Consider the following 57,671-nt stretch of genomic DNA (forward strand, 5'->3'; position numbering starts at 1 on the left):
CGGTTCGTCTGGTCTGCGCCGATCCACTCGGAGAACAACATGTAGAGGTTGCCGTCGTGCTCCAGGTAGGAGCTGTCGATGTTCCATCGCTCCGGCATCGGCGTGCCCATGAACTCGTACGGCCCCATCGGCGTGTCACCGGTGGAGCGCAGCACGCGGATCTTCTGCCCGTCGAAATTGGTCTGCGAGTTGCCCGAGGTGTAGGTCAGGTACCAGGTGCCGTCGATCCGGTGGAACTCGGGCGCCCAGTGGCTGCAGCAGCGGTCGGCGGTGCCGGCGTCGTCCCACACCACCTGGTCCTGCGCGGTGGTCAGGCCGGCGAGGGTCGGGGACCGGCGCATGATCACCGTGGAGTCCCACGTGGTGGTGGACATGTAGTAGTAGCCGTCCCAGTACTGGATCCAGGGGTCGGCGCCGTTGCTGCGGAGCGGGTTGCTCAGCGCGCCGACGGGGACGAGGTGCCACCGCTGCGCGTCGAGGCCGTTGTCGTCGTACTGCGAGATGCGGGCGCCGCGGTCGGTCGACCACTCCCAGAGGTCGAGCGCCTTGCCGGAGAACCGGTTGAGGAACGTGACGGTCCCGTCGGAGTTCTCGCGGACCTGCCACTGCTGGTTGGTGCCGTCGAGGTCGTCCCACTGGATGATGTCGGCGCCGTTGTCGGGGTCCCGGCCGGAGACGTCGAGCACCATGGAGGAGTGCCGCGCCTGGATCCGGTAGTAGCCGTTGCCCGAGTCCAGGAACCGGAACTGCTGGTTCGCGCCGTCGAGCCGGTCCCACTGCTGGAACCCGGCGCCGGCTTCCTCGGAGATGTCGGTGATGTCGAGCACCATGCCCGAGACGGGTGACTGGATGATGTACCACTGTCCGGTGTCGACGGCGGCGCGTGCCGGCGTCCTGGGTACCACCACGAGGGCGGCTGCGACCATCGCGATGATCGCGAGCAGCGCCGCGAGCGAGAGTCCCGCCCGCGTCGGGCGCCACATGTGTCGCACGTTTGTCGTCATGTTCCATCCTTCACATCGTTGTAAGGGACTGTCGTGATTCACCCGGCCGCCGAGAACGCCATCTGGGCTGGTGTGAGCGTTAACACCACTCAGGATGACGTTCTCGGCGTGCCCGCGGACCGAGGGGGGCGGCCCGCGGGGCCGGGGTGCCGGCCACCGCCAGGGGCGAGGCGGTGGCCGGCGGTCTGGGGGGCTAGGTCTTGCGGAGGGTAAGTGCCCGCTGCAGGACCACGAAGATCAGCAGCAGGGCGCCGATCACGATCTTGGTCCACCAGGAACTGAGGTTGCCCTCGAACTGGATGACCGTCTGGATCGTGCCGAGGGTGAGCACGCCGAGCAGGGAGCCCACGACGAACCCGGTGCCGCCGGTCAGCAGCGTTCCGCCGATCACGACGGCGGCGATGGCGTCCAGCTCCATCGCCACGCCGTTCAGGGCGTAGCCGGACCGGTTGCCCATCGCGAAGAGCATGCCGCCCAGCGCGGCGCAGGTCCCGCTCACCACGTACGCCAGCACCTTGGTCCGCGCCACGGCGAGGCCCATGAGCATCGCCGACTGCTCACCGCCGCCGACCGCGTAGACCGTGCGGCCGAAGCGCGTGTAGTGCAGCACGACGAACCCGATCACCACCAGGGCGAGGGCGATCACCACGGCTGACGTGGTCCGGAAGTGACCCATCCACGAGTCCCAGCCGGCCAGCGCCGTGAACGCCGGGGCGTCGATCGGGATGGACTCGGGCGCAATGACGAAGCACAGCCCTCGCGCGAAGAACATCCCGGCGAGGGTCGCCACGAACGGTTGGACCCCGAACACCTGGATCATCACCCCGTGCGCCAGGCCGATCAGCGAACCGGCGAGCACGGCGACCGGGAGCACGACGGCGACCGGCCAACCAGCCTGCAGCAACGACGCGATGATCACCGTCGACAGTGCCAGCACCGACCCGACCGACAGATCGATCCCGCCGGTGAGGATGACGAACGTCATGCCCACGGCCAGCGCGATGAGGTGCGCGTTGTTGATGAACAGGTTCGAGTAGACGATCGGCGTGAGGAAGTTGTCGTACCGGGTGCCGCCGATCACCAGCATCAGCGCGAGGACGGCCAGCGTGCCCAGCACGGGCAGGTACCGGCGGTCGATCCGGAGGGCCGCCGGAACCCAGCCGAAGGCTACCTTCTCGGGCGTCGTGATGGTCATCGGGTGACCTCCTTCTCGTCGGTCGGCGCCGAGAGCTTCGCGCCCTCGTCCGCGTTCGGCCCCGCGACGGCGTCGGGCACCGTTTCCGTCCCGGCACCGGCACCGGCACCGTCGTCGTCGGACTCCGGCTCAACCGCTCCGCTACCGCCGGCCTGCGCCGGACCACCCGGCCCGGCCGCGGGACGACGGCGGAGTGCCGCCACCGCGAACCGCTCGCGCACGCGCGGCGACTGCAGCAGGGTGACCGTCACGACGACGAGCGCCATGAACAGCGGGGTGACGTGCGGCGAGATGCCGAGCACCGTGACCGTGCGCTCCAGCGTCGCGATGACGAGGACGCCGGCGAACGTGCCGGACAAGTTGAACTTGCCACCGCTCAGCGCGGTTCCACCGATCACGACCGCGAGGATCGCGTCGAGCTCGATGAAGATTCCGGCGTTGTTCGCGTCGGCGGCCATGGTGTCGGCGCTGATGAGAATCCCCGCCAGGCCGGCGAACAGGCCGGCCGCGGCGTAGACCGTCCAGGTCAGGGTCCGGGAGCGGACGCCGGCCAGGCGGCTCGCCGCCGGGTTGATGCCCGTGGCCTCCAGCAGCATGCCGAGCGCCGTACGCCGCACCATGACGGCCACGACCACGAACAGGCCGACGGCGATCCAGATCGCGGCGGGCAACCCGAGGAAGAACCCGGAGTTGAGCCCCTTGTACGGCTCGCTGTTGACCGTGGTGATGAAGCCGCCGGTGATGAGCATCGCGACACCGCGGCCGGCGGTCATGAGAATCAGCGTCGCGATGATCGGCTGGATGCCGAGCACCGTGACCAGGAATCCGTTCCACAACCCGAGCACGAGGGACAGGCCCAGCGCGATGCCTACCGCGACGAGGACCGTCAGCGGGCTCTCGGGGTTGGGGCTCGCACTGATGTACTCCAGGGCGACCGCGCCGGAGACCGCCACGACCGCGCCGACCGACAGGTCGATGCCGCGTGTGGCGATGACCAGGGTCATCCCGAGCGCGATGAGCAGCAGCGGTGCCGCCGCGCGCAGGATGTCGACGGGGGCGCCGAACAGGTGTCCGTCCGTGACGGTCACGGAGAGGAAGGACGGCTTGGCGATCGTGTTCGCCACGACGAGCACGACGAGTGCCGCCACCGGCCAGAAAAGATGGTGTCTCAGGGCCTGCCTCATGCCACGCTCCCTCTGGCGATCAGTTCGACGACCTGGTCCGTCGTCGTTCCCTCGGAGTCGATGGTCGCGACGACCTTCCGGTCGCGGAGCACCGCGATGCGATGGCTGAGGCGCAGGACCTCCTCCAGCTCGGCCGAGATGAAGACGACGGACATGCCCTCGCCCGCGAGTTCCGCGACGAGTTTCTGGATCTCGGCCTTGGCCCCGACGTCGATGCCGCGGGTGGGCTCGTCCAGGACGAGCAGCTTGGGGGCCGTCGCGAGCCAGCGGGCCAGGAGCACCTTCTGCTGGTTCCCGCCCGACAGGTTGCGCAGGAGCGCCTCCGGGTCGGCCGGGCGGATGCCGAGTTGCTCGATGTACTTCGCGACGATCTCGTCGACCTGGCGGCGGGGCAGCGGGCGTACCCAGCCGCGCTCCGCCTGCATGGCCAGGACGATGTTCTCGCGCACGGTCAGGCCGTCGACGATGCCCTCGCCCTTGCGGTCCTCGGACGTGTAGGCGATGCCGCGAGCCATCGCGGCGCGCGGTGTGTGCAGCTTGCGGAGCGCGCCCTCGACCCTGGTGGTGCCGGAGTCCGGGCGGTCCGCGCCGGTCAGGAGGCGGGCCAGCTCGGTACGGCCCGAGCCCAGCAGGCCGGCGAGGCCGACCACCTCGCCCGGGTACACGTCGAGGTCGTAGGGCTGGATGGAGCCCTTCCGGCCCAGGCCGATCGCCTGGAGCCGGGGCTCGGTCCCCTCGGAGGGGGCGACGGCCCCGCGCTCACGCTCGACGGACTCCAGCACCTGCGCGGAGCGGCCGATCATGTGCTTCACCAGCTCGCCCGCGGGCAGGTCGGCCGTGGCCCACTCGCCCACCAGGCCGCCGTTGCGCAGCACGGTCATCCGGTCGGAGACCGCATAGATCTGGTCCAGGAAGTGCGAGACGAACAGGATGGCGACGCCGTCGTCCCGGAGCCGTCGCATCACGGTGAAGAGGCTCTCGACCTCGTCCGCGTCGAGGCTGGAGGTCGGCTCGTCGAGGATCAGCACCTTGCAGTCCCCGGCGGTGGCGCGGCAGATCGCGACGAGCTGCTGCACGGCGAGCGAGTGCGAGTCGAGACTGGAGCCGGGATCGATGTCCAGGCCCATCCGCTCCAGGTGCCGCGCGGCCTGCCTGCGCATCGAACGCCAGTGCAGACCGCCGAGCAGGCGGGGCTCCGCGGCCCCGAGCATGATGTTCTCCGCGACCGTAAGGTTCCCGCAGAGGTTGACCTCCTGGAACACGGTGCTGATGCCGTGCGTGCGGGCGTCGCCCGGACCGGCGAAGCTGTGCTCCGCGCCGTTCACGGCGATCGTCCCGGCGGAGGTCTGATAGACGCCTGTGAGCGCCTTGATGAGCGTGGACTTGCCCGCTCCGTTCTCGCCCATGAGGGCATGGATCTCGCCGGGATACAGGCGGAAGTCCACCCCGGCGAGTGCCGTGACCGGCGGGAACTCGACCGTGATCCCGGTCAGTTCCACGACTGGTTGCGTCGTCACGTTGAAGCCTTTCTCGCGCGCCGTCCGGATCCCGCCGGGGCGCTGCCTGTGGTCGGTCCGATGGTCGGGTGGTCGGTCGCTCGGGCGACCGACCACCCGACCATCGGCCGACCGCTCGACATCCGGTCGATCAGCGGGACCGGCCCGGCGCCCCGGCCGCGCCGGGGCAGCAGCCTCCGTGGCGGAGGTGCTGCCCCGGCGTTCCGTCCTCACCACGGCGCGTCCCGGAGGGACGGCCGTCCCGGTGAGGGGTGACAGCCGGCTGGATGTGCCGGATCAGTACTGGCGGTCCGCCAGGACCTCCTTCGCGCCCTCCGGGTCGAAGGCCTCGTCGTGCGTGACGATGCGCTCCTCGACGTCCTCGCCGGCCACGGTCTTCTGGATGACCTCGGCCAGGTCCGGGCCGAGCAGCGGGTTGCACTCGACGATGTAGTTGATCTCACCCGCGGCGAGGGCGGTCATGCCGTCCTTGACGCCGTCGATGGTGATGATCTTGATGTCCTCGCCCGGCGTCTTGCCCGCGGCCTCGATGGCCTCGATGGCGCCCAGGCCCATGTCGTCGTTGTGTGCGAACACCAGGTCGATGTCGTCATGGGCGGTGAGGAAGCCCTCCATGACCTTCTTGCCCCCGTCACGGGTGAAGTCGCCCGTCTGGGAGTCGATGACCTCCAGGTCGCTGCCCGCGATCGCGTCCGCGAAGCCCTCCTGGCGGTCGATCGCCGGCGCCGAACCCGTGGTGCCCTGCAGCTCGACGACCTTGTAGCCCTCGCCGTCGAACTCCTCGACCGCCCACTCGCCGGAGCGCACGCCCTCCTCGACGAAGTCCGAGCCGATGAAGGACACGTACGCGTCCTCGACGGTGGTCTCCACCGCACGGTCGGTCAGGACCACGGGGATGCCCGCGCTCTTGGCCTCTTCCAGGACCGGGTCCCAGCCCGTCTCGACGACCGGGGAGAACGCGATGACGTCCACGCCCTGCGCGATGTAGTTGCGGATCGCGGAGATCTGGTTCTCCTGCTTCTGCTGGGCGTCCGAGAAGCTGAGCTCGAAGCCGTTCTCCTCGGTCAGCGCGTCCTTGATGGACATCGTGTTCGCGCTGCGCCAGCCGGACTCGGCGCCGACCTGCGAGAACCCGACGCTGATCAGCTCGTCGCCGCCGTCGCCACTCCCGGCGTCACCGTCCGAGCTCGGCGGTTCCGAGCTGCACGCGCCGAGCGCGAACAGCGTCGCCGCGGACAGCGCGGCCAGGGTGGTGCGGGCGAAGGTGTGTCGTGCCATTTCTCCTCCTCGAGATCCCGGTCGGCTTCGACCGGGGGTAGTGCACTCGCGGGCATTGCGCCCGCACTGCGCCAATGTTAACGCTCACATGGTCCGTGATGGAAGAAGAATCCGTCACGTTCCAGTAACGACGGGATCCGTCACAGCCCTCGGGCGAGCCGGTAGTACGCCTGGTTGAATCGCACCTGGTCAGCGAAGCCGCGACGGGTCGTCGACTCGTCGATCACGAGCAGTTCGGTGTCCGTGATCGAGGCGAACACCTCGAACGCCTCGATCCCGGCCGCCGTGGACATCACGGTGTGGTGCGCCCCGCCGGCGGTCAGCCACGCCTCGGCCGACACGTCGAACGACGGCCGCGGCTGCCACACCGCTCGCGCCACGGGCAGGTGCGGCAGGTCGGCCGGCGGCACCACGGTGTCCACCACGTTGGCCGTGAGCCGGAACCGGTCCCGCATGTCCGCGAGGGAGACGACGACGGCCCCGTCCACGGCGTCGGCGTTGAACACCATCCGCACCGGGTCCTCCTTGCCGCCGATCCCCAGCGGGTGGATCTCCACGCGCGGCGTCGCCGTCGTCAGCGACGGGCAGATCTCCAGCATGTGCGCGCCGAGGATCAGCTCCGACCCCGGAGTGAGGTCGTAGGTGTAGTCCTCCATGAGTGAGGCGCCGCCGGGCAGCCCTTCGCCCATCACCTTCGCGGCGCGCACCAGGACGGCCGTCTTCCAGTCGCCCTCGGCGCCGAAGCCGATGCCGTCGCCCATGAGCCGCTGCACGGCCAGGCCGGGAAGCTGCCGCAGCGCGCCCAGGTCCTCGAAGTTCGTGGTGAACGCCTTCGCACCGACCTCGTCCAGGAAGGTGCGCAGCGCGATCTCCTGCCGGGCCGCGTAGCGGAGCGACTCGTGGCGCGCGCCGTCGGTGCGCAGCTCCGCCACGACGTCGTACAGCTCCTCGTACTCCTTCACCAGCGCGTCCACGGCGTCGTCGGCCACAGCCTCGACGGCCTCGACCAGGTCGTTCACGGCCCACGTGTTCACCGACACGCCGAACCGCAGCTCCGCCTCGGTCTTGTCACCCTCGGTGACCGCCACGTTGCGCATGTTGTCGCCGAACCGCGCCAGCTTCAGCTCGCGCACGGCCGCGGCGCCGGCGGCACCGCGCACCCAGGTGCCCACGCGCGCCGTCACCCGCGGGTTCGAGACGTGCCCCACCACGGTGGTGCGCGGGGCACCGATCCGCGTGGCCAGGTACGCGTACTCGCGGTCGCCGTGCGCGGCCTGGTTGAGGTTCATGAAGTCGAAGTCGATGGTGTCCCACGGCAGCTCGACGTTCGCCTGCGTGTGCAGGTGCAGCAGCGGCTTGGTCAGCGCGGACAGCCCGCGGATCCACATCTTCGCCGGGCTGAACGTGTGCATCCAGGTCACCACGCCGAGCACCCGGTCGTCGGAGTTCGCCTCCAGCATGGCGCGGCGGATCGCGTCCGAGTCCTTGAGTACCGGCTTCCAGACGATGCGCGCGGGCACGTCGTCGGACGCGTCGAGCGCGCGGGCGACCTCCTGCGACTGCTCGGCGACCTGACGCAGGGTGTCCTCGCCATAGAGGTCCTGGCTGCCGGTGAAGAACCAGACCTCACGGTCGGCGTAGGGCTTGGTCATTCTCGTGGTTCCTTTCGTAGTCCGGGGCGGCGGCCGAGTGGTCGGTCACTCCGTGAGTGGTCGGCAGTTCGAACTGCCGATCACTCGCGGAACTACCGACCGCACAGATGGCCGGTCGTTCCGTGACCGACCGCGCTCGGCCCCGAGCGGTCACTTCTGGCCGTAGACGTTCTGATAGCGGTCGTAGAGCGAGTCGACGTGCTTCTGCTCGATCGGGAGCGGATCGCCGAGCTGGCGGGAAACGTGCACCGCACGGGCGACCTCCTCGCACATCACGGCTGCCTTCACCGCCGCGCGGGCGTCCTTGCCGATGGTGAAGGGGCCGTGGTTCGCCATGAGCACGGCCGGGCTGCGGGAGTCCCGCAGGGTCTCGACGATGCCGCGGCCGATCGAGTCGTCGCCGATGATCGCGAACGGCCCGACGGGGATGGGCCCGCCGAACTCGTCGGCCATCATCGTCAGCACGCACGGCACCGCCTCGCCCCGCGCCGCCCAGGCGGTCGCGTAGGTCGAGTGCGTGTGCACGACGCCGCCGACGTGCTGCAGGTGCTTGTACGTGTAGGCGTGGGCGGCGGTGTCCGACGACGGCTTGTGGGGCGCGTCGTGCACCATCTTTCCCTCGAGGTCGCAGACCACCATCAGTTCCGGGGCCAGCTCGTCGTAGGAGACGCCGGACGGCTTGATGACCAGGAGGTCCGCGCTGCCGTCCGCGGCGCCGCCGAGCTCCGCCGGGATGCGCACCCGCTGGGAGACGTTGCCCGCCGTCCAGACGACGAGGCCGTTGCGGGGCAGCTCGGCGTGCAGGTCCGAGACGACCCGGCGGGTGCGGGCGATCTCCTCGCGCACCTCGGGCGGGTAGTTGCTGAACTCTTCGGCGGTGCTCATCCGGCGTTCTCCTGGGTGGTGCTGAGGGGCTTGAGGGCGTCGACGGCGGCGCGCTCGGCGGCGAGCCCGGCCGTGTAGCGCTCGAGGTAGGCGGCGAACCCGGTGGCGTCGTCGGCGTCGGGCGCCACGACATCGACCGCGGCGTCGGCGAACACGTCCGCGGCGAGGTAGTCGCCGAGGCTCCGGCCCGCGCCGGAGCGCAGGTACGCGCCCAGCAAAGCCATGCCCCAGGCGCCGCCCTCACCGGCGGCCTGTCCGACGCCGACCGGGGCGCCGATCGCGGCCGCCAGCATCCGCTGGGCGACGCCGGCGGTCCGGAAGACGCCGCCGTGGCCGAACATCGTGTCGATCGCGACGTCCTCCTCCGCGAGGACCTGCATGCCGAGGCTCAGCGTGGCGAACACGCCGTAGATCTGGGCGCGCATGAGGTTCGCTAGGGTCAGCCGGCTGTCCGGGGTGCGGACGATCATCGGCCGGCCCTCGGGCAGACCGGCGACGGGCTCGCCCGACAGGTGGTTGTACGCGAGCAGTCCGCCGCCGTCGGGCTCGCCGTCCAGGGCGGCGCGGAACAGGGCCTCGAACACCGTGTCGGCGTCGGACGGGCCGCCGACGGCGGCCGAGAGCTCGCGGAACACCTCGGCCCACGCGCCGAGCTCGCTCGCGCCGTTGTTGCAGTGCACCATCGCGACGAGGTCACCGGCGGGGGTGGTGACGAGGTCGAGCTCGGGGTGGTGCCGCCGCAGCGCGCCCTCCAGGACCACCATCGCGAAGATGCTGGTGCCCGCGCTGATGTTGCCCGTGCGCGGCTTGACGGCGTTGGTCGCGACCATGCCGGTGCCGGCGTCGCCCTCGGGCGGGCACAGCGGGACGCCGGGCTGCAGGGTTCCGCTCGGGTCGAGGAGCGCGGCACCCTCCGGCGTGAGGGTGCCGGCGTCCGCCCCGGCGGGCAGGATCTCGGGGAGCAGGTCGGCCAGGCGCGCGCCCGGCGTTGCCGGCGTCCGCGCGGCGACGAGCTCGTCGAGCATCGCCAGCATCCCGGCGTCGTACTGCCCGGTCCCGGGGTCGACGGGGAACATTCCGGAGGCGTCGCCCACGCCGAGCACCCGGCGGCCGGTCAGGCGCCAGTGCACGTAGCCGGCGAGGGTGGTGAGGTAGGTGGTGCGGGGCACGTGCGGCTCGTCGTCGAGCATCGCCTGGTAGTGGTGGGCGACCGACCAGCGCAGCGGGATGTTGTATCCGAACAGGTCCGTGAGTTCGGTGGCGGCGGCCTCCGTCGTGGTGTCGCGCCACGTGCGGAACGGGACGAGCAGCTCGTCGCCGTCGAAGGCGAGGTAGCCGTGCATCATCGCCGAGACGCCGATCGCGCCGAAGGTGTCCGGCCGCACGCCGTACCGCTGCTCGACGTCGGCCGCGAGGGCCGCGAAGCAGTCCTGCAGCCCCGCCCACACCGCGTCCAGCGAGTAGGTCCAGTGCCCGTCGACCAGCTGGTTCTCCCAGTCATGGCCGCCACTCGCGATCGGGGCATGATCCGGCCCCACGAGTACTGCCTTGATCCGGGTCGAGCCCAGCTCGATCCCGAGGCTGGTCCGGCCTTGTTCGATCGCGTCCCGGACCGCGTCCGGGCGCCCTGTCACCACATCGTGCTCCTGCGCCATGGGTAGATGTTAACGCTCACACGGCCCGACGGCGAAACTCTGGTCGGCCACCGGGGGCCGAACCGCAGTCCGAAGCCGCCCGCAGCTGCCGAACCGCATGGTGAATCGTGCCAACGGGCGGTTCGAACGATTCACCATGCGGCTCGGCACCGCCTACCGGGACGAACATGCGGCTCGGCGCCGCCCACCAGGACCTACCTGCGGCTCGCCGCCGACCACCAGGACGAATGTGCGGCTCGGCGCCAACCACCAGGACCTACCTGCGGCTCGGCACCGACCACCAGGACGAGCGTGCAGTTCGGCGGAGCGATCGGAGGGCGACCGACGGGTCACCGCCTCGGCGGGGCGGTCGACGCACGGACGACGAGCTCCGGGGCGATCAGGGCGCCCGACGGCGACTTGCCCGCCACCGCGTCGAAGAGCAGTTCCACGCTGCGCCGGCCCAGCTCGGCGAACGGCTGGCGCACCGTGGTCAGCGGCGGGATGAACTGGTCGGCACCCTGGACGTCGTCGAACCCGACGAGCGAGACGTCTTCCGGCACGCGCAGCCCGGCCTCCCAGAACGCGCGTGCCAGCCCGAGGGCGAGCTGGTCGTTGGCGGCGAAGACCGCCGTCGGACCGTCTCCGGCCGCGATGCGCTCGGCCAGCCCGCGGCCGACGTCGTACCCGCGGCCGGCGGACCAGTCGGCCACGACCAGCTCCGGGACGGGGGCCCCGCGATCCGTGAGGGCAGCGTGCCAGCCCGCGACGCGCTGCCGCGCGTCGAACCAGTCCTGCGGACCGGCCACGTGCAGCACCGACTCGTGCCCCAGGTCCAGCAGGTGCCCGACGGCGAGCCCGGCGCCCACCCCCTGATCGACGGCCAGCGGGATCGTGCGCTCCACCGCGGACTCCCGTGCCGCGATGAGGACCACCGGGATGGGCGCGTCGAAGGCGTCGACGGCACGGCCGACGTCGTCCTGCGGCGCGATGACCACGACCCCCTCGACGGCCTGGCTCATGAAGTGCTCCAGGACGTGGTCCACGGATTCGGCGTCGTACGAGCCGATGGTGGCCACCGACGTGAACCAGCCCTGCTCCCGCGCGGCCTCCTCGACGGCGATCAGCGTGCTGGTCGGTCCGTAGAGCACCGAGGAGGTGGTGATCACCCCGAGCGTCGCCGAGCGCGCGGTCACCAGGGCCCGTGCCGCGACGTTGCGCCGGTACCCGAGCTCCCGGATCGCCTGCACCACGCGTTCGCGGGTCTCGGGCGCCACACGTGGGCTGCCGTTCAGCACGCGGGACACGGTCTGGTGGGAGACGCCGGCGCGGGCGGCGACGTCGGCCATGGCGGGCCGGCGCGTGGATCGACCGGATGCGGATCCGGTCGCGGACGGTGCAGTAGCGCGGGCGTCCGATGCGGATGGTTGGACTGTCACGCACCCGATCATGACCGATCTCCGGAGCAATGCGCGCATCGAGTCCGGTTTGCGTCATTATGTAGCCCCATGAGGATCCTACTGACCGCCGGAAGGCTGATCGGCGCCCACTGGCCCGCGTTGCTCGCCCTCGGGTTCGCCGGTGTCGCGCTCCGAGGCGCGGCGTTCTGGGGAGCCCTCGAGGTCAGCAAGTGGAACGCCCTTGTGGCGCAGGTCGTGCTGCTGGCGCTGCCGCTCGGACTTCTCCTGCCGGTCATCGCGATGCTCCGGGTCTGTTACCCCTCGCTGGGGAACCTGACGCGGCCACGGCAGGCCGAGGCGCCACCCGCGGTGTTCGGCGCGCCGTCGGGCAACCGGACGTTCCGGCCCGGCGCACCGCTGCCACCGCACGCGCCCGGCGGCCTGCCGTCGTCGTACGCGGCGCCCGTCCCTGAGCGCCACGAGCAGCCCTTGGCCGACGTCGCGCTGGCCGTGCTCATCCCGTTCCTCGCCGTGTACGCGATCGAGGGCACGATGGACAGTGACCACGCGCGGTACCTGAACGACGTCGCCGCCGACGAAATGTTCAGCACGGCCATGTTCACCGCCGAGGGGATCGACTTCTCCGGCCGCCTCGGCCTCTGGACCGGGTGGACGCTGGTGGGGGTGGTCGTAGGCGCGATCGTGCTGCGCTGGCTGCTCGGCCTGCTCGACCGCAAGGTGCACTTCCTCGGCCTGACCCTGCTCGGCGCGGCGGTGGAGGTGTTCTGGAGCATCCAGGCCGCCTACGACCTGGAGTCCCTCGGCAGGGGACTGTTGTTCGCGGTGCAGGACCGGGCGCTCGTGCACTGGTCCGTCGGGACGTACACCGCCGCGACGGAGACCACGCAGGGCGAGGTCATCGCGGAAGCGGCGGCGGGCGCGGCGGAGGGCCTCGTCACGGTGGTCGAGTCGCTCGACGTGGTGATCGTCGCGCCGCTCGCCTGGCTCGCGATCGGGACGGTCGTGCTGGGGCGCCGGCTGATGGCGCCGCCGTCCACCGAGCACCGCTGGCTCGACCAGATGACCATGCCGGGCTGGCTGCGCAAAGCGCTCGCCGCGGTGACCCAGGAGCTGAGGGAGCGCTTCTCGGCGCTCCTGCAGGGGCTGAAGATGATCCGGCGGGGCGGCATCGGTGCGATGCTCGTCTTCTGCCTGGCCTACCTGGTGGTGATGCGCGCGCCCGTGGCCGTGGGCTGGGCGGTGCGCGCGATCACGGGGCCGGTGGACACGGGTCTGTGGCTGCTCGTCATCTCGCCGTGGGAGCAGGCCGTCGGGACGGCGATCTCGCTCGCACTGGCCGGGGCGCTGATCGCGGCGGCGGTGGACACCATGGTCGGGCGGGGTATGACGGTCGCGGGCGACCTGGACGAGGACGCCGAGGAGGAGGGTGCGATCCCGGGGACGTTCGTGGCGCCGTGAGCACGCGGACGGCGTCGGGCACACGCGGACGGCGTCGAGCACACGCGATCGGCGTCGGGCACGCACGTGACGGCAGGCCGGGCCGGCGTGGGCCCGGTCATCGCGTGACCGGCGTGCAGCATGGCACGGACGCCTCGTCGACCGACGACGGCGTGCCGTGGCCGGTCAACGGGCGCGCCCGCAGCGGCGCTACGGCACGTCGAGCGTGACGTAGTGCGGGTTGCCGAAGGAGAGCCAGATCTCGTCGGGGATGTCGCCGGCGCGGGTGAGCAGGACCGTCGACGTCTGCCACGTCCCGGCTTCCGGCGCGACCGCGTCCAGCTCATCCGGCGGCGTGCACGGGTTGCCCTGGCCCAGCGGATCACTGACACCGAGGCCGCGTTCGCCGTAGCGCGTCCCGTCGGACGCCACCAGGATCACCTGGCACGATCCCAGGTCGGTACCCGGATCGGCGGTCAGCTCCAGATCGATGCCCCATGCCGCCGAGCCGTCGGGAATGCGGTCGATCTCGGCCGTCACCGACTGGGGCAGGCCCTCGACCGTCCGGAGGTCGAGCACCCGGACGTCCACCTCGCGGGTCACCCAGGTGTTCGCGCGCGCAGGATCGTCGAACCCCAGGTCGTAGTAGTCCCCGACGAAACGGGCCGTCTCCCCCGCACCGACGCTGTCGACCTGGTCGACCAGTTCCGTGTACCACCACAGGTTCACGAGCCGGAACGACCACGCGGCGGCTGCCGCCGCGATCACGAGCGGTAGGATCACGAGCCAGACGGCATTGCGCCGCCACCATCCTCGCTCGCGCCCGTCCACGACGGCGGTCATGCGTCTCCCTCCGCGCCGGTGCCCGGCTGGACGACGGGAGCCGGCCCGTCGATCCACAGCGGGGTCTCGTCGGCACTGGTCTCCTCGAAGCTCGCCCGGTCCAGGCCAAGATCCACGACGGCGACGGCGTCCCGGCGCTGGAACGCGCCGTCCTCGCCGTCGGCGCCACGCCCGAGCCGGACCTGTGCCCCGTCGAGCGCGTCGGGCACGACATCGAAGCAGTACGTGATGCGCTGCCCGTAGGCCGGAGACGCCTTCGTCGCGGTCGCGCAGCCCGATCGGTCCGTCGCGGCGTGGATGCGACCCTCGGCGTCGACGAGCTCGGCGCCGCCGATGGAGAGTGTCCGGTCGGCCGCCTCCCAGACGGCGTCGACCACGACGAACACACCGCCGGCCTGCGCGCCCCCGTCCCCGTCGATCCGCTGCGCGAGGCGGATGTCGGTCACGGTGAGGTCCGCGTAGTCGAGCCGCAGGGTCGCTCCCACGGCGCCCTCGACCTCGAACGGCTGCTCGACGGTCGTGTCCTGGGGTACCTGCGTGACGAACCAGGTCGCCGCTCCGATGGCGACCGGCGCGAAGAGGATGGTGCGCCAGGCGGTCCTCCGGCGGCGGCGGCTCATGCGTCAGGCTCCGTGGAAGCGGGGGCAGTGGCGTCGAGGGCGGAGGCGTTCGGATCGGAGGCGTCGGGCGCGGTGGCGTTGGCGTCGGCGTCGGCCGTGCCCGCATCGGCGGCGTCGGCCGCGTCGGCGTCGCCCGCGTCGGCACCATCGGCGGCGTCACCGTCGCCCGCGTCGGCACCATCGGCCGCGTCGCCGTCGGCCGCGTCCGCGTCGCCCGCGTTGGCGTCAGCCTGCGACTTCGGCGGCTCGACGTCGAACATGCCGCTGTGGGTGACCTCGTCCCTCGGGAGCCAGTACTCGTCGTCGAGGCCGGCGAAGCCCTCCTCGATCCACATCAGCTCGGCCAGGTCGACGCGCGCGGTCTCGGCGGCGATGTCCCCGTCCTGGTTCCAGACGAGCGCGACCCGGTACGTCATGCCGGGGTTGATCACGTCGATCTCCCCGGTGTCGGCGATGTTGTACCGCGCCGGGAGCGGGCGGTCACCCGGTTCGACGTCGTCGGGCACGGGCAGGCTCTCGTCGTCCACGACTCCGGCGCCGACCGGGGCGGGAACGATGTCGGCGAACTGATGGCCGCGGGCCGGCACCTCGGACGTGTTCGTGAACTCGGCGACGACGATGAGCAGCTTGTCGGCCGGGTCGCGCGGCTGGACGTCACCGAGGGCGTCCATCGACACGACCTTCTCGATCACCACCTCGTACGGTCCCACCTCGACGGGTGTGTCGGCCGCGAGCGGGATCGCGTCGTTCGCCACCGCGTTCCACGCGCCGAACGGCGTGGCCGCGACGACGGCGGCGAGGGCCCCGGAGACCACCTTGCCGGTCGGGCCGAGCGACGCGAAGAGATTCTGGGCCACCCCTATCAGGCCGGGCGCGGCATTGCGGGCGTGCTTCATGACCCCAGATCGTACCGAGACACAACGGACTTATTGACAGGGGTCCATCGCCGGGTGGCTCCCGAGGTGGATGGCCGGCGCCGAACCGCTGCGTGACCCCGGCGGGCGCTGCCGAACCGCCGCCAGAACCCGTAGGCACGGCCGAACCGCACGGCGAACCCGGAAGGCCCCGCCGAACCGCACGGCAAACCCGAAGAGCCCCGCCGAACCGCACCTCGAACCCGGAAGGCCCCGCCGAACCGCACGGTGAATCGTTCAATTCGCGAATTTGCACGATTCAACGTGCGGTTCGACACCGGTGGGCGGTGAAGGGTTGCGGTTCGGGCCTGTGAGGGGGTTGGCGGGGCGGTGGGGGTCGGGGTGGGGGTGGGGGTCGGGGGCGGTGGCGGGTTTCAGCCGCCGAGTTCCAGCGAGCGGACGTGGGCGGCCTCGACCGCTGCCAGGAAGGCCGCGCGGACACCCCGATCCTCGAGGACTCGGAGGCCGGCGGCGGTGGTTCCCGCCGGTGAGGTGACACGTTCGCGGAGGATCGCCGGGTGCTCACCCGTCTCGACGGTCAGCCGGGCGGCGCCGAGCACCGTCTGCCTGGCGAGCCGGGAGGCGACGTCGCGCTTGAGGCCGGCGTGCACGCCCGCCTCGGCCAGCGCGTCGATCACCGTGAACACGTAGGCAGGGCCTCCCCCGGACAGCGCGGTGACCGCGTCCAAGTCCTTCTCGGCGACCCGGACAACGTCGCCCGTCCCGGCAAGAAAGCGCTCGACGAGTGCGAGGTGGGTGTCGTCCGCGGCGGCGCCGGGCGCGATGGCGGTGATTCCCGCGCCGATCTGCGCCGGTGTGTTCGGCATCGTGCGGACCACCGGGGTGCCGACGGGCAGGCGCGCTTCCATCGCCGCCGTCGTGATGCCGGCCGCGACGCTCACGACGACGGCGCCGGATGCGAGGACGGGCGCGATCTCGTCGAGCACGGCGGCCACGTCCTTGGGTTTGACGGCGACGACCACGAGGCCCGCACCGGCGGCCGCCGCGGCGTTGTCCGTGGTGGTGGCGACACCGTGGCGCTCACGGATCGCCGCTCCGCGCGCCGCGCCGTGCTCCGAGGCGCGGACCGTGGCGGTGACGTCGCCCGGCGACCAGCCGGCCCCGATCGCCCCCGCGAGGACCGCCTCGCCCATGTTGCCGGTACCCAGGATCGCCACGCGTTCGGTCATGCCGACATCCTCGCAGGAACGCTCGTCACGGGTCAGGAACACTCGTCACGGTCAGAACTCGGGTCGCGCGCACGGCCCCCAGCACACAGCCCGACACGATCGGGCTGCGAGAGCGATCCTCGCAGTCAGAGCGGGAACGCGCGGTAGAACTCCTTGATCACCTCGGCGGGGCCCTTCGCCTGGAGCACGGCCGTGCCGTTGCGCCAGGTCATGGTGCGCTCCCCGGCGTCGACCGGGGTCAGTGCGTACTGACCCACCACGTCGTCGCCCACCTTCACGTCGCCCGACTCCTTGGCCTCGCCGGCGGCCTTCGTGAGGGCGTCCGCGGAGGTCGTCGCCTCGTCGGCACCGGGCCACTGGGTCGCGGTGACGACGACGCGCAGGTCCGCGCCGTCGCTGTAGGTCGCCTTCCAGCCCTCCGTGGCGTCGGACTCGTCGGCGGCGTCGGTCTCGGCCATGTCCGACAGCGCGAACTGCAGGACCGCGGACGGGAGCGCCTCCTGGAAGGCCGTCTCGCCGTCGGGCCGCCGCATCGACTTCACCGCGGGCGTCGGAGGGGACGCCGTGACGGTGACGGTCGGCACGGGCTCGGGCTCCTCGGCGTGCAGGAGCCCCGGCCAGACAAGGCCCGTGAACGCGAGGAGGGACAGGAGCACCAGCAGCGCGCACGCACCGACCACGATGCGCCGACGGCGGTACACCGCCGCGGACCTGCGGACCTGGGCTTCCGGCTGCTGCGCCCGCCCGCTCGGTCCCCCGCTCCCGTGGGTCATGATCCTCTCCCTGAGTGAGACTTCCCGCCGGTGTCCGGCGGCGATACGAACCCTATGCGGCATGACCGACACTCGCCCGGAGGCGCGCGGTTCGGCGCGAGGACGCCACCACAGGCGACGAATGCCCGTGCGCCGCACGCCCTCGGGCGCGCGGTTCGGAGCGAGGATGACGTCGGCCCGCGAGCGCACGTTGCTCACTCACCCGCGGGCGCGCGGTCCGGCGGCTGCCGGCGGCGATGTCGGCCGCCGTACCCCGGTGGCGACTGGCCAGCCACCCGGGCGGCCGCGCCGCGCCCGCGTTCCGCTGCCGGTTTGGACACGGCGAAGCCCCCGGGCCGCGTCCCGTCGTCGATGTCGGTCACCCCCGGTACCGTCCCCCTCGTGGCGACAACGACGACCAAGCGGGCCAAGCCCGCGTACGCGTGCACGGAGTGCGGCTGGACCACCGTGAAGTGGGTCGGCCGCTGCGGGGAGTGCCAGGCCTGGGGCACGGTGACCGACTCCGCCCCGGCTCAGGCAGGTCCCCGGACCACCGCGGTCGCACCGACGCGGTCCGCCGCCCGGCCGATCGCGGAGATCGACGTCGAGGCCGCACGTGCCACGCCGACGGGCGTCGGTGAGCTCGACAGGGTGCTGGGTGGCGGCCTCGTCCCCGGTGCGGTGGTGCTGCTCGCCGGCGAGCCCGGCGTCGGCAAGTCCACGTTGCTGCTCGCCGTGGCGAGCAATTTCGCGACGGGCGCCACCGGGACCGCGGCCCCGCGCACCGGCAGGTCATCCGCCCGGGACGGCGAGCCGCGCACGGTCCTGTACGTCACCGGCGAGGAGTCCGCCGGCCAGGTCCGGCTGCGCGCCGAACGGATCGGGGCGCTCGCCCCCAGCCTCCTGCTCGCCTCCGAGACCGATCTCGCCACGGTGCTCGGGCACGTCGAGGCGGTCGAACCGGACCTGCTCATCGTCGACAGCGTGCAGACGATCGCGTCCGCCGAGGTCGACGGCGCTCCGGGCGGGACCACCCAGGTCCGCGAGGTCGCCGCGGCCCTCATCGCCGCCGCCAAGGAGCGCGGCGTGCCCGTCGTCCTGGTCGGCCACGTGACCAAGGACGGCACCATCGCGGGCCCGCGCACGCTGGAGCACCTGGTCGACGTCGTCTGCCAGTTCGAGGGCGACCGGCACTCCCGGCTCCGCATGGTGCGGGCGGTGAAGAACCGGTACGGCCCCACGGACGAGGTCGGCTGCTTCGACCTGTCGGAGCACGGGATCGAGGGCCTGCCGGACCCGTCCGGCCTGTTCCTCTCGCACACGGGCGCCGCCGCACCCGGTAGTTGTGTCACCGTGACGCTCGAGGGGCGCCGCCCGCTCGCCATCGAGCTCCAGTCGCTCGTGGCCCCGAGCCCTCTGGCCAACCCGCGCCGCGCCACCAGCGGCGTCGACTCCAGCCGCCTCGCGATGATCCTTGCCGTGCTGCACCGGCACGCGGGGCTCCGGGTCGCCGACCAGGACGTCTACGTCTCGACGGTGGGTGGCGCGCGGGTCACCGAGCCCGCGGCGGACCTGGCTGCCGCGCTCGCCCTGGTCTCGGCCCGGACCGAGGAGCCGTTGCCACCCGCCACGATCGCCGTCGGTGAGGTCGGGCTCGCGGGTGACATCCGGCCGGTCACCGGGCTCGAACGCCGGCTCGGCGAGGTCGCGCGGCTGGGCTACCGGCGCGCCGTCGTCCCTGCAGGGACCGGTGTGACCGCACCCGAGGGGATGGAACTGCTGGAGGCGCAGCACATCCGCGAGGCGATGACCCTGGCGCAGGCCACACGCGGCAAGTAGGGTGAAAAATCAATTCACCCATATCGCCAGGAGTAGCCCACGAGCCGTTCACGTCACGGCTTTGAAACAAACGACTACCGGGCGACCACACGACGTAGGATTTCTCCGTGGCCACGACACCGACGGAAGCAGAAGAACTCCTCCGCGAGACGCTGGCCGCCGTGGCGCCCGGAACCGAGCTGCGTGACGGGCTCGAACGCATCCTGCGGGGCCGCACCGGCGCCCTCATCGTTTTCGGCCTCGACGAGTCGGTCGAGGAGATGTGCTCCGGCGGCTTCGAGCTCGACGTCGAGTTCTCGGCGACCCGTCTGCGCGAGCTGTCCAAGATGGACGGTGCGGTGGTCCTCGACCGCACCGCCGGCCGCATCCGCCGTGCGGCCGTCCAGCTCCTGCCGGATCCCACCATCGAGACCTCCGAGTCCGGCACCCGGCACCGCACCGCCCAGCGCGTCTCAAAGCAGACCGGATTCCCCGTCATCTCGGTGAGCCAGTCGATGCGGATCGTCGCCCTCTACGTGGGTGGCAAGCGGCATGTTCTCGAGGACTCGGACACGATCCTCGGCCGCGCGAACCAGGCGCTGGCCACGCTGGAGCGCTATCGCGCCCGCCTCGACGAGGTGTCCGGGACCCTGTCGGCCCTGGAGATCGAGGACCTGGTCACCGTGCGCGACGTCTGCTCGGTGGTGCAGCGCCTCGAGATGGTCGGGCGCATCTCCGACGAGATCAAGGGCTACGTCATCGAGCTCGGCGTCGACGGCCGGCTGCTCGCACTCCAGCTCGACGAACTCATCGGCGATGTCGGCTCCGACCGCGAGTTCGTCATCCGCGACTACGTGCTCGGACGCAAGGGGCGCACGCTCGACGAGGTGCAGCAGGCCCTCGCCACGCTGTCGTTCCAGCAGCTCCTGGACCTGTCGCAGATCGGGCGGGTCCTCGACATGCCGGGCGGGGGCGACGCGCTCGACGCCGCCGTCGCGCCACATGGCTACCGTCTCCTGTCCAAGGTCCCGCGGCTGCCGAACGTCACGATCGAGCGCCTCGTCGCACACTTCAGCAGCCTGCAGAAGCTGCTCGCGGCCAGCGTCGACGACCTCATGTCGGTCGACGGCGTCGGCGATCAGCGCGCTCGCGCGATCCGGGAGGGCCTCTCGCGGATGGCGGAGTCGAGCATCCTGGAACGCTACGTCTGACCCGTGAGGATCGCTCTCGCGGCCTGATCGTGCTGGGCTGCGGGTGGTCATGCGCGTGACTCGACGTCTCACGCTCGCGTGCCCGCGTGCCCGAGCGGTGGCCCAGACGCGGTCGGCACTCCGGCCCGCACCCCCGACCGGCAGCCCCGGTGTGGTCGGTACTTCGTTGAATGATCGGCACTTCGATCTGCCGATCATTCAACGAAGTACCGACCATTCAGCTCTTCCCCGCCCGGCTCGACCCCGCCCGGCCCGTCCCCGCCCGCATCGTCCCCGCCCTACTCCTCCGCGCCCGACGGCGTCGCGCTCGGCGCCGCCGATGACTCCGCCGTCGCCGACGGCTCCCCCGACGACGACGGCGACGGCGACGGCGACGGGCTCGGCTTCGGCGGCTCCGGCCTGGTGAGCTGCACCACCTGACTGCCCGCGCCCTCGACGTCTTCCACCGTCACCCGCGCGCTGTAGATCCCGGGCTCGATGGCCTTCCGCACCCGCTCGCACCCCGGCTCGGAGCGCACGTCCGACCACCGGACCTCCTGGGTGTCGACCGACCCGGAACCGAGCAGCAACATGCGCTCGCCCACGTCGTCGCAGTCCGCGGACGACCACACCCGCTCGGCGTCCCGCCCCGTCTCGCCGGCCCACACGGTCACGGGGCGGTTCGCGTCGGCGCCGTTGACGAGGCACGGCGTCGCGCCGGTGTTCTCCAGCGTCACCGTGAACACCACCGGCTGCCCTTCCGCGGCCGTGGTGCGATCCGCCGCGAGCCGGACGTCGAGGTCGTCGGCCTCGCACGTCCGAGCGCCGCCCGCCGGGTCCGCCGGTGCCGGCGGGTGCACCTTGGCGTCGCTCACGATCTGCGCGGCCTCGCGCGGCCACATCGCACGGACCACCAGGACCCCGGCCACCACCAGTACCGCGACGATCACCATGACCACCACGGCCCGACGCCGTCCGGCAGTCCCCGACTCGCTTGCCTGCACCGACTCTCCCCACGGTCCCGACCAGATGCAACGGGATCAACAGTAGGCAACTACGTCGCCGCCCTGCGGAAGCCGCGCCGCCCTCCCTGCACTCCCCGCTGGACGCTCCGCCACCAGGGACCTGGTCCGGCCCCCTCCCGCGGCCGACCCCGCCACCCCGATCTGTGGTCGGGGGTTTTCCGTGTGGTCGGTCAATCACTTGACCGACCACACGGAAAACCCCCGACCACGCAGAGACACCGACCGCCCGCCGGCTCCCCTGGCCCGACGACGCCGGCGGCGTCCTCCGCGGCCGGCGCATCATGCGCGGAGGGAGAGAATGGGTCCCCGTGACCTCCTCCCCTGCCGGCGCCGCCGGGCACGCCGTCCTGCGCGCCACCGTCACCGACTGGTTCACCCATGCCGCCCGCGACCTGCCGTGGCGTGCCCCGGACCGCACCCCGTGGGGCGTCCTGGTCAGCGAGGTGATGCTGCAGCAGACCCCGGTCGCCCGCGTCGAGCCGGCCTGGCGGTCGTGGATGGAGCGCTGGCCGGAGCCCGCCGACCTCGCCCGCGCCGACACCGCCGACGTACTGCGCGCCTGGGGCCGGCTGGGCTACCCGCGCCGCGCCCTCCGGCTGCAGGAGTGCGCCGCCGCCGTGGTCGAGCGGCACGACGGCGTGGTCCCCCGCACCGAGGACGAGCTGCGCGCCCTGCCCGGGATCGGCGAGTACACCGCCGCCGCGGTGCTCGCGTTCGCGTACGGGCGGCGCGCCGTCGTCGTCGACACCAACGTCCGCCGGGTACTGGCCCGCACGATCGGCGGAACCGCGCTGCCGGCGCCGTCGTACACGGCGGCCGAGCGTGCCCTCGCCACGGCGATCGCCCCGGCCGGCGACGCCGAGGCCGCTCGGTGGGCCGCGGCCTCCATGGAACTCGGCGCGCTCGTCTGCACCGCCCGGTCCCCGCGCTGCGACGCCTGCCCGGTCGCCGGACTCTGCGCCTGGAGGGCCGCGGGCTCACCGCCCGACGCACACGCGGGCCGCCGTCGTACCCAGGCATGGCACGGGACGGACCGGCAGTGCCGCGGCCGGATCATGGCGACGCTCCGGGACGCGGAAGGTCCGGTCGACCGGTCCCTCCTCGTCGAGGCATGGGTCCCAGGAGCCGGATCGATCGCCGACGACGCCGGTCGCGCGGCGCTCGCCTCGTTGCCCGACGACGGTCGCCCGGCGCCCGGATCACGGTCCGCGGCCGGTCACGTGACGCCCGGATCACCGTCCGACGCCGGTGGCCGGCGCGCCCACGACCGATCCGACGCGTCCACCCGCCTGGCCCAGCTGGACCGCGCCATCGCGGGCCTCATCGAGGACGGCCTGGCGGAACAGGACTCCAGGGGCCGCCTCCGCCTGCCGAGATGACCCGGCCCCCACACCGAAGCTACGACGTCCGCAGTGGTTGCCACGGCGCGATGCGGTCCGCGCCCCGCACCGCTTCCTCCGCCGTCTCGTCGTCCGGGGCGCGCAGCGCCTCCAGCTCGGAGTCGATCCGGCTCCGCCAGGCATCGATCTCGCGCTGCGTCACGGCGTCGTCCCAGCCCAGGATGGGCCCCACGATGCCCGCGACCTCGGCGGCGGCCTCGACGCCGCGGTCCGAGACCTCGTAGATCAGTCGGGTGCGGTGCGCGAGCACGTCCTCCAGGTGCAGCGCGCCCTCGTGCGTCACGGCGTGGTGCACCTCGGCTCGCAGGTAGGCGGGCGCGTGCTCGAGCGGCAGCGCCAGGCTGCGGTCCGCCTCGCACAGTTCCACGAGGTCGGTCAGGTTGGAGCCGTAACGGTGCAGCAGGTGGTCGACCATCGGCGGGTTCCAGCCGAACCGCTTGGCCCAGGCCCGGGCCTGCCGCTGGACCGCCCGGAGCCCGACCGCGCCGGTGAGCGGGATCTGGTGGGTGATGCTGGGCAGCGCCGCCGCCCGCTGTCCGATGGCGAAGTCGACGGCGTCCTTCGCCATGACCCGGTAGGTGGTGAGCTTGCCGCCCGCGATCACGGTGAGCCCCGCGGTGGGCGAGGCGACCGTGTGCTCGCGCGACACCTTGGCGCTCGACGTGCCCTCCTTGGTGCCGGGCTGCAGCAGCGGCCGCAGGCCCGCGTAGGTGCCGATGATGTCGTCGCGCGTGAGCGGATGCGCGAGGACCGAGTTGGCGTGCTCCAGCACATAGTCGACGTCGGCGCTGGTGGCGACCGGGTTCACGGGGTCGAGGCGCCAGGGCGTGTCCGTGGTCCCGATGATCCAGTAGCGCGACCAGGGGATGACGAACAGCACCGACTTCTCGGTCTGCAGGATCAGCCCGACGTGTCCCCGGATCCGGTCGCGCGGCACCACCAGGTGGATCCCCTTCGACGCGAGCACGCGCAGGCCACCCGCCGGGCTGTCCGGCTGGCCGGCGAGATCCTGCGTCTCCTCCGTCCACACGCCGGTCGCGTTGATCACCGCGCGGGCACGGACCGTGATCTCCCGGCCGGTCTCCAGGTCGACGACGACGGCGCCGTTCACCGCGCCCGTGCTGCCCTGCGTCAGCCCGACCACCTGGGTGCGGCTCGCGACGTGCGCGCCGTACGAGGCCGCGGTCCGCACCAGTGTGGTCACGAGACGCGCGTCGTCGACCGAGGCGTCCCAGTACTGCACGGCGCCGACCGCGGCGTCGTGCGCGAGATCCGGGAACTTCACCTCCATCTGCGCCCGGGTCAGGTGACGGTGGAACGGCATCGGCCTGCGGCCGGGCGTGAGCGTCGCGAGGATGTCGTACAGCGCGATACCGGTCCCGACGTACGCGCGCTCCCAGACACGGTGCTCCAGCGGGTAGAGGAACGGCACGGGCCGGACCAGGTGCGGCGCGAGCTCACGAAGCAGCAGGTCCCGCTCGGTGAGGGCCTCGTGCACGAGCTCGAAGTCGAGCATCTGCAGGTAGCGCAGCCCGCCGTGGACCAGCTTGCTGCTGCGGCTCGACGTGCCCTGCGCCCAGTCCTGCGCCTCGACGAGCGCGGTCGACAGCCCGCGGGTCACGGCGTCGAGCGCGACACCGGCGCCGGTCACGCCGCCGCCGATGACCAGCACGTCGAGCTCGGTGGCGATGTCGGTGCTCGCCTCGAGGGTGGCCAGGGCCTGGGCTCGGGACTCTGGGGTCAGCCGCGTGGATGCCATATCGACAACCCACCACGGGACGTGGACGGACGCAAGAGCGGCACGCGTACTGTGGGCGGCGTGACCGTGAACATCAGGCCCGCCAGGCCTGCCGACGTGCGGGCCATCCGGGCCCTCGTGGAGCCGTACGCCCAGAAGCGGATCCTGCTGGCCAAGGAGTGGGTGGGGTACTACGAGGCGGTCCAGGAGTTCCTGGTCGCGGAGGTCATGGTGGACGACGGCGGTCGCGGCGCGGCCGGTCCCGAAGGTGCCGTCACGTCCGTGCCCGGCTCTGCCACGCCCGCCGTCGTCGGCCCCAAGCGCACCGGTGCATCCCCGGCGGCAGACACCGTCGACCCCGAACACACCGGTGCGTCCGCGGTAGCCGGCGTCGTCGGCTGCGGGGCGCTGCACGTCATGTGGGAGGACCTGGCCGAGATCCGCACGCTGGCCGTCGATCCCGGCTCGCGCGGGCGGCGTGTGGGGCACCAGCTCGTGGAGGGTCTGCTCGACCGTGCGCGCGATCTCGGCCTGCGCCGGGTCTTCTGCCTGACGTTCGAGGTGGAGTTCTTCCGCAAGCACGGCTTCGAGGAGATCGACAGCACGCCGGTGAGCCCCGACGTCTACACGGAGCTGCTGCGCTCGCACGACGACGGCGTCGCCGAGTTCCTCGACCTGGCCCGCGTCAAGCCGAACACCCTGGGCAACTCCCGCATGCTCCTGGAGCTGTGACCGACAGCTGCCCCTCGACCACGAGGTCGGAGTCGCAGCCACGAGGCGGACGCCGGGCCCTCTCGGGTGATGCGCCAGAACCTCGTGCTGATGACGCCGATCTCGTGGTCGACGAGGCGGCGGCGCCGCACTCTAGTCTTGGGGCGTGTCTCTCAGCTACACACTGCCCGGCGTCCATGTCACCGATCGGCGCGTCGACGTGCCGCTCGACTGGTCGGATCCCGACGACGGGCGCTCGCTCACCGTCTTCGTCCGCGAGCTCGTCGACCCGACCAAGCAGCAGGACGACCTCCCCCTGCTCGTCTTCCTGCAGGGCGGCCCCGGCGGCAAGGGACCACGCCCGACGGGCCCGGACGGCTGGGTCGGCTCGGCGCTGGAACGCTTCCGCGTAGTGCTGCTCGACCAGCGCGGGACCGGCCGTTCGACGGCGGTCCGCGGCGCGGCCCTGAACGCCCTCGGTGACGCGGGGGCCCAGGCCGAGTACCTCACGCACTTCCGTGCGGACAGCATCGTCCGGGACGCCGAGTACATCCGCGACGCGATCTACGAGGGCAAGCGCTGGACGACGCTCGGCCAGTCGTACGGCGGCTTCATCACGATGACCTACCTGTCGCTGGCCCCCGAGGGCGTGAACGCGAGCCTGGTGACGGGCGGCCTGCCCAGCCTGACGGCGTCGGCCCGCGAGGTGTACGGGCGCACGCAGCCGCGCGTCGCCGGAAAGAACGCGCGGTTCCGCAGGCGGTACCCGCACGCCGCGGAGCTGCTCGGGCGGGTCGCCGACCGGCTCGGCGCCGGGGACGTCACGCTCCCCGACGGCGCCCCGCTCAGCGTCCGCCGCCTGCAGAGCCTGGGCATGGACTTCGGCATGGGCCCGGGTTTCGAGCGCGTCCACTGGATCCTCGACGAGGCGCTCGACGATCTCGACGACGGCGGTCGTGGCGGGGCGGGCATGAAGGCGGTGGACCGCCGTGCGGACGCGGGCGGCGCCGCGGCGGACAGGCCGGACGCCCCCGGAGGCGGACGCGGCGCCCGAACGGCCGCGCCAGACGCCGATCTCACCGACACGTTCCTGGCGTCCGTCGCCGCCGCGACCGACTTCGTCGACCGCCCGCTGTACGCGGTGCTGCACGAGTCGATCTATGCGCAGTCCCACACCGGCCCGACGGCGTGGGCGGCGCAGTCGGTGCGCGACGCGGACCAGGCGTTCGCGGAAGACGCGCGCCCGCTGCTGCTGACGGGCGAGATGATCTACCCCTGGATGTTCGAGGAGATCGCGGCGCTCCGGCCGTTCGCCGCCGCGGCCGACGCCCTGGCCTCGTGGGAGGGCTGGGGAGACCTGTACGACCTGGACCGGCTCGCCTCGAACGAGATCCCGGTCGAGGCCGCCGTCTACCACGACGACATGTTCGTGGACGCGGGGTTCTCGCTGGCCACGGCCGACCACGTCGGCAACACGGAGGCCTGGGTGACGAACGAGTTCGAGCACGACGGCCTCCGCGTCGGCAACACGTTCGCGACCCTTTTGGACCGCCTGGACGCCCGCGGCGGCCCGCGCGGCTGACCGCCCCTGCCGCGCGCCGCCCGCCACTCGCTTCGCCACGCGCCGCCCGCCCGAGCCTCCACCAGAGTGCTGGTGTGAGGTGCCTCACACCGATATGGTGCCAATGGCGTGATTTGTTCCTGACCCGACGGCGGGTCGATCCCGCTCATGGGCGGCTTCATGCTGGTGAGTGATGCCTGATCTACTCCTCGGTGACCCGCTGAAGCGTCGCCCGCGCTTCGTCGCCCGTGAGCGCTGCGGACCACATCTCGGAGAAGGCGCGCATGTAGGCATCCGCCTCGGGGCCTGAGTACCGGTGCTCACGGGAGAGGGTCTCGACGACGACGAGGTCGTCGAGCATCGTGAACCCGTGCAGGGGCATCACGTTCAACGGCACGCCGAGCGGGAGCACGGCGAGGCGGACGTTCGGCCGGTCGAGTTCGGTGAGGCGGTTGAGTTGCTCGCGCATGACGTCGGTCGACGCCAGGCCGGGGTGGAGAGCAGGTTCGTGCAGTAGGAAATGGAACCGGCGTCGGGAGTCGTCGAGGTACGCCTGCCGTCGCATCCTCATGTCGACCGCCTCGGCGACGTCGTCGGTGGGGGTGCCTGCCTGCCAGGCCGCGGCGGTGAGGACGGCTGCCGCGTACGCGGGGGTCTGGAGCATGCCCGGGATGATTGCGGTGGTGAAGACCCGTACGCGTCTCGTTCGTGCCATCAGCGTGTTGTAGCCAGCCTGTACGGAGGCCTGGCCGCGGCGGAAGCGTGAGCGCCAGGCGTGCTGGTCCTCGCGGGCCTGGTCGAGCATGCCGAGCAGCAGCGTGCGGTCGCGCTCGGTGCCGCCCGTCGCAGCGACCCACGCATCGACGTCGGCGGGTGAGATGTTCTGCCGAGCGAGTTCCAGGCGACTGACGCGCGGCTGCTTCCAGCCGAGCGCCTGGGCGAGCTGGCCGCCGGTGAGGCCGGCCTGCTCGCGCAGGGCCCGCAGGTAGCGGCCGAGCGCGAGCAGGTGGTCACTGCCGTCGTGCGGTGATGTCATCGTCAGGACGCGGCGCGCAGGGCGAGCTGCCACCACTCCTTCGCCTTGGCGATCTCCGCCTCGTCGTCGACGAGGTAGAGAGTGGCGACACCCGGCTCTGCGTACACCATGCGCAGCAGCACCGCGTCGTCGAGCAGCCACCAGTCGTCGGGTCCCGCCGCGTCGAGCCCTGCGGCAGCAGCCCTCTCCGGCGTGGTGTAGCGCATGACTTCGCCTGCCTCTTCGTTCCAGCGGCCGAGCCATCGCACCCACCGCTGGTAGTCGGTGGGCGGGTCCTGATGGACTCTCACGCGCTCGATCCGGTTCCCGGCCGCGGTGCGGTCGGCGACGCGCCGGAAGTACTCGGCGAACTCGGGAACTGTGGTCGGGTCCTGCGGGTCTCCCGCGAGGAACGCGTTGATGCTCTCCTCCTCGTAGGCCATGGCGTAGGACGGTTGCCGCTCCAGGCGCAGGGCCGTGTGCGCCTTGGCGATGCGATCCCGGAACTCGTCCCAGTCGATAGACCGCACTCAGAGACCCCTGAGCCGGTCGAGCACGTTTGCCGGGACGAAGACACCGTCCTCGTCGTCGGCGAGCTGGCGGAGCTGAGCGCGGGTTTCGTCGTCCAGCTTGACGCCCTGGACGACGTAGCCGCCGGGGGCCTCGTAGAGCGCGGGGCAGCCTTCGAGGCCGCTCTTCTCGTCCTTCCACATGAAACGCAGGTCCACGGTTTTCCTCCATGGTCGGTGTGTTTCTGGCCTGGTCAGGCTATCGGTGCGCATCACCATCTCGCCATAACCTCTACTTATGTTTTCATCTCCGCATGTAAACCTATGTCGGAGAATGCCGACGGATGGAACGCTCGTGGACATGGCCATCGCATCGCCAGGCACGCGTCCCCCGATCCGCCACATAAGCGAGACCCGCTGCTACGCCCCGGACTGCCCCGGCATCGCCGAGCTCGGCGAGGCCTACTGCTGGGAGCACGTCGGCGTCGACGACTGGGTCGAGCGCCTGCGCCGGGGGCAGCGATGAGCGCAGAAGCCGAGGAGATCACGACGGTACTGATCACGTCCGGCCGGTTCGCCGGCCAGGTCGGCCGCTTGCTCGCGAAGGGCCGGGAGCGGGTCGGCGTCGACCTGGGCATCGCGATCGACGGCGGCAACGGCATCGTGTCCGTTCCGGTCTCTGCAGTGCGGGAGGTCGAGTGGTGAGCGCGGCGCGCGGGCCGCAGGACTGGCCGCCAACGCCGCGTGTGCGGATCGTGGGCGGGTCGCCGCAGCTCGTCGGCGCCGTCGGGACCGTCGTCGAGGTGGGGCTGCCCGGGCGGTGGCCGATCCGCGTGCAGGTCGAGGGCAGGTGCGGGTTCGGGCAGGTGGTCCGGGCGGCCGACGAGCTCGAGCCCGAAGACGAGGCGACGCCGTAGCCGGCTACGGATCGCCGATCGGCTCCCCTCCCCCCGGGTGACGGCGACGAGTTCGCGTGTCATCTGTTCGACGTCGGCGAGCCGCCGGGCCTGGGTGAGGCCGTCGATCTCGGGGACGTGAACCATCCACCACCCGTCCTCGCGGGTGACGGTGGCCTGATAGGTGCTGGTCACTCTGTGCCCTCCTTGCTGTTCACGCCACCAGCAAGCTCGGCATCGACGCCACCAGGTAGGTGTTTGCCGCGACGACCTGGCCCGGCGCCAGGTCCGGCTCGCCCGCCGGGACGCACAGCGTCACCTCGAAGCCACCGGTGCGGATCTGCGCGGCCGTGAACGCCTGGCCGGTGCGCTCCACCGCGTGCCGCGTCACGTCGAGCACCGTCCCGTTCACCCGGGCCACGGCGTCGACCTGCATGGTGAACGCGCCGTCGGGGCTGAACGACTCCGGCTCGAAGCGCATCGGCTCGCCGTCCTCGTCCGCGGCGTCCTCGCCCGCGAAGGTCATGCGGCTGGAGTCGGACGCCAGGAACGCCTCCGGCCCGTCGAACACCTCCACCGAGCGTCCGAGCCCCACGATGCAGGCGTCCCCCGCCGGCACGTCCTCGGCGTCGCCCAGCAACTGAAGCTCCTCGAGCTCGCAGGCGACGCCCGCGAGGATGTCGTCGTCGGCGTCCACGATCTCGGCGATGGCGAGGCCGCCGTCGGCCGCGCGCACGTCCGCGAGCCGCGCGCCGAGCGGCCCCGCGTACGACGTCGTCACCGCCCGCACCAGGTCGCTCTCGGTGGTGATGATGAGCCGCGCACCCGTCGCGTCGGTCCAGACGTGCAGGCCTACGTTATTCTCCTCGGCGATCGTCTTCGCCTCGGGGAGAACCCCGTGCACGAGGTCCCGGAACGCGCTCCGGGTCTTCACGTCCAGTCCGACACACGCAAGGTTGGTAGCCACGGGCGCCAAGCTACCTGCCCGCGCTGTGTGCCCTTCCAGGGAACCCTGAGTTTTCAAACGCTCCCGCCCATGACGACGGCCCCCGGCCCGGACCACGGGCGCCAAACTACGCGCCATGGCACTCAACCTTTCCGGACGCGAATCCGTGAACCGGGTATGACAGCGATCGCGCAGGGGCGCAGCAGCCCCGCTGACCCACCACGACCTGGACCGACGGCGGAGGCCGTGCGAGTGGTCGTCTCCCCGCCGTCAGGCTCGCGCGTCCGTGACGCTGTAGCCGACAGCCCCACGAGCCGCGAGGCCGAGTTCACCGCATTCATGGCCGAGTCGTCGGCGGCGCTCGCCCGCACGGCCTGGTTCCTGTGCGGTGACGAGCATCAGGCCGAAGAGCTCGTGCAGCAGGCGTTCGTGCGGGTGTGGGCCCACTGGGGCAAGGTCCGTCAGGGCGAGCCGCTGGCCTATGCCCGGAAAGTGCTGTCGAACTTGCGGATCGACTCCTGGCGCAAGCACCGGAGGGAGATGCTCTCGGATCCGGACTCGTTGCCGGAGGGCGCGGCGCCGTCGTCGGCCGACGTGCATGCCGAACGCGACCGGCTGGTCCGGGCACTGGCCCTGCTGAGCCGCAAGCAACGACGCATCGTGGTGCTCCGGCACCTCGAGGGACTGAGCGAGAAGGAGACGGCCGCCGCGCTCGGCGTGTCCGTCGGAACCGTGAAGTCGCAGTCCTCACGCGGGCTCGTGAAGCTGCGGAGGCTGCTGAACGACCACGACCGGAACGAGTCCGGCCACAACACACCTGGCCAGGACGAACCCCGGCAGAACGAGCGCGGAGGGAGCGCACGATGAGCACCAACGATCAGCGTCCGGCGCCGCACGGCGGCCGGCCGGACCCGCACGAGACGAACGACCTGCGGTCCTACGCGGAGCGCGTCGCACCGGAGATCACCGTGGACACCTCCGGCGTCTTCCGCGCTGCCCGACGGCGGAGGGCCGGCCAGGCGGCTGCGTTCACCCTGGTCACGGCGCTGGCTTTGGGTGGCGGCGGCTGGGCGGTCGCGGCGCAGCCGTGGAACACCGCCGACCGGACCGTGCTCCCGGGGACGCCGACGACGTCGGCCGAGCCGAGCACGGAGGCGGAACCGGAACTGTCGGAGGAAGCACAGGAGTACCTGGACGCGGGGTACTGGCGATCGGTGTACGCGACCAAGTCGTGGCAGGATTCCGAGCCGCCCCAAACGATTCGCGGCGAGGTATGGAGCATTCGCGATTCGTTCGGCTTCGTCATTCGTAACATTGAGAAGACTGAGGAAGAGGCCGAAGGGGGCGGAGGACCGTTCGTCCCCGAGGTGTTCGGCCTGAGGTTCGGGTTCGGTGGGCCCCTCCGATGGGAAGACTTCTATGCCCTCCCGACCGAACCCGCGGCACTCGAAGCGTGCCTCTTCACCGGTTACGAGCTGGAGAAGGCTGCGCTGGAAGAGCACGCCGAACCCGGTGAGGCCGTCGGGGAGCCTCCGGAGAGCATGGCATCTGTGCAGAGAGGAGAGTCGGGCGAGTTCGGGGACATCATCTATGTCGACCTGCCCGAGGAGTGCCGGGGTGGTGAGGCCGCAGTGGCGGACGAGTATCGAGGCAACCCGTCCGCTGTTTCCTTTGTTCGTGGGCAGGTGATGAGCATGCTGGACTCGATGGCTACGGCCGAACTGCGAGATGCGGCCTGGGAAGTCCTGACCGGCCTTCCTGGAACGAAGATCGAGGGCGAGCGAGAGGACTCGATGGGCCGGACGGGGACGGTTGTCAGCTTCGAGGTCGACGAAACCGTGATCGCCGATCGCTCTTTGCCCACCGAGACGTACCTGTACGACACGACGTCTCATGCATTGCTGGAGATTGCGGGCACCTCCGATGACTTAGGAGATGGGATCGTCTGGAATTGGATCCGTACGGTCCTCCCGGAGTCGGGTTCGTACGACGAGATGTCGCCCGATATCCAGGCGCTCTACGACGCGCACCTCACCGAGAAGGTCAATGCCTGGAACGACGACCGGGAAGGGCACGTCGAGTACCAGAAGCGGCTGGACAACATCGAAGCCTGGGGCCTTGAGGACAAGGAGATGACCGAGGACGAGCTCGAGGCCGCCATCAAGGCCGACATGGCCGGCAAGGACGGTGGCGTTGGACCGGGTGAGTTGCGAGGCGCCTCGCTCGAGGACCTGCTGCAGGACGACGACATCGTGTCGAACTTCGAGCTGGAGATTCACCGTGAGGCGAAAGAAGGGGTTCCCCCGGGAATGATCTGGAAGGCGGAGTCACCAAACGGCGTGCCTTCGGCTTTCTTGGCCTTTCCCGAGGGCGGCACCATCCACCTCTGGGTCACCCCGGAGCCCTGACTCCCCGTCCACCGGCCCCTGTGATCGGTCCGTTCGTGAGTGATCGGCCGTTCAATCTGCCGATCACTCGCGGAAGGACCGATCATCGTCCCGCGCGGGCGGCGTCACCGCGGCTCTCCGGCGCCCTCAGTCCGGCGCGTGCCGGTCCAGGAACGCGTACACCTCGGCGTCGTCCACTCCGGGGAACGCGCCGCGCGGCAGCGCCGCCAGGACCTGCTGGTGCATCCGCGCCGACGGCCACGCCGCGTCGGACCAGCGCTCGGCCAGCTCGGGCGCCGGGCGCGCGCAGCACGCCGGGTCGGGGCACGTGGACGACTTCCGTACCCGCGTGTCCCGGCCGCGGAACCACTTCGCGTGCGCGTACGGCACGCCCACCTCGATGGAGAACGCCCCCGTGTCGCCCGACCCGGTCTGCGTGGAGCACCAGTACGTCCCGGTGGGCGTGTCGGTGTACTGGTAGTACTCGGTCGCCACGTCGCGCCGGTCGAACGCCTCGCGCGCGGCCCAGCGGCGACAGATGAGCTGCCCCTCGATCGCGCCCGTCGGGTCCTGCGGGAACCGCAGGCCGTCGTTCTCGTAGCCGCGGAACAGCGCGCCGTCGTCCCCCACGCGCAGGAAGTGCAGCGGGATGCCGAGCTTCACCGTAGCCAGGTTGGTCAGGCGCATCGCCGCCGCCTCATGGGTGACGCCGAACGCATCCCGGAAGTCCTCGACCGCCAGGTCCCTCTCGCGCTTGCGTTCGTCCAGGAACGGCACCGCGGCGAACTGCGGCACCAGGCAGGCCGCCGCGAAGTAGGTGATCTCGACGCGCTGCCGCAGGAACTCCGCGTAGGAGCGCGGCCGCTCGTGCTCCAGCACCCGGTGCGCGATCGCCTGCAACGCCAGCGACCGCAGCCCGTGACCGCCCGGGACCGATGCCGGCGGCAGGTAGATCCGGCCGTTGCGCAGGTCGGTCACGCTGCGGGCCGACCGCGGCAGGTCGTTCACGTGCAGGATCGTGAAGCCGAGGCGCTCGGCCAGGACGGCGACGGTGCGGTGCGTGAGCGCCCCGCCCGTGTACCCGGCATCCCGCACCAGATCCTCCGCGAGCTGCTCGAACTGCGGGTAGTAGTTGTCCCGCGCCTGACGCTCCAGCCGCAGCTCCGTGTTGGCGCGCCGCGCCTCCTCTGGCGTGGCGATCGCCTCCTCGGCCCGCCGCGCAAGCTCGTCGTGCAGCCCGACGAGCTGCTCCAGCACCGGCGTCGCCAGCTTCTGCGACGGCTTGACCGCCGGCAGCCCGAGCACCGCGAAGAGCGGCCCGCGCTGGGCACGGTCCAGCGCGATCTCCAGGGCTGCCCGGCGCGACGGCGGCTCGGGGTCGAGCAGGTCGTTCAGGGTCAGGCCGAGCGCGGCAGCGATCGAGCGCAGCAACGACAGCTTGGGCTCTCGTCTGCCGTTCTCGATCAGGCTGAGCAGGCTCGGCGCGGCGTCCACCTGCTCGCCGAGCCGGTCCAGCGTGAGCCCGGCGGTGGTCCGGGCGTGCCGGACGCGCCGTCCGAGCGTGATGAGGTCGGGCTCGTCGCCGGCCGTCCCGCCCATGATGTTCGTGTCCGACGACGGTCGCTGGGGGGTCACGTCTTCGCCTGTCCTTCGCTCGGGGAACGGAGTGTGCGCCAGATCACTCGCACAAGAACTCTCCACTTCAGCATACGTAAAGATCGGCCGATCTTCACAGCCCGTGTCATGGAAAAACGGCCCCGTCCCGAGCGAGAGTGGAAACCCAGCCACTTGTTGCAGATGGGAGCCAGCATGTCGTTCCTCGCCAATCCCCGACGGACCCGCCTGGTCGCCGAGCTCGTCTCGGAGACCTCCGAAGCCGGCGCGTCGTTCGGCGCCGGCGCCTCTCCCCAGGCAACACTTCCCGAGGACCCGGCCGGGACCGCCGTCGGGCACCAGCTCGACGTCCGCACCTGGGTGAACGACGTCGCCGAGCTGACCCAGCCCGACGAGATCGTCTGGTGCGACGGGTCCGCCGAGGAGAAGCAGCGACTCATCGACCAGATGGTCGAGGCGGGCACCCTGACCAAGCTGAACGAGGAGAAGCGCCCCGGCTCCTACCTCGCCCGCTCGAACCCGGCGGACGTGGCCCGCGTCGAGTCGCGCACGTTCATCTGCTCCCGGAGCGAGGAGGACGCCGGCCCCACCAACAACTGGGTCGCTCCCGACGCGATGCGCTCGGAGCTGAACGGCGTCTTCGCCGGATCCATGAGGGGCCGCACCATGTACGTGGTGCCGTTCTCGATGGGACCCGTCGGCGGACCGATCTCCCAGGTGGGGATCGAGATCACGGACTCGCCGTACGTCGTCGTGTCCATGCACGTCATGACGCGTGTGTCGGCGCGGATCGTCGACCTGATCGACGGCGGGCAGCAGTGGGTCCCGGCCGTGCACTCGGTCGGCGCGCCGCTGGCCGACGGCCAGGCCGACGTCCCCTGGCCCTGCAACGACACGAAGTACATCGTGCACTTCCCGGAGACCCGGGAGATCTGGTCCTACGGGTCGGGCTACGGCGGCAACGCCCTGCTCGGCAAGAAGTGCTTCGCGCTGCGGATCGCCTCGGCGATGGCGCGCGACGAGGGCTGGCTCGCCGAGCACATGCTGCTGATCCGCGCGACGTCGCCCGCGGGAAAGCAGTTCCACCTGGCCGCCGCGTTCCCGAGTGCCTGCGGCAAGACGAACCTCGCGATGCTCCAGCCCACCATCCCCGGCTGGAAGGTCGAGACGCTCGGCGACGACATCGTGTGGATGCGCCCCGGCCCGGACGGCTCGCTGCGCGCGATCAACCCGGAGGCGGGCTTCTTCGGCGTCGCTCCCGGCACGGGTGAGGGCACGAACCCGGTGGCGGTCCGGACGTTCGACCACGACACCATCTTCACCAACGTCGCCCTGACCGACGACGGCGACGTGTGGTGGGAAGGGCTCACGGACACCGCGCCCGACCACCTCATCGACTGGCAGGGCCGCGACTGGACGCCGGACTCGGGCGAGCCGGCGGCGCACCCGAACTCGCGGTTCACGGTCTCGGCGGCGCAGTGCCCCACCATCGCCGACACCTGGGAGGACCCGGCCGGCGTGCCGGTGGACGCGATCATCTTCGGCGGCCGCCGCGCGACGAACGTGCCGCTCGTGACCCAGTCCCTCGGCTGGGAGCACGGCGTGTTCCTGGGCGCCACGATCTCCTCGGAGCGCACCGCGGCCGCGGAGGGCACCGTCGGTGAGCTGCGGCGCGACCCGTTCGCGATGATGCCGTTCTGCGGCTACAACATGGCCGACCACTGGGCGCACTGGCTGTCCGTGGGCGACGCCGTCGACACCACGAAGCGTCCGCTGATCTTCCAGGTCAACTGGTTCCGCAAGGGCGCCGACGGCTCGTTCCTCTGGCCGGGCTTCGGCGAGAACTCGCGCGTCATCGAGTGGATCACCGGCCAGGTCGAGGCGGCCCGCGGCGAGGGCGAGGACAGGTCGGTGGCGTCCGCCGTCGGCCGGGTTCCCGCCGACGGTTCCCTGAACGTCGAGGGCCTCGACCTGCCCGCCGAGGACCTCGAGGCGCTGTTCGACGTGCCGGCCGGGCCGTGGCTCACGGAGACGGACCTGACCAAGGAGTTCTTCGCCAAGTTCGGCGACCACGTGCCGACGGCGCTGTACAAGCAGCTCGCCAACCTCCGCGACCGCCTGGACGGCTGACCGGAGCACCACAGACCCCCGGCCGGGAGATTGAGGCAGACCGGCCGGGTCACCCCCGTCACGGGGCGTCGAGGCGGTAGGTCCCACAAGGACCTGCCGCCTCGATATGTTTCGCCGTCTGGGAGAATCGCCGCGTGCACGACGCCGAACTGCCCGCCACCCCGCTTGCCCATCTCATGTACTTCGAGCCCCGGATCCCGGGGAACACGGGGTCGGCGATCCGGCTCGCGGCGGTCACGGGGGCTCGGCTGCACCTGGTGGAGCCGCTCGGCTTCGACCTGTCCGAGGCGAAGCTGAAGCGGGCCGGCCTCGACTACCACGACCTGGCCGCGATGGAGGTGCACGCGTCCTTCGGCGCCGCGCTCGACGCTCTGCCCGGATCCCGCGTCTTCGCTTTCACGACCCGCGCTACGACCCGCTACACCGACGTCGAGTACCGCCCCGACGACGTCCTCCTGTTCGGCCCCGAGCCGACCGGCCTGCCCGACGACGTCCTCGCGCACCCCCGCGTCACCGATCAGGTCATGATCCCGATGCTGCCGGGCAGGCGATCCCTGAACCTGACGAACGCGGCGTCGATCGCCGTCTACGAGGCCTGGCGGCAGCGCGACTTCGCCTGACCGCTCAGCGACGCCGCCCCGCACGCCGGGCAACTGCCCGCTCGAGGGCTCCGGTTGTCCGCGAGCAGTTGTGCGTCCTCACGTAGGCTGCGGCCATGCTTGTTGCGCACACCGCCCCCCGGCCCTCGGAGACGAGCCGATGAGCGCCGGTCTCCTCGGACTGCTGGACGACGTCGCCGCCCTGGCCCGCCTCGCGGCCGCATCCATCGACGACGTCGGCGCCGCCGCCGGCAAGGCGACCGCCAAGGCCGCGGGCGTCGTCATCGACGACACCGCCGTGACCCCGCAGTACGTGCACGGCGTCGCCGCCAAGCGCGAGCTCCCGATCGTCAAGAAGATCGCCGTCGGCTCGATCCGCAACAAGCTGCTGATCATCCTGCCGATCGCACTGATGCTCTCGGTGTGGGCCCCCTGGGCGCTCACGCCGATCCTCATGCTCGGCGGCACCTACCTCGCGTTCGAGGGCACGGAGAAGATCCTCGGCTGGTTCGGCAAGCACGAGGACCATGCGGTGCCGGCCGCGGTCAAGGGTGAGGACTCCGAGAAGACGGTGGTCTCGGGCGCCATCCGCACCGACCTGATCCTCTCGGCCGAGATCATGGTGATCGCCCTCAACGAGGTCGCGGACTCGACCTTCTGGTTCCGGCTCGGGGCCCTCGTCGTGGTGGCGATCGTCATCACGATCGTCGTCTACGGCGTGGTCGCGCTCATCGTGAAGATGGACGACGTCGGGCTCCTCCTGACGCAGCGGGAGTCCTCCGTCAGCCAGAAGGTCGGCCGCGCACTGGTGGACGGCATGCCGAAGCTGCTCGGCGCCATCTCCGTGATCGGCACGGTAGCGATGCTCTGGGTCGGCGGGCACATCCTGCTGGTGGGTCTCGACGAGCTCGGCTGGCACGCCCTCTACGGCTGGGTGCACGGCATCGAGGAGGCCATCCACCACGCCGTTCCGGCCGTGGGCGCGGTCCTCGCGTGGCTCTTCAACACGCTCTGCTCAGCCATCCTGGGCCTGGTGGTGGGCGGCATCGTCGTCGGCATCATGCACCTCCTGCCGCGCCGCAAGAAGGCAGAGGCGGCGCACTCGCGGACGACGCACCCGGCGACAACCGAGTCGGCGTAGGCGCGGACAGACGCGGTCGGCCCGTCGTCGCGAAGTCGGCTCCCCGAGCGACCGGCCACGCGACAAGCGACCGACCTGTGCCGACGACGAACCGACCGCAGTCATCCACGGGCGACTTCAGGCGAGGAGCCAGGCAGCCGCCGCGCGGAGGAAGGCGCGATGCGGCTCGGAACCGTAGGAGCGGACGTCGTGGCCCAGGCCGGAGTAGACGGTGCGGCCGCCATGGGCTTCGTTCGCCCAGGCGACGGAGTGCACGCGAGCGCCGTCGCCGCTGTCGGCGGCGGTATCGGCCGCACCGCCGGCGAAGCCCGGAGCCTCGGGTCCCCGGGTGGTGGCGAGAACCCGTGCCGTGTCCGCGACGGTCATGTGACAGTAGCGCTCGTCGAACGCCTCGATCCGGTCGGTGAGGCCCTCCGCGACAGGGTGCCCGGGGACGACGTCGAACACCGCGTCACCGATCGGCGGATGCATCGAGACGCCCGGGATCCAGCGCCCGCCGAGGATCTCCTCGAAGCCCGGCGCGTCGGCGAACGTGTTGGCTGCCTGGTGCAGCGCGAGGATCGCCCCACCGGAGCGCGCCCAGCCCGAGAGTCGCTCGTGGAAGGCCACCCAGTCACCGTCGGCGCCGTCGAACTCCGGGTCGGTCCGCCCGCTACCGGAGTTCAGCACCAGGAGCCCGACGTCGTCCAGGTCGTCCAGCGCGTCCCGCCAGGTCGAGCGGACCTGGACGACGACGTCGTCGCGCCCCACACCACCCGGTTCACCGAGGATCCGCGCTACCTCGTGCGAGGTGGCGGCATGGTCGTGCCACGGGTCCTCGTACCGCCCACGACCGGCCAGGACAAGAATGCGCGTCGTCACGAGGCCGATCCTCCCACGGCGATCCGTGACGCCGGCCCCCTGTCACGCCGACGAGACCGCCAGGAGCGGGCAGGTACTCGTCGTGCAGGCCGACGGCGGCGCGGCTCACCGCAGCGGGTCGAACGCCCTGATCTCCTCCGGGGTCCTGCCCGTCATGATCAGCGCGGCCAGCGCTCTGCCGCTCGCCGGGCCCAGCACCATGCCCCACATCCCGTGGCCGCCCGACACGTACACGCCTGGCGCGGCCGTCGCCCCGACCAGGGGCAGACCGTCCGGGGTCACGGGACGGGAGCCCACCCAGACGTCCTGCCGGTCGTCCAGGTCCACGCCCCGGAGCAGGCCGCGCACCGAGTTCGCAATCGCCTCGACCCGGCGCCGCCGCAGCGGTTCGTCGGGGCCGCGGAACTCCATGGTGCCCGCGACGCGCAGCCGGCCCTGGTACGGGGTGCACGCCACACGCCGGGCCGGGAAGTAGATCGGCTGGTCGATCGGCTCGCCCTCGACCGGAACCGTGAACGAGTACCCGCGACCCGCCTGCACGCGGGTCCGCACGCCGAACCGCCGGGCCAGCCGCGGCAGCCAGGCCCCGGTCGCGATCACGACGACGTCCGCGGCCATCTCGTCGTGATCGGCGACGGTCACGCGCGCCCCGCCACGCTTGCCGGGCAACGCCGGCCGCACGGCGGTCACCGGCGCGTCCGCGACGATCTTCGCGCCGCGCGCGATCACCGCGCCCGCGAGCGCCTGGACGAACGGCCCCGGCTCGATGTACCGCTGTCCGCCCAGCTCCCAGACGGAGGTGACGGCCGGGGAGAGGTGCGGACCGCCGTCGGACACCTGCCGCAACGGGATGTCCTGGCCGGCGGCGGCCACGCGGTCGAGTTCGTGGGCGAAGGGGCGGACCTGCTTCTCGTCCTCGAAGCCGACCACCCAGCGCGCCGGGTGGGTGTCGGCGTGGACGCCCTCGGCGACGAGCTCGTCGTAGGCGTCGAGGGCGACCTGGTCGATCGGCGTGAGCGCGTCCATCGCGCGCCGCCAGGCGCCCGGTGTGGCATGGCGCATGAACCGGGCGAGGAACGCCCACAGGCCGGTGTCCCAGCGGAGCGGGACGGACAGCGGGGCGTCGGGGTCGAGCAGGGCGCGCGGGCCGTACGTCCAGAGCGAGGGGTCGGCGAACGGCATGGCCATGCCGGGGGTGAGCCAGCCGGCGTTGCCCCAGGAGGACCCGGCGGCGACGCCGGTGCGGTCCACGACGGTCACGTCCACGCCGCGTTCCTGCAGGTGCCAGGCGGTGGCGAGGCCGACCATCCCGGCGCCGACGATGATCGCGGACTCGGGTGGACGCCGGACGGGCAGGGCGCCGGGCCCGGGGGCGGCGGGGTGTGCGGGCACGGGATTCTCCTAGGACGGTACGACGGCGTGCGGATGCCCTCTCCGTCGAGCACATCTGACGGGTCCATGCTCCACCCGGCGGTGGAGGGCTGCGCGACAGACCGTGATAAGGAGTCGGGATATCTCGTGAACGTTCGGCGGCTGTCGGCGGGTTCCCGTGCAGGTCGGCGCCTCGCGAGCTCCCGTGCGAGTCAGCGGAACGCGCCACGGACCGCGGCCCGCAGCACGTGCCCTACGCCGACCGACCCCTCGTCGAACATCATCGACGTCACCGTCGCCATGGCCGGCTGGTCCCTGCCCACCGAGCCGATGGTGAACCGCGCCCATCTGCTCGACCGCATCAGGCGCTGCCCCAGCCCGCACGTGCGATGGTGGTGGGCGAACCGCCGCGTGAATGCGCGCTCGAACCCCCGCAGCGTGCGCAGCGCGCCCGGGCTCCGCAGGGCGGTGTCGCCACCGGCCGCCCGCGCCGCCGCGAGGTGCTCCGCGAGTTGCACCCCCGCGGCCATCGCGTAGAAGATGCCCTCGCCGGAGAGGGTGTTGATGGTTGCGGCGGCGTCGCCGATCAGCACGGCGGGGTACGGCCTGGCCGTCATCGCCTGGCGGGCACCCGCGTGCGGCAGCTGATGCGTGGCCAGGCCGCCGACGTCGGACACGGCGAATCCCCGCCGCCGCAGGTCGGCGACGTAGACGTCGAACAGCTCACCCAGCTTCCGGTCTCGCGCGGCCAGGAGGTCCACGGGTATGCCGATCCCGACGTTGGCCCGGTCGTCGGGCAGCGGGAAGACCCAGCCGTACGCCGGCAGCAGCTCGTCGATGAAGTCGAAGCGCAACGTGTCGTGCAGCGCGAGATCGGGGTGTTTCACCGTGGCGTACGCGCGCGTGGCGATGATCGTGTGCTTCTTCGCCGGCCGGTCGATGCCGAGCGCGCGCCGCACCGCGGAGTACGCCCCGTCGGCGCCGACCACGAGGTCATACGGCTCGGCGGTCGTCCCGCCGCGGTGCTCGAGGTGGACGACGGCAGTCGTGGTGCCGCCCTGCGCGAACGTGCCCGCGGCGGTCGCGCCGTCGTCGGCAGCCGCGCCGTGAGGGACGGCGTTCGCCGCGTCGCGGCCGCCATTGTGACTCGCCCCGTCGCGACCGCCGCCGCCGTGCCGTACCGCGCCGTGACCGCCGTCGTGCACCTCGATGCCCTTGAACGAGACGCCCTCGCGGAGCCTCGCCCCGGCGGCGACGGCCTCGTTCTTGAGGGCCTCGTCCAGGTCGAGCCGGGGTATGACGTAGCCGCGGAAGTCGCCGTGGGCGATCGTGGAGTCCTCGATGGCAGCGGTCGCACCGTCCGGGCCGGTGATCGCGACGCCGGTCGGGGTGTGGAAGTGCGCGAAGACATCGCTGAGCCCCAGGTCCTCCAGGATCCGCCGGGCGCCTGGTCCCATGCCGTCGCCACACGTCTTGTTGCGCGGGAAGGTGGCTTTGTCGATGAGGGTGACCTCGGCGTCGGGCAACTCGCGGCGCAGCGCGATCGCGGTGACCGAGCCGGCAGGTCCGGCGCCGACGACGAGGATGCGGGGCGGACGGGACTGGTCGGCGGTGTCGCTGCTCATCGCTCTCGACCTTAACCGGCCCCTGATGAAGGCGAAACTGCCGCGCGGTGCCCGAGATCCGCGGCACTCCGACACGCGCGGCGGCGGTCGGTGCGCGCCCTGACCGCCGCCGTCATCATGGGCTTGACCCTCACACAATGTCAGGCAGGAGAACTGGACCATGTTGTCCATCGGAGCCTTCGCGCAGATCGGCCAGGTGACCCACCGCATGCTGCGGCACTGGGACCAGGCCGGGCTGCTCGTGCCCGCACACATCGACGAGTTCAACGGGTACCGGTCGTACGACCCGTCCCAGCTCGCCCGCCTGCACCGGATCGTGGCACTGCGCCAGCTCGGGTTCGGTCTCGACGACATCTCGGCGATGCTCGCCGAAGGTATCGAGACCGACCGGATCGCCGCGCTGCTCCGGCGACGCCAGGGGGAGCTGGACCGGGAGCACGCACTGGCCACCGCCCGGCTCCTCGACGTGGAACGGCGGCTCCGCTTCATCGAGGAGGAGAAGACCATGTCCAGTATCGAGATCGTCACCAAGGAGCTGCCGGCGGTGCGGCTCGCGGCGCGCACCATGACCGTGTCGGAGCAGGCGGAGATCGGCGGCGTCGTGGGGCCGGCCTTCGCCGAGATCGGCGAGATCCTGACCGGCGAGCACGGGCCGGGGAGGCTCGAGACGCCGATCGCCATGTACGAGATGGTCGAGGACGGGATGCGGGCCGTCGTCGGCTACGCGTACGTCGGCGAGCCGCTCGACGGGTTCGAGATCGTCGAGGTGCCCGCCGTACCGGACGCCGCCTGCACCGTGCACCTCGGGCCGATGCAGGGCATCGGCACGACCTGGCAGGCGCTGCACACCGAGATGGCGGCGCGCGGCTGGGCGCCGTCGGCCCCCGGCCGTGAGCTGTACGTGCGCGCGGAACGCGAGGACCAGTCGGACTGGGTCACGGAGATCCAGCAGCCGGTGACACGGGCGTAGGCGCCGGCGGGGCAGCCGGGCTGAGCGCGAGGCGCGGGGCGCGACCAGGTCGGGGGTTTGGCGTGTGGTCGGTCAGTTTCCGTGTGGTCGGTCAAGTGATTGACCGACCACACGCCAATCCCCCGACCAGGCAGGCTCACCCCAGCTCTGGCCGAACCACGCCGCGCCGAGCGGGGACGCCTCAGGTCACCGCGCCGACGTGCCACGGGATGAACTCCTCGGCGCCGATCTCCAGGTCCTCACTCACCGTCCGTTCCCCGGACGCGACCGCGAGGATCAGCTCGAAGATCTCCCGCCCGACGTCCTCCAGCGACGCCGTGCCGTCCACGATGACACCCGCGTTGACGTCCATGTCCTCGGCCATCACCGAGTACATCGGCGTGTTCGTGGCGACCTTGATCGAGGGCGTCGGGCGGCAGCCGAACACCGATCCGCGGCCGGTCGTGAACACGACGACGTTCGCCCCGCCGGCGACCATCCCGGTCACCGACACCGGGTCGTAGCCGGGAGTGTCCATGAACGTGAACCCGGCCCGCGGCGCGATCGGCTCGGCGTACTCGTAGACCGCGGACAGGGGCGCGGTGCCGCCCTTGGCCACGGCGCCGAGCGACTTCTCCAGGATCGTGGTGAGGCCGCCGGCCTTGTTGCCCGGCGACGGGTTGTTGTCCAGCGTCCCACCGCCCGCGGCGACATAGTCCCGCCACCAGTCGATGCGGTCCAGCAGCTTCCGCGCGACGGCGGGCTCCGTCGCGCGCGCGGTGAGCAGGTGCTCCGCGCCGTACACCTCGGGGGTCTCCGCCAGCACGGACGCACCGCCGAGGGCCACCAGCCGGTCCGACGCCCAGCCCAGCGCCGGGTTCGCCGTCACGCCCGAGTAGCCGTCCGACCCCCCGCACTCCAGCCCCAGGACCAGCTCCGAGACATCGCACTCCACGCGCTCGCGCGCGTTGACCCGCGGCAGCATCTCGCGCACGGCGGCGACGCCCGCACGCACGGTGGCGCGGACGCCGCCCGACTCCTGGATGGTCAGCGACCGCACGACGGTGTCTGCCGGGATGGAGGCCAGCAGCCCGGGGTCGACGCGGGTTGCGGGATCGACGCCGGCCCGGCCTTGGCCGTTCGCGTCCCGATCGGTGCCCGACGGCGGCACCTGGCCGGCCGGGACCTCAGTGCCCGCGCCGCTGGTCGCCGAACCGCCGGCCGACAGGACGCCAGTCGCCGAACCACCAGCCGACGAGCCGCTAGTCGCCGAACCACCAGACGACGAGCCGCTAGTCGCCGAACCGCCAGCCGTCGGGACGCCGGTGGCCGGGACGGACGATGCACCCGGCGCGCCGATCGCCGGCATCCCGAGGTCGACGTTCCGTCCCGACCGGGCCGACAGCGCCGCGCCCGGGACCATCTCGCAGCCCAGGCCCAGCACCAGCAGGCCGGAGATGTTCGGGTGTGCCGCGTGGCCGCGCAGGGTGCGCAGGAGCATGCGGCCGCCTTCGGAGTCGGGCACCATTCCGCAGCCGCTGGTGTGGGTGAGGGCGATGACGCCGTCGACGTTCGGGAACTCGTCGAGCGCGGCCCCACGGAACTGGTCGGCGATCATCTTCGCGGTGGTCGCCGAGCAGTTCACGCTGGTCAGGATCGCGAGGAAGTTCCGCGTCCCGACCCGCCCGTCCGCCCGTCGATACCCGCGAAAGGTGGGCCGCGGCCCGTCCGCCTCCGCCGCGTCGGCGCGTGCCGTCTCCGGGCCACCACCTCCGCTTGGAGATCGCGCGGGCAGGTTCGAGGCATGAGGATTTCGACCCAGGGATGAGGTCTGCTGAGGATCTTCTCGGGCGACGCGCGGAAAGCTCGTGCCGGGGTCAGAAGCCTCATGCCGCCGCCGTCCCGCGCGATCTCTCACCGGCTCCGGACCGCCGTCGCCCGGCTGTGCCGGGGCGTCCGGCTGCGGGGTGTCTCGGCGGAGGGTCTGGGCCGCCTCGTCGTCGAACGCGAGGTTGTGGCCGTGGACGTGGTCGCCCCGGGCGATGTCCGACGTCGCCACGCCGATGACCTGGCCGTACTTGCGCACGGGCGCCCGGCGGCCGACGTCGGACAGCGCGATCTTGTGGCCGCGCGGCACGGCTCGCGACCCGACGGTGATGGTGTCCCCGCTACCGCCGGCTGCCTCGCCCGGGGCCAGATCCCGCAGGGCGATCCCGACATCGTCCTCACCATTCAGCACCAGAACATCGACCCTCACGACGACTCCCTTCCCCCGCGGCCACTCCCGTGGCCGATCAGTTCATCCCCGAACTCCCAGCCCTCTCCCCGCCACGGCCCGCCGAACCGCAAGCCGGTACCGCGACCATCGCCGAACCGCAATGGGATCCCGCAAACCGTTGCCGAGCCGCACGCTGAATCGTGCAAACCCATGATTTGCACGATTCAGCGTGCGGCTCGGCAACGAACTCCGGGGCCGGATTGCGGTTCGGCATAGGGCCACAGAACCACCTTGCGGCTCAGAGCCAAAGCCACGGAACCAGCATGCGGATCGGAGCCGAAGCCCCGGTCCAGCATGCGGATCGGAGCCGAAGCCCCGGTCCAGCATGCGGTTCAGCGGGCGTCAGCCCGCGATCGCGGCGTTGACCTCGTCCATGAACATCTGCGCGGCCTCCTCCGGGGTGGCCCGTTCGAAGATCACCTCGGTGTTGACGCGCTCCATGATGTCCTGCATCTCGGCCGAGCCGTTCGGCGGCACGGGCGAGGCGTCGACGATCTCCTCGCCGATCTCCGCCATGAAGTCCGCCACCTGCTTGTCGGCGTCGGTCAGGTCGTCGGCGATGGCGTCGCGCATGTCCGTGTTCGCGGGCAGACCGCGGTCGGTCAGGTTGATCTTCGCAGCTTCCTCCGAGTTGAGCAGGAAGTCCACGAACTTCGCCGCGGCGTCCGGGTACTCGGACGTCGCGGACACCGAGTAGAACATGGCCGGCTTGTAGTACATGCCGGTGCGCTCGAACTCGGTCTCACCCGGGTACCGCAGCAGCTGGATCTCCTCGCCCGACGCCTCGGCGAGCGCGCCGAGCTGGTTGGACCAGAAGGACGACATGCCGCCCGCGTTGGTGCCCACGAGCGACCCCTCGGGGCCGGCGTGCTGGTACTCGATGGTGCGCGAGGCGTCCGGCTGGCCGCCGCCGGCCATCAGGTCGAGCGAGTTCTGGAAGAACTCGGCGACCGTCTCCTCCGACACGCCGAGCTCGCCCTCGGGCGTCCACAGGCTCTCGCCCTTCTGGCGGGCGAGGATGTTGAGTCCGGCCTCGTTGAAGCCGTAGTCCTGGGTGCCCCAGACGCCTTCGCCGGCGCCCTCGGACACCTCGTTCGCGACCTGGACGTACTCCTCCCAGGTCCACGACTCGTCGTCCGGGATCTCGACACCGGCGTCGTCGAAGACGGCCGGGTTCGCCACCATCGCGTAGGCGTTGATCCCGGTCGGGAGCGCGTACTGGGTGCCGTCGATCTGACCGCCCGCGAGGATGCTCTCGTCGATCTTCGCCGTGTCGATGCTGAGCCCGCCCAGGTCGGCGAGGACGCCGCGCGTCGCGTAGTCGGAGACGTAGCGCTCCTCCTGCGTCATCACGTCCGGCGTGTCGCCGGCCGCCACGGTGGTCGAGAGCTTGTTCCAGTAGCCGCTCCAGTCGGTGAAGTCCGGCACCACGGTGATGTCCGGGTTCTCCGCCTCGAAGGCGTCGATGATCTCCTGTGTCGCCGCGTGCCGCTCGTCGGATCCCCACCACGCGAAGCGGATCTCGCACGGGCACTCCTGGGCCTCGACGTCCCCCGTGCCGCCCGCGCCGGAGTCACCGCCGCACGCGGACAGGATCAGGGCAGTGGCGGCGACACCCGCCGCCACTGCGGCACCACGCCGGCCACGCTGGTTGATTGAGGTACGCATTTCTCTCCTTCTCGATGACGAGACATCGTCGTTTCGGTCGCTCGGAGGTTCGGTTTGCTAGTAGGTGCAAGGTCGTACGGCAGCCGCGCGCGGCGGCCTATTTGATGCCCGTCGTGGCGATTCCCTTGACCAGGTACTTCTGGCCGAAGAGGAACACGAGGAACACCGGGATCAGGGAGACGATCGACATCGCGAACAACGCGCCCCACGAGCTCTCGCCCGTCGAGTCGACGAAGGTCCGCAATGCGATCGGCACGGTGTACATGTCCGGTTTGGTGAGGAAGATCAGCTGACTGAAGAAGTCGTTCCACGCCCAGATGAAGGTGAAGATCGCGGTGGTCGCCAGGGCGGGGATTGCGAGCGGCATCATGATCTGCCAGTAGATGCGCAGGTGTCCGGCGCCGTCGATGCGGGCCGCCTCGTCCAGCTCGCGCGGGATCCCCCGGAAGAACTGGACCATGAGGAAGATGAAGAACGCGTCCGTGGCGAGCAGCTTCGGCACGATCAGGGGCAGGAAGGTGTTGATCCACTCCAGCCTCGAGAACATGACGTACTGCGGCACGATGATCACGTGGATCGGCAGCATGATCGTCATGAGCATGATCGCGAACCAGAAGTTGCGCCCCCGGAAGTTCAGCCGGGCGAACGCGTAGGCGGCCAGCGAGCACGACACGAGATTGCCGAGCACGCAGCCGAGCACCACGATGGCCGAGTTGATCAGGTACCGGCTGAACGGATGGAGCAGGGCGCTCCAGCCGTCCGTGTAGTTGGACAGGTCCACGTCGGTGGGGATCAGGCCGGGCTCACGGAAGATGAGCGCGTTCGGCTTGATCGAGCTCATCAGCATCCACAGCAGCGGATACAGCATCACGAAGCCGAAGACGATGAGGCCCGTGTGCTTGAGCGCGCTCGTCACGCCGGACCGGATGCGGCGGCCGGCAGTGCCGCGCCGTCGCCCGCGCCCGTCCGGGGACGACGACGATGGTTCGGCGAAGGTGACCTTCGAGGGCGTGGCGAGATCAGTCATCGTAGTGAACCCAATACTTCGAGGCGAGGAAGTTGACGAGCGTCATCCCGCCGATGATCAGGAGCAGGAACCAGGCCATGGCCGACGCGTACCCCATGTCGAGATCCGCGAAGCCCTTCCGGTACAGGTAGAGCGTGTACAGCAGCGTCGAGTCGGCCGGCCCGCCGTTCCCGCCGCTCACCACGAACGCCTGCGTGAAGTTCTGGAAGGCGTTGATGAGCTGCAGCACCAGGTTGAAGAACACGATCGGCGTGAGCATCGGGACCGTGATCGACCAGAACTGCCGGACCGGGCCGGCGCCGTCGATCGACGCCGCCTCGTAGTACATCCGCGGGATCTGGCGCAGCCCCGCGAGGAAGATCACCATCGGCGCGCCGAAGGTCCAGACGTTCAGGATGATCAGCGTGTTCAGCGCGTGGTCCGGGTGCGAGACCCAGCCCGTCCCCTCGATCCCGACGAGCGCCAGCACCTGGTTGATCAGGCCGTCGGCGCCGAAGATCTGCCGCCACAAGATCGCGATCGCGACGCTGCCGCCGAGCAGCGAGGGCAGGTAGTACACGGAACGGTAGAGCGCCAGCCCGCGCATGCCCTTGTCGAGCACCAGCGCCAGCGCGAGCGCCGCACCGAGCTGGAGCGGCACCGACACGAACACGTAGGTGAACGTGACCTGGAGTGACTGCAGCAGCCGGGGGTCCTCGAACATCCGCACGTAGTTGTCGAGGCCGATCCACGACGGCGCCGTCAACAGGTCGTAGTCCGTGAAGGACAGGTACAGGGACGCGGCCATGGGGCCGGCCGTGATGAGGAACAGCCCCGCGAACCACGGGGCGAGGAAGAGCGCGGCCATGCGGCCGTCGCCCTTGCGTCGCGGGCCCGCGGCTTTCCGCGTGCTCGCGACCTCTTGGATCACGCTGGACATTCCGCCCTCCGGTCATCGTCGACCTCTTTGCTTCCCCGGGAACGAGCCGCCGCGGGGGGTTCCTCCGCGGCCCCGATCCGGGAAACCGGTTGCCGTGCCAGAACGTACCACATGAGGAACCGGTTTCCCATGGTGTACCTTCACCACGTGAACATCAGGCGCCCAGCAGTGACGATCGGCGACGTGGCCGCGGCCGCGGGCGTCTCGCGCGCGACCGTGTCGCGCGTCATGAACGGCCGCAGCACAGTCGCTGCGGACATCGCGGAGCGGGTGCGCGAGGCCGCGGAATCGCTGAGCTACCGGCCCAGCACCGCCGCCCGCAACCTAGCCCTCGGCCGCACGCGGACCGTCGCCCTCGTCATGCCCGACGTCGGCAACCCCGTCTTCCAGCAGATCCTGCACGGCGTCATGGCCGCCGCCGACCAGGACGGTTATCGCGTCCTCGTCGCCGACACCGCCGAGGACCAGAGCCAGGAGGCCGCGATCGCGCTCGAGGCGCGGCTGCGCTGCGACGCGCTCGTCCTCGTCTCCCCCCGCATGTCCGACGACGACCTCGCGCGCCTCGTGCCCGACGTCGAACCCGTCGTCGTACTGAACCGGCAGGTGCCGCCCTCTCCGGACCAGGACGGCCGGACCGCCCGCGCGCCCGCCGCGCCGAGCCTCGTCGTCGACTACGAGGACGCCGCGGTCCAGGTGATCGAGCACCTCGTGAGCCTCGGCCACCGCCGGCTCGTCTACCTGGCCGGACCCGGCGCGTCGGCGTCGGACGCCCAGCGCCGGGCCGGCATCCGGCGCGCACTCGAGCACCATCCCGCGCTCGACGTGCTGGAGATCCCCGCAGGCCCGGACATCGCCGCGGGCCACGCGGCGACCGGCGCCGTGCTCGCCGGCCGCGCGACGGCGGCCGTCGCCTTCAACGACCTGGTCGCGTTCGGCCTGCTCGCCGGGCTGAACGAGGCCGGGGTCGCCGTGCCCGCCGACATCTCGGTGGCCGGATTCGACGACATCGACCTCGCCCGCTACGCGACGCCGGCGCTCACGACGGTCGCCGTGCCGCAGTCGGAGCTCGGCCGACACGCCTGGAAGGAGCTAGCCGCTGTGATGGACGACGATGCCCAGCCTGCCCGGTCCGCCCGTTTCACCACCAAGCTGGAGGTGCGCGCCAGCACCGGCCCCGTGCCGGTCGGCCCCGAGCGCGTACACGCCACCGACCGTGCGGTGCCCGCCGGAACCGCCGGCCACCCCGACACCGCCACCGACGCGCCCGGGGACGCGCGACCGCCGTCGGGCATCACCCTGGCCTGGGAAGATGAGCCGGACGCGCTGGTGCTCCACGGCCCGGGCGGTACGCCGCTCGCGCGACGCGAGACCGGCGAGCGCGTCCCGCCCGTCCACGCACCGCGGCCGTACCTCCACCCCGTGCACACGCTGGGCGGGACACCCCTGACCGACTCCGGTCCCGTGGACCACCGGCACCACTACGGCGTAGGGATGGCCGTGGCGGACGTCAACGGCACGAGCCACTGGGGCGGCCGCACGTTCATCGAGCACGTGGGGCCGACGCTGCTGCAGAACCACGGCCGCCAGGTCGCCCGCGACCTCCGGCCGGACGGCGGCACCCTCACCGAGACGGTCAGCTGGCTCGACGAGCACGGCGGGCAGCAGCTCGTCGAGGACCGCCGGGTCACGACCCGCCTGCTGGCACCGCTCGGGGGCGCGGACACGGCACATCCGGGCTGGGTGCTCGACTGGCGCTCCGTGCTGCACGCCTCCGACGGCCCGCTCGAGATCCGGTCGCCGGCCACCAACGGCCGTCCGGGCGCGGGGTACGGCGGCCTGTTCTGGCGCCTGCCGATCGCGGACGAGACGCGCGTGCTGTCGGTCGCCGGCGAGGGCGAGACCCTCGCGCACGGCAGCAGCTCGCCGTGGCTGGCCTTCGTGCAGCGGCACGGCGACCGCCCGACGACGCTCGTGCTCGCCCAGCCCGGCACCGTACGGCCCTGGTTCGTCCGCTCCGCCGAGTACCCGGGCGCCTGCCCGGCGCTCGCCTGGGACGCCCCGCTGCTCGTGCCCGACGGCGGGTCGGTGCAGGTCGGCCTGGTCGCCGCCCTGTTCGACGCCGAGCTCGGCCCGGCCGAAGCCGCTGCGGTGGCGGGGGCGATCGTATGAGCGCGGAGCCCGGCACCGTCGGCGGCCGTCGCGAGGACGGCGGAGCGCGACGGGCGAGGACCCCGGGAGCTGATCCCGGTCGCGCGGAAGGATCCCGCGCCGCCGGCAGCCGTCGCGACGACGCTGGAGCGCGAGGGGCGAGCGCCCTGGCGGCTGAGCCCGGTCACGGGGAGAGCCCCGCCCGGATCGCCGTCGTCGGCGTGCACGGGCATGGTGCGTCGCACGTGCGGCGGGTCAGCGAGCTGGAGGCGCGGGGCGAGGCAGAGCTGACGGCCGTCGTCGACCCGCGGGAACCGGAGGCGGAGGCGCTCGGGGAGTCGCGGGCCACGTGGTACGCGAGCCTCGGGGATCTGCTGTCCCAGGGCGACCTGCCTGACGTCGTCGTCCTGTCCACCCCGATCCACACGCACCTCCCGCTCGCGCAGGCGGCGATGGAGGCCGGGATCGACGTGCTGCTGGAGAAGCCGACCACGGCGTCGCTCGCCGAGCACGAGGCGCTCGTCGCCGTGGCGGAGCGGACCAGACGGCGGTGCCAGGTCGGCTTCCAGACGTTCGGGTCGCACGCGCTGCCCGCCGTGTCGCGCATGATCGGGCGCGGGGAGATCGGCGAGGTCACCGGGATCGGCGCGGTCGGCGCGTGGGTGCGGACGGCGTCGTACTGGACCCGTTCGGCGTGGGCCGGACGGCGCCACCTCAACGGTCACGACGTGGTCGACGGGGTCGTGACCAACCCGCTCGCGCACGCCGTCGCGACGGCGCTGCGGATCGGTGGCGCACGACGGGCCGACGACGTCGCCTACGTGGACACCGACCTGTGGCGGGCGAACCCGATCGAGGCCGACGACACGTCGTCGGTCCGGGTCGTCGGCGCGAACGGGACGCGGTACGGGTTCGGCCTCACGCTCTGCACCGACGAGCGGACCCCCGCCCGCGTCATCGTGTACGGGACCGAGGGCACGATCACGCTGGAGTACGAGTTCGACCGGGTGCTGCTCCGCACCGGATCGGTGACCGCCGAGAAGGAGTACGCGCGCACATCACTCCTGGAGGACCTGCTCGCCGCGCGTCGCACGGGCGGCCCGCTGCTCTGCGACGTCGCCGAGACCGGGGCGTTCATGCGGGTCCTGGAGGCCGTCCGGACGGGCCCGGAACCGCGGGCGATCGTGTCCGACGGCGGCGCCGGTGGTGCGGGACCCGACGGTGCTGGTGAGGAGCGGGTGCGGACGCAGGCTGCAGCCAAGCCGGCGGGATCGGGCGGCTCGACAGGGGCGAACGGCCCGGCGGGATCGGGCGGCCCGACAGGGGCGAACGGCCCGGCGGGATCGGGCGGCCCGACAGGGGCGAACGGCCCGGCGGGATCGGGCGGCTCGACAGGGGCGAACGGCCCGGCGGGATCGGGCGGCCCGGTGGGCATCGTGGAGTGGCGCGGCGAGGGCGACGGCCGGTGGCCGGTCATCGCCGACGTGGAGTCCTGGTGCGAGAAGGTGGCGTCGACCCAGAAGCTCTTCTCGGAACTCAACGCCCCCTGGACGACGCCGTAGAGCGAGGAACCATGAGGTTGCTTTCGCTATCGGCGCCGATAGCGAAAGCAACCTCATGGCCCGCCGCCCTCAGGCCCGAGTCAGCGGCACGGGGAGACCGCGCCCCAGGCGCCGTGGACGTTGGTGCCCGGTTCCAGGCCGCGGGTCCACCAGTAGGCCACGTGGTTCACGCCGTCGTGCAAGACGACGTCGCCCCCGGTGTAGACCGCGCTCTCGGCCCACGGCTCGGCGCACTCCTCGACCGGCGGCATACCCGCAGGCCCCACGACGACCCACGGCCCCCACCAGGAGCCCTCGCTCGGCGTGACGCCGCGCGTCCACCAGCGGGCCTCGTAGGCGACGCCGTCGTGGGCGACCACGTCACCCGCGGTGTAGATCGCCGTCGGATACCAGGGCGCCACCGGGACCACCTCGGGAAGGAGCTCGATCACGGTCGGGTCCGGGTTGGCGGCAAGGCGCGCCCCGGTGCCCGACAGCGCGACGTCCGTCAGCTCGTACAGGCCGTGCATCACGACCGAGCCGTTCGGGCCGATCTCCGGCCGCACGCCCGCCTCGTCCGTCGACACGAACCACTCCTCGGTGACCTCGGCCGAGCCGTCGCCGGGAGCGGCGGCGACACCGTCGAAGTAGTTCGTCGGGTCGGTCAGGAGCGAGGTGTCGTCCTGCTTGAGCTCGATGTCGTCGGCGCGTGTGGCCTGCCAGGACAGCACGCCGGACGCCCGGTAGTCGGTCTCGCTCGCCGACGTCGTGAGCTGCACGTTCATCGCGCTCCTGGACGGCGAGACCAGCCCGTTGCCGACGCTCGTGACGTTCTCCAGCCGGACGTCCGGCCCGGAGTTCGACGTCACGCCCTTGGCCAGGTTCCCGAACGCGACCGAGTTCCGCAGCACGTGGGCACCGGGCATCGACTCGCCGCCCAGCTTGAACCCGTTGCCCTCGCCGAGGTCCTCCAGGCCCTCGTCGTCCTCGAGCCACCCGTTGGCGTAGGCGACCGAGTCCTCCACCGTCACGACGCCGATCGGACCGGTGGTCGACTTCGCGTACAGGTCCCAGCCGTCGTCGATGTTGTGGTGGGCGATGCTGTACCGGATCACGTTGCCCTCGCCCGCGGTCAGCTTGACGCCGAAGCCGTCCGCGTCGTTCCCGAGCGGATCCCTGTTGTTGTGCGCCTCGGAGGACAGCACGAGATTGTGCGACGGCCACATCTCCGGCGGCTCGGCAGACAGACCCGAGATCTGGATGCCCGAGTCCTGGTTGTGGTGGGACTCGATCTTCTCGACCACGTTGTGGTGACCCCCGATGTGCAGCGGCTTCCGGTACCCCTGCGACCGGGTGATCTCCAGGTCGTACAGGTGCCAGTGGTCGCCGCGCAGCCAGATTCCGCCGCTCTCGGACTCCGACAGGTCCAGCACCGCGCGGGAGCCCGGCTCCGACATGAGCGTGATCGGGGCGTCGGCGGTGCCGTCGCGGCCGCGTTCGACGACGATCGCCTCCTGCGGGAGGTAGGTGCCGCCGTCGAGCACGATCTGCTGGCCGGGCTGGGCATAGGCGACCGCGGTGTGCAGGTCGAGCGGGGCGTCGGAGGTCCCGTCCCCGCGGGCGTCGCCGTCGGGCGCGACCCGGATCGCCTGGCCCGGCTCGCCGTACGACCGCACGTCGATGCTCAGGTCGATGTCGACGGGGTCGGTGGACTCCAGTTCCTCGCGCTCGCCGAAGTGCGGCTGTTCCTCGTCCGGTACCAGGCTGGCGGTGAACTCGTTGGTGCCGCGCGCCAGGTCGAGCGGCACGACGGTCTGCTCGCCGGGCTCCACGTCGAGGCCGTCGGCCACGACCGCGCCGTCCGCGTCGGTCACCCGGGCCTGGCCGTACACGTTGGAGGTGAGCGGCACGTCGATCGAGTCGTGCGGCGTGGTGCGCGTGACGTCCGCGGAGAGTTCCGGCGTGATGTACACCGGCGGCGGATCCTGGGCGGGCTCGTCGTCGTCCGGGTGGATCGTCTCGAACGACCAGTCGGTCACCGTGACCTGGATCTTGCGCGCCGCGAACAGGCCGACGTAGAAGACCTCGTCGTTCTGGGTAAGGAGCATGTCCGGGTCGTACTGGATGACCTCGTGGACGGTCTCGCCGTCACGCTGCCAGATCGCGTGGAACCCGGTGTTGGACCGGCGCAGCGTGAGGTCGTAGTCCTCCCCCGCCTCGAAGCGCGGCGGGTTGGTGTTGCCGCCTTCGATGTGAGGTCGGCCAGGGGTGCGGTGCCATGCTTCCGCGTGGCCCGTTTCCCCTGGCCGCCTCCCGAACCGGACGTGCCCGTTACCAGGCATCCGGCTCTCCACGAGTGCCGTCATGTCGCTGTCCACGGTGTCGGGATCTGCGCTCCTCGGAACCGGTATCGGGTCGTGGTGACCTTTGCCGGGTTGAAGAGCGTGGTCCCGTTCTCAGTGGGCCACCAGCCGTCACCGCAGTAGCGGCGACGCAGTTCCTTCCAGTTCATCCCGCGGTGCTTGCGACGGATCCAGGCCAGCGTCCGTTGCCATGCGTAGTGGCTCAGGTACTGGAACGTCGCGGAAGACACCCCGGGCCGGAAGTAGGTGGTCCATCCTCTCAGCACCGGGTTGAGCCGGTGCAGCAGGACGTCCAGCGGCAGGTTCGTGTTCTGTCGGCAGATCGCCTTCACCTTTGCCTTGACGGCCTGGAGGGCCTTCTTCGACGGGTAGGTGTAGACGTGCTGCTTGCCCTTGCCGTCCTTCTTCACCTGGCGCTGGATGCGCCAGCCGAGGAAGTCCAGTCCCTTGTCGATGTGAGTGATCAACGTTTTCTCGCTGGACAGGCGCAGGCCCATCGTCGCGAGAACCCCGGCGACCTCGTCCCGGACCTGCTCGGCGTTCTGCCGGGTCCCCGACACCAGGATCAGGAAGTCGTCGGCGTACCGCACGAGGCGGTAGTTCGCTCCTCCCTGTCTGCGTCGCTTGGTCCGTTCCCAGTGGCTGGGGTCCCACTTGGCGGCGATGTGCTCGTCCAGGACAGACAGAGCGACGTTCGCCAGCAGCGGGGACAAGATCCCTCCTTGTGGTGTGCCGGTCTTGGTCTCTAGCAGGTGCGCCTCGGTATCGAGGACACCTGCTTTCAAGAACGCCTTGACCAGCGCCAGGACCCGCTTGTCCTTCACGCGTCGACGTACCCGGTCCATCAGGGCCGTGTGGTCGATCTCGTCGAAGCACGCGGCGATGTCGCCCTCCACCACCCACTCGTACGAGCGGGAGGAGTAGAAGCGCGCTTCGGCGATCGCGTCGTGGGCGCGGCGTCCTGGCCGGAACCCGTACGACCCCGGATCGAAATCCGTCTCGAAGATGGGTTCGAGCACCAGCTTCAGTGCGGCCTGGACCACCCGGTCCCGCACGGTGGGGATACCCAGCCGACGGGTCTTCCTGGTCCCCGGCTTGGGGATGCGCCGCTCGCGCACCGGTAGCGGGCGGAACGTCCGCTGCCGGATGTCCTGGCGCAGCGTGGACAAGAACACGCCCACGCCTTGGCCGGACTCGATGCCCCACGCCGTGTCGCCGTCGACCCCGGATGTCCGGGACCCACGGTTGGACCGCACCCGACCCCACGCCACCATCAAGAACGCGGGATCATGCACAAGGTTGAACAGATCATCGAACTTCCTGGACGGGTCCTCGCCCGCCCAACGGTGCAACTTGGTCTGGATCTCCCGTACTCTCACCTGCGGGGACTGCACGACTCCGCCGGTGAGATCGCCGCCGTTCGGCGGCGAGCCTTCGAGCATTCCAGAGTCCTCCCTGCTCACTCGCTGGTCTCCTTCGCCATGTGCCAGGCTTTCCCTGACTCGGACTACTACGAGACCTCCGTCCCACCGGCCGCACTCGGCGGGCAACGCGCCTGCCCCCTCTGCCCGCCTGGAACGACGCGCAGCGGTCGGGCGACGACCGATGGTTCCCACGTTCACTGCTGACCGTTCGACGAGGCAGGAGCCCAACTGCACTCCGACGGCATCGTCGTGGCTACGCCGCAGACATTCACCACGACCTCGCCCCACCACGGCTACGAAGACGGGACGAGTCGGCCCCCACGGACGGGAAGGGAGCCGTGCACCGCAGACCGGCCCAGATCCGCCAGGTTCGAGCCGGCACAAGGATTACGGAGCCTCAGGCGTTGGTTCCTCTCGTACTCCCTCTCGTCTCGTTTGCCGGACCCGCCCCATCTGGCAGTGCTAGGACGTCCCGTCGTTGTCAGGGCTGCTCCCACCCGCCCCGGCGATCCCCGGGCCAGGCTGCCCTCAACTTCTACCCAGCCGCTGCGACGGCCAGGCGGTGCAGGTCTCTCACCTCCACACGGTCAAACAGCGCCTCGTGGCGCACGTAGCCGTCCTTGTAGTCCCAGTCGAACGCGCGCGAGTCGGTCATGTCGCGGTCCGCGGAGCTCTCGGTGGGCGGTCCGGTGTAGCCGTGCACGAACTTGGCGCCCGGTGTGCCGTACCGCACGCCCTCCTCGCCGTCCGCGCCGAACAGGTACTTCGCGACCGACGCTCCGGCGGAGTTCATGTACCGCGCCGAGGTGTCGTTCGCGATCAGGTCGTCGACCGCGACGATGCCGAACCCGGACTGGTTGTCCTTCGACGCCGAGTCGTCCACGTGGATCGTGGCGCGGAGCGTGAAGTTCTCCGCGGCCGGGTCCACCGCGGTGTAGTGGTACCAGAACCCGTCCTCCGAGTCGGCGGCCTTGCCGAGGTTGTCGAGGGCGTCGAACGTGATCGAGCCGTCCTCGTTCTCCGTGACCTCGCCGCCGGAGCCGACGCCGATGTGCGCGGTCTGCCAGCGCTCCACGGCGTCGGCGACGGTGAACTCGAAGGGAGCCGACGTCGCGGCGTCGTCCCCGCGGTGCGCGACGACCTGCGCGTCGTAGGTCCGCCCCACGGCCAGGCCGGCGACGTCGGCCGTGGTGCCGGTGACGCCGTCGACGACGGTCGTGAACTCCCCGGTGCCCTCCCGGACGCCGATGGAGTACGTCTCGGCCTCCGCGACCGCGCCCCACTCGACGGT

General features: G+C 71.3%; 48 protein-coding genes (2 of these 48 only partly in view). 17 read left to right on the top strand and 31 right to left on the bottom strand.

Annotated features, from left to right (window positions below; genetic code table 11):
• From ACYVK5_RS12070 to ACYVK5_RS12110, 9 genes are all read right to left on the bottom strand, one after another.
• Positions 1–1,004, bottom strand: partial view of a family 43 glycosylhydrolase gene (locus ACYVK5_RS12070; protein ID WP_460705202.1) — the 5' portion only. 478 nt of this gene lie to the left of the window's left edge; only the first 1,004 of its 1,482 coding nucleotides appear in the window; the start codon lies at positions 1,002–1,004; its stop codon lies beyond the left edge, outside the window.
• 193 nt (positions 1,005–1,197) lie between these two features.
• Positions 1,198–2,199: a galactofuranose ABC transporter, permease protein YjfF gene (gene yjfF / locus ACYVK5_RS12075; RefSeq protein ID WP_460705204.1), complete on the bottom strand. Its 1,002-nt coding sequence runs from the start codon at positions 2,197–2,199 to the stop codon at positions 1,198–1,200.
• Complete coding sequence (locus tag ACYVK5_RS12080) at positions 2,196–3,383, bottom strand: ABC transporter permease (RefSeq protein ID WP_460705206.1); 1,188 nt, start codon at positions 3,381–3,383, stop codon at positions 2,196–2,198. Before ACYVK5_RS12080 ends, yjfF begins: the two co-directional genes overlap by 4 nt.
• Complete coding sequence (locus ACYVK5_RS12085) at positions 3,380–4,900, bottom strand: sugar ABC transporter ATP-binding protein (RefSeq protein ID WP_460705208.1); 1,521 nt, start codon at positions 4,898–4,900, stop codon at positions 3,380–3,382. Before ACYVK5_RS12085 ends, ACYVK5_RS12080 begins: the two co-directional genes overlap by 4 nt.
• Before the next feature lie 276 nt (positions 4,901–5,176).
• Positions 5,177–6,178: an ABC transporter substrate-binding protein gene (locus tag ACYVK5_RS12090; RefSeq protein WP_460705210.1), complete on the bottom strand. Its 1,002-nt coding sequence runs from the start codon at positions 6,176–6,178 to the stop codon at positions 5,177–5,179.
• A 140-nt stretch (positions 6,179–6,318) separates the two neighbouring features.
• Entirely contained in the window at positions 6,319–7,830 is a 1,512-nt protein-coding gene (gene araA / locus ACYVK5_RS12095) for an L-arabinose isomerase (protein ID WP_460705212.1), read from the bottom strand.
• Positions 7,831–7,980: 150 nt separating this feature from the next.
• Positions 7,981–8,715, bottom strand: coding sequence for an L-ribulose-5-phosphate 4-epimerase (locus tag ACYVK5_RS12100; RefSeq protein WP_460705214.1), 735 nt, complete (start codon positions 8,713–8,715; stop codon positions 7,981–7,983).
• The gene (locus tag ACYVK5_RS12105; RefSeq protein WP_460705216.1) at positions 8,712–10,370 is read right to left on the bottom strand and encodes a xylulokinase; all 1,659 of its coding nucleotides are present in this window, start codon (positions 10,368–10,370) and stop codon (positions 8,712–8,714) included. The genes ACYVK5_RS12100 and ACYVK5_RS12105 overlap by 4 nt, the downstream gene beginning before the upstream one ends.
• A 329-nt stretch (positions 10,371–10,699) precedes the next feature.
• A complete protein-coding gene (locus tag ACYVK5_RS12110; RefSeq protein WP_460705218.1) occupies positions 10,700–11,788 on the bottom strand; it encodes a LacI family DNA-binding transcriptional regulator in 1,089 nt (362 codons plus the stop codon).
• A 69-nt stretch (positions 11,789–11,857) separates the two neighbouring features.
• Here ACYVK5_RS12110 and ACYVK5_RS12115 point away from each other — a divergent pair, with 69 nt between their 5' ends.
• Entirely contained in the window at positions 11,858–13,228 is a 1,371-nt protein-coding gene (locus ACYVK5_RS12115) for a hypothetical protein (RefSeq protein ID WP_460705220.1), read from the top strand.
• A gap of 189 nt (positions 13,229–13,417) precedes the next feature.
• Here ACYVK5_RS12115 and ACYVK5_RS12120 read toward each other — a convergent pair whose 3' ends face one another.
• From ACYVK5_RS12120 to ACYVK5_RS12140, 5 genes are all read right to left on the bottom strand, one after another.
• A complete protein-coding gene (locus ACYVK5_RS12120; protein WP_460705221.1) occupies positions 13,418–14,050 on the bottom strand; it encodes a hypothetical protein in 633 nt (210 codons plus the stop codon).
• Positions 14,047–14,670 carry a hypothetical protein gene (locus tag ACYVK5_RS12125; RefSeq protein ID WP_460705223.1) on the bottom strand — a complete coding sequence of 208 codons (624 nt, stop codon included), beginning with the start codon at positions 14,668–14,670 and terminating at the stop codon, positions 14,047–14,049. The genes ACYVK5_RS12120 and ACYVK5_RS12125 overlap by 4 nt, the downstream gene beginning before the upstream one ends.
• Positions 14,667–15,566: a hypothetical protein gene (locus tag ACYVK5_RS12130; RefSeq protein WP_460705225.1), complete on the bottom strand. Its 900-nt coding sequence runs from the start codon at positions 15,564–15,566 to the stop codon at positions 14,667–14,669. Before ACYVK5_RS12130 ends, ACYVK5_RS12125 begins: the two co-directional genes overlap by 4 nt.
• Before the next feature lie 392 nt (positions 15,567–15,958).
• The gene (gene proC, locus ACYVK5_RS12135; protein WP_460705227.1) at positions 15,959–16,774 is read right to left on the bottom strand and encodes a pyrroline-5-carboxylate reductase; all 816 of its coding nucleotides are present in this window, start codon (positions 16,772–16,774) and stop codon (positions 15,959–15,961) included.
• A 125-nt stretch (positions 16,775–16,899) separates the two neighbouring features.
• Positions 16,900–17,547, bottom strand: coding sequence for a hypothetical protein (locus ACYVK5_RS12140; protein WP_460705229.1), 648 nt, complete (start codon positions 17,545–17,547; stop codon positions 16,900–16,902).
• Between the two features lie 351 nt (positions 17,548–17,898).
• Here ACYVK5_RS12140 and radA point away from each other — a divergent pair, with 351 nt between their 5' ends.
• Both radA and disA read left to right on the top strand, forming a co-directional pair.
• Positions 17,899–19,365, top strand: a complete 1,467-nt coding sequence (radA, locus tag ACYVK5_RS12145; protein ID WP_460705300.1) for a DNA repair protein RadA — start codon at positions 17,899–17,901, stop codon at positions 19,363–19,365.
• A 107-nt stretch (positions 19,366–19,472) separates the two neighbouring features.
• A complete protein-coding gene (disA, locus tag ACYVK5_RS12150) occupies positions 19,473–20,555 on the top strand; it encodes a DNA integrity scanning diadenylate cyclase DisA (RefSeq protein WP_460705231.1) in 1,083 nt (360 codons plus the stop codon).
• Between the two features lie 278 nt (positions 20,556–20,833).
• Here disA and ACYVK5_RS12155 read toward each other — a convergent pair whose 3' ends face one another.
• Positions 20,834–21,538 carry a hypothetical protein gene (locus ACYVK5_RS12155; protein WP_460705233.1) on the bottom strand — a complete coding sequence of 235 codons (705 nt, stop codon included), beginning with the start codon at positions 21,536–21,538 and terminating at the stop codon, positions 20,834–20,836.
• 302 nt (positions 21,539–21,840) lie between these two features.
• Here ACYVK5_RS12155 and ACYVK5_RS12160 point away from each other — a divergent pair, with 302 nt between their 5' ends.
• On the top strand, positions 21,841–22,938 hold the full coding sequence (locus ACYVK5_RS12160; RefSeq protein ID WP_460705235.1) for an HhH-GPD family protein: 1,098 nt from the start codon (positions 21,841–21,843) through the stop codon (positions 22,936–22,938).
• A gap of 19 nt (positions 22,939–22,957) precedes the next feature.
• Here ACYVK5_RS12160 and ACYVK5_RS12165 read toward each other — a convergent pair whose 3' ends face one another.
• Positions 22,958–24,718, bottom strand: coding sequence for a glycerol-3-phosphate dehydrogenase/oxidase (locus tag ACYVK5_RS12165; RefSeq protein ID WP_460705237.1), 1,761 nt, complete (start codon positions 24,716–24,718; stop codon positions 22,958–22,960).
• A gap of 66 nt (positions 24,719–24,784) precedes the next feature.
• Here ACYVK5_RS12165 and ACYVK5_RS12170 point away from each other — a divergent pair, with 66 nt between their 5' ends.
• Together ACYVK5_RS12170 and ACYVK5_RS12175 are read left to right on the top strand one after the other, a co-directional pair.
• Positions 24,785–25,429, top strand: a complete 645-nt coding sequence (locus ACYVK5_RS12170) for an amino-acid N-acetyltransferase (RefSeq protein ID WP_460705302.1) — start codon at positions 24,785–24,787, stop codon at positions 25,427–25,429.
• Between the two features lie 145 nt (positions 25,430–25,574).
• Positions 25,575–26,990 (top strand): alpha/beta fold hydrolase, encoded by a 1,416-nt coding sequence (locus tag ACYVK5_RS12175; protein ID WP_460705239.1) that lies wholly within the window; start codon positions 25,575–25,577, stop codon positions 26,988–26,990.
• Positions 26,991–27,171: 181 nt separating this feature from the next.
• On the opposite strand, the gene ACYVK5_RS12180 is transcribed toward ACYVK5_RS12175, so the two are convergent.
• The 3 genes from ACYVK5_RS12180 to ACYVK5_RS12190 are packed head-to-tail and all read right to left on the bottom strand — an operon-like array spanning position 27,172 to position 28,712.
• On the bottom strand, positions 27,172–28,038 hold the full coding sequence (locus ACYVK5_RS12180) for a helix-turn-helix domain-containing protein (RefSeq protein WP_460705241.1): 867 nt from the start codon (positions 28,036–28,038) through the stop codon (positions 27,172–27,174).
• Positions 28,008–28,514 (bottom strand): DUF6879 family protein, encoded by a 507-nt coding sequence (locus tag ACYVK5_RS12185; protein WP_460705242.1) that lies wholly within the window; start codon positions 28,512–28,514, stop codon positions 28,008–28,010. The genes ACYVK5_RS12180 and ACYVK5_RS12185 overlap by 31 nt, the downstream gene beginning before the upstream one ends.
• On the bottom strand, positions 28,515–28,712 hold the full coding sequence (locus ACYVK5_RS12190) for a hypothetical protein (RefSeq protein ID WP_460705244.1): 198 nt from the start codon (positions 28,710–28,712) through the stop codon (positions 28,515–28,517).
• Positions 28,713–28,854: 142 nt separating this feature from the next.
• On the opposite strand from ACYVK5_RS12190, the gene ACYVK5_RS12195 reads away from it, so the two are divergent.
• Genes ACYVK5_RS12195 through ACYVK5_RS12205 form a run of 3 tightly spaced genes read left to right on the top strand, consistent with a single transcriptional unit; the run spans position 28,855 to position 29,410 of the window.
• Positions 28,855–29,019 carry a hypothetical protein gene (locus tag ACYVK5_RS12195; protein WP_460705246.1) on the top strand — a complete coding sequence of 55 codons (165 nt, stop codon included), beginning with the start codon at positions 28,855–28,857 and terminating at the stop codon, positions 29,017–29,019.
• On the top strand, positions 29,016–29,198 hold the full coding sequence (locus ACYVK5_RS12200; RefSeq protein ID WP_460705248.1) for a hypothetical protein: 183 nt from the start codon (positions 29,016–29,018) through the stop codon (positions 29,196–29,198). Before ACYVK5_RS12195 ends, ACYVK5_RS12200 begins: the two co-directional genes overlap by 4 nt.
• Positions 29,195–29,410, top strand: coding sequence for a hypothetical protein (locus ACYVK5_RS12205; RefSeq protein WP_460705250.1), 216 nt, complete (start codon positions 29,195–29,197; stop codon positions 29,408–29,410). Before ACYVK5_RS12200 ends, ACYVK5_RS12205 begins: the two co-directional genes overlap by 4 nt.
• Positions 29,411–29,603: 193 nt before the next feature.
• Here the strand turns inward: ACYVK5_RS12205 and ACYVK5_RS12210 are convergent, their stop codons facing one another.
• The gene (locus ACYVK5_RS12210; protein ID WP_460705252.1) at positions 29,604–30,356 is read right to left on the bottom strand and encodes a hypothetical protein; all 753 of its coding nucleotides are present in this window, start codon (positions 30,354–30,356) and stop codon (positions 29,604–29,606) included.
• A 225-nt stretch (positions 30,357–30,581) separates the two neighbouring features.
• On the opposite strand from ACYVK5_RS12210, the gene ACYVK5_RS12215 reads away from it, so the two are divergent.
• Both ACYVK5_RS12215 and ACYVK5_RS12220 read left to right on the top strand, forming a co-directional pair.
• On the top strand, positions 30,582–31,202 hold the full coding sequence (locus tag ACYVK5_RS12215; protein WP_460705254.1) for a SigE family RNA polymerase sigma factor: 621 nt from the start codon (positions 30,582–30,584) through the stop codon (positions 31,200–31,202).
• A gap of 101 nt (positions 31,203–31,303) precedes the next feature.
• The gene (locus ACYVK5_RS12220; RefSeq protein ID WP_460705256.1) at positions 31,304–32,743 is read left to right on the top strand and encodes a hypothetical protein; all 1,440 of its coding nucleotides are present in this window, start codon (positions 31,304–31,306) and stop codon (positions 32,741–32,743) included.
• Between the two features lie 126 nt (positions 32,744–32,869).
• Here the strand turns inward: ACYVK5_RS12220 and ACYVK5_RS12225 are convergent, their stop codons facing one another.
• Positions 32,870–34,321 (bottom strand): helix-turn-helix domain-containing protein, encoded by a 1,452-nt coding sequence (locus ACYVK5_RS12225; RefSeq protein ID WP_460705304.1) that lies wholly within the window; start codon positions 34,319–34,321, stop codon positions 32,870–32,872.
• A 210-nt stretch (positions 34,322–34,531) separates the two neighbouring features.
• On the opposite strand from ACYVK5_RS12225, the gene ACYVK5_RS12230 reads away from it, so the two are divergent.
• The 3 genes from ACYVK5_RS12230 to ACYVK5_RS12240 all read left to right on the top strand — a co-directional run bounded on the left by ACYVK5_RS12230 (position 34,532) and on the right by ACYVK5_RS12240 (position 38,206).
• Positions 34,532–36,466, top strand: coding sequence for a phosphoenolpyruvate carboxykinase (GTP) (locus ACYVK5_RS12230; RefSeq protein ID WP_460705258.1), 1,935 nt, complete (start codon positions 34,532–34,534; stop codon positions 36,464–36,466).
• Between the two features lie 176 nt (positions 36,467–36,642).
• Positions 36,643–37,086: a tRNA (cytidine(34)-2'-O)-methyltransferase gene (locus ACYVK5_RS12235; protein WP_460705306.1), complete on the top strand. Its 444-nt coding sequence runs from the start codon at positions 36,643–36,645 to the stop codon at positions 37,084–37,086.
• Positions 37,087–37,225: 139 nt separating this feature from the next.
• The gene (locus ACYVK5_RS12240; RefSeq protein ID WP_460705264.1) at positions 37,226–38,206 is read left to right on the top strand and encodes a DUF808 domain-containing protein; all 981 of its coding nucleotides are present in this window, start codon (positions 37,226–37,228) and stop codon (positions 38,204–38,206) included.
• Positions 38,207–38,323: 117 nt separating this feature from the next.
• On the opposite strand, the gene ACYVK5_RS12245 is transcribed toward ACYVK5_RS12240, so the two are convergent.
• From ACYVK5_RS12245 to ACYVK5_RS12255, 3 genes are all read right to left on the bottom strand, one after another.
• Positions 38,324–39,067: a ThuA domain-containing protein gene (locus ACYVK5_RS12245; RefSeq protein WP_460705266.1), complete on the bottom strand. Its 744-nt coding sequence runs from the start codon at positions 39,065–39,067 to the stop codon at positions 38,324–38,326.
• 105 nt (positions 39,068–39,172) lie between these two features.
• Positions 39,173–40,459: an NAD(P)/FAD-dependent oxidoreductase gene (locus ACYVK5_RS12250; RefSeq protein WP_460705267.1), complete on the bottom strand. Its 1,287-nt coding sequence runs from the start codon at positions 40,457–40,459 to the stop codon at positions 39,173–39,175.
• Between the two features lie 191 nt (positions 40,460–40,650).
• Positions 40,651–42,063 carry an NAD(P)/FAD-dependent oxidoreductase gene (locus tag ACYVK5_RS12255; protein ID WP_460705269.1) on the bottom strand — a complete coding sequence of 471 codons (1,413 nt, stop codon included), beginning with the start codon at positions 42,061–42,063 and terminating at the stop codon, positions 40,651–40,653.
• A 160-nt stretch (positions 42,064–42,223) separates the two neighbouring features.
• Between ACYVK5_RS12255 and ACYVK5_RS12260 the strand changes: the two genes are divergently transcribed.
• Positions 42,224–43,033 (top strand): MerR family transcriptional regulator, encoded by an 810-nt coding sequence (locus ACYVK5_RS12260; RefSeq protein ID WP_460705271.1) that lies wholly within the window; start codon positions 42,224–42,226, stop codon positions 43,031–43,033.
• A 181-nt stretch (positions 43,034–43,214) separates the two neighbouring features.
• On the opposite strand, the gene ACYVK5_RS12265 is transcribed toward ACYVK5_RS12260, so the two are convergent.
• The 4 genes from ACYVK5_RS12265 to ACYVK5_RS12280 form a co-directional block, all read right to left on the bottom strand.
• Positions 43,215–45,269 carry a UxaA family hydrolase gene (locus ACYVK5_RS12265; RefSeq protein WP_460705273.1) on the bottom strand — a complete coding sequence of 685 codons (2,055 nt, stop codon included), beginning with the start codon at positions 45,267–45,269 and terminating at the stop codon, positions 43,215–43,217.
• Between the two features lie 363 nt (positions 45,270–45,632).
• The gene (locus ACYVK5_RS12270; RefSeq protein ID WP_460705275.1) at positions 45,633–46,958 is read right to left on the bottom strand and encodes an ABC transporter substrate-binding protein; all 1,326 of its coding nucleotides are present in this window, start codon (positions 46,956–46,958) and stop codon (positions 45,633–45,635) included.
• A 97-nt stretch (positions 46,959–47,055) separates the two neighbouring features.
• Entirely contained in the window at positions 47,056–47,985 is a 930-nt protein-coding gene (locus ACYVK5_RS12275; protein WP_460705276.1) for a carbohydrate ABC transporter permease, read from the bottom strand.
• Positions 47,978–48,904 (bottom strand): carbohydrate ABC transporter permease, encoded by a 927-nt coding sequence (locus ACYVK5_RS12280; RefSeq protein WP_460705278.1) that lies wholly within the window; start codon positions 48,902–48,904, stop codon positions 47,978–47,980. The genes ACYVK5_RS12275 and ACYVK5_RS12280 overlap by 8 nt, the downstream gene beginning before the upstream one ends.
• Positions 48,905–49,051: 147 nt before the next feature.
• On the opposite strand from ACYVK5_RS12280, the gene ACYVK5_RS12285 reads away from it, so the two are divergent.
• Positions 49,052–51,073: a DUF6807 family protein gene (locus ACYVK5_RS12285; protein WP_460705280.1), complete on the top strand. Its 2,022-nt coding sequence runs from the start codon at positions 49,052–49,054 to the stop codon at positions 51,071–51,073.
• Entirely contained in the window at positions 51,070–52,614 is a 1,545-nt protein-coding gene (locus ACYVK5_RS12290; RefSeq protein ID WP_460705282.1) for a Gfo/Idh/MocA family protein, read from the top strand. Before ACYVK5_RS12285 ends, ACYVK5_RS12290 begins: the two co-directional genes overlap by 4 nt.
• Before the next feature lie 80 nt (positions 52,615–52,694).
• Here ACYVK5_RS12290 and ACYVK5_RS12295 read toward each other — a convergent pair whose 3' ends face one another.
• The 3 genes from ACYVK5_RS12295 to ACYVK5_RS12305 form a co-directional block, all read right to left on the bottom strand.
• Positions 52,695–54,959 (bottom strand): carbohydrate-binding protein, encoded by a 2,265-nt coding sequence (locus ACYVK5_RS12295; RefSeq protein WP_460705284.1) that lies wholly within the window; start codon positions 54,957–54,959, stop codon positions 52,695–52,697.
• On the bottom strand, positions 54,956–56,419 hold the full coding sequence (gene ltrA / locus ACYVK5_RS12300) for a group II intron reverse transcriptase/maturase (protein WP_460705286.1): 1,464 nt from the start codon (positions 56,417–56,419) through the stop codon (positions 54,956–54,958). Before ltrA ends, ACYVK5_RS12295 begins: the two co-directional genes overlap by 4 nt.
• Positions 56,420–56,915: 496 nt before the next feature.
• Positions 56,916–57,671 carry the 3' portion of a pre-peptidase C-terminal domain-containing protein gene (locus tag ACYVK5_RS12305; RefSeq protein WP_460705288.1) on the bottom strand. It continues 930 nt past the right edge of the window, so the window shows 756 of its 1,686 coding nt (coding positions 931–1,686); the start codon falls outside the window, past its right edge; its stop codon occupies positions 56,916–56,918.

This window comes from Myceligenerans halotolerans (assembly GCF_054782975.1).

Bases quoted from the DNA above. Each gene is read 5' to 3' on its own strand.
- ACYVK5_RS12080 (WP_460705206.1), bottom strand. From the start codon at position 3,383: ATGAGGCAGGCCCTGAGACACCATCTTTTCTGGCCGGTGGCGGCACTC.
- ACYVK5_RS12195 (WP_460705246.1), top strand. From the start codon at position 28,855: ATGGCCATCGCATCGCCAGGCACGCGTCCCCCGATCCGCCACATAAGC.
- ACYVK5_RS12125 (WP_460705223.1), bottom strand. From the start codon at position 14,670: ATGAGCCGCCGCCGCCGGAGGACCGCCTGGCGCACCATCCTCTTCGCG.
- ACYVK5_RS12280 (WP_460705278.1), bottom strand. From the start codon at position 48,904: ATGTCCAGCGTGATCCAAGAGGTCGCGAGCACGCGGAAAGCCGCGGGC.
- ACYVK5_RS12105 (WP_460705216.1), bottom strand. From the start codon at position 10,370: ATGGCGCAGGAGCACGATGTGGTGACAGGGCGCCCGGACGCGGTCCGG.
- ACYVK5_RS12200 (WP_460705248.1), top strand. From the start codon at position 29,016: ATGAGCGCAGAAGCCGAGGAGATCACGACGGTACTGATCACGTCCGGC.
- ACYVK5_RS12115 (WP_460705220.1), top strand. From the start codon at position 11,858: ATGAGGATCCTACTGACCGCCGGAAGGCTGATCGGCGCCCACTGGCCC.
- ACYVK5_RS12130 (WP_460705225.1), bottom strand. From the start codon at position 15,566: ATGAAGCACGCCCGCAATGCCGCGCCCGGCCTGATAGGGGTGGCCCAG.
- ACYVK5_RS12165 (WP_460705237.1), bottom strand. From the start codon at position 24,718: ATGGCATCCACGCGGCTGACCCCAGAGTCCCGAGCCCAGGCCCTGGCC.
- araA (WP_460705212.1), bottom strand. From the start codon at position 7,830: ATGACCAAGCCCTACGCCGACCGTGAGGTCTGGTTCTTCACCGGCAGC.
- ACYVK5_RS12090 (WP_460705210.1), bottom strand. From the start codon at position 6,178: ATGGCACGACACACCTTCGCCCGCACCACCCTGGCCGCGCTGTCCGCG.
- ACYVK5_RS12240 (WP_460705264.1), top strand. From the start codon at position 37,226: ATGAGCGCCGGTCTCCTCGGACTGCTGGACGACGTCGCCGCCCTGGCC.
- ACYVK5_RS12160 (WP_460705235.1), top strand. From the start codon at position 21,841: ATGCGCGGAGGGAGAGAATGGGTCCCCGTGACCTCCTCCCCTGCCGGC.
- radA (WP_460705300.1), top strand. From the start codon at position 17,899: ATGTCGGTCACCCCCGGTACCGTCCCCCTCGTGGCGACAACGACGACC.
- ACYVK5_RS12260 (WP_460705271.1), top strand. From the start codon at position 42,224: ATGTTGTCCATCGGAGCCTTCGCGCAGATCGGCCAGGTGACCCACCGC.
- ACYVK5_RS12255 (WP_460705269.1), bottom strand. From the start codon at position 42,063: ATGAGCAGCGACACCGCCGACCAGTCCCGTCCGCCCCGCATCCTCGTC.
- ACYVK5_RS12120 (WP_460705221.1), bottom strand. From the start codon at position 14,050: ATGACCGCCGTCGTGGACGGGCGCGAGCGAGGATGGTGGCGGCGCAAT.
- ACYVK5_RS12275 (WP_460705276.1), bottom strand. From the start codon at position 47,985: ATGACTGATCTCGCCACGCCCTCGAAGGTCACCTTCGCCGAACCATCG.
- ACYVK5_RS12235 (WP_460705306.1), top strand. From the start codon at position 36,643: ATGTACTTCGAGCCCCGGATCCCGGGGAACACGGGGTCGGCGATCCGG.
- yjfF (WP_460705204.1), bottom strand. From the start codon at position 2,199: ATGACCATCACGACGCCCGAGAAGGTAGCCTTCGGCTGGGTTCCGGCG.
- ACYVK5_RS12140 (WP_460705229.1), bottom strand. From the start codon at position 17,547: ATGACCCACGGGAGCGGGGGACCGAGCGGGCGGGCGCAGCAGCCGGAA.
- ACYVK5_RS12270 (WP_460705275.1), bottom strand. From the start codon at position 46,958: ATGCGTACCTCAATCAACCAGCGTGGCCGGCGTGGTGCCGCAGTGGCG.
- ACYVK5_RS12290 (WP_460705282.1), top strand. From the start codon at position 51,070: ATGAGCGCGGAGCCCGGCACCGTCGGCGGCCGTCGCGAGGACGGCGGA.
- proC (WP_460705227.1), bottom strand. From the start codon at position 16,774: ATGACCGAACGCGTGGCGATCCTGGGTACCGGCAACATGGGCGAGGCG.
- ACYVK5_RS12230 (WP_460705258.1), top strand. From the start codon at position 34,532: ATGTCGTTCCTCGCCAATCCCCGACGGACCCGCCTGGTCGCCGAGCTC.
- ACYVK5_RS12100 (WP_460705214.1), bottom strand. From the start codon at position 8,715: ATGAGCACCGCCGAAGAGTTCAGCAACTACCCGCCCGAGGTGCGCGAG.
- ACYVK5_RS12225 (WP_460705304.1), bottom strand. From the start codon at position 34,321: ATGGGCGGGACGGCCGGCGACGAGCCCGACCTCATCACGCTCGGACGG.
- ACYVK5_RS12295 (WP_460705284.1), bottom strand. From the start codon at position 54,959: ATGACGGCACTCGTGGAGAGCCGGATGCCTGGTAACGGGCACGTCCGG.